We start from the raw sequence: 57,671 nt of genomic DNA, 5'->3' as shown, positions 1-57,671 counted from the left end.
GTTTTCAGTCAAATCGATGTGCTCTTTCGTATTGTTCCGGATAACTTCAATGCAGGTTGCAATTTTTTTATCTTCTTGAGTATCAAATAATATATTTTCCACCTTGGTGCCGTAATGGAACTGGACATCATGAGCTTCCAAATACTTGACTAACGGCAGTATCATGGATTCATACTGGTTGAGCTTTGTGAACCGGACTGCTGTAAAATCAGGCATACCACCAATATGATGAATGAATCGTTTGATGTACAGTTTCATTTCCAGTGCGCTATGCCAATTTTCAAAAGCAAACATGGTACGCCAGTACAGCCAGAAATTCGAATTCAGAACCTCGTCGCTGAATAATTCAGAAATACGCCGGTTATACAGAGCCTCGTCCGGTGTGAAGAATAGTCTCATGATCTCCTGCATGCCTTTGTCTGACAAGGTAAACTTGCCATCAGTGTGGGCATCTTCGCCGCGATTAACTGTAGCACGCATGAGAGAACTGTTGGGGTCATGCTTATTGAGCCAATAGAACTCATCAAGCACACTGGCACCTTCCTTTTCCAGCGACGGAACAGAATGAAATAAGTCCCATAAGCACTCATAGCGATTATCTACCTCGCGTCCGCCGCGGATCACAAATCCAACGTCGTCATATTTGTAACCATCGCAGGCGCCGCCCGCAAGAGAATCCTTTTCTAAAATATGGATTCTTTTTCCATCCATCTGTCCGTCACGAACAAGAAAAGCCGCGGCAGCAAGTGAAGCAAGACCTGAACCAATGAGATAGGCTGATTTGCCGTCAACACCTTTTGGTTTCTCTGGTCGAGCGAGTGATTCATAATTTCCTTTAGAATAATACATAGTAATTACCTCCATGATTATTAGATTGTTTCAACATCACCAGTATATTATTTATTGAAATTATTACAATCATCAATATAGCTGTTTTGTTAAGAATCGCATCATGCCGGCAATATTGTATAGTTTTTAATCATTTTGAGTGATTTGATTAGATCTGTTAAATTGATACCGGTTTAAGGCTCTTGATACATCTCCATGAATCAAAGTGCTGACCTGATCAATAATTAATTGGGGGTCCTCACGCATGTCCTTTTTGATCCAATCCAAAAGTAAGCCCACAAAGGCAAAATTATAAAAGTTTGCGATGAACTTTTTATCTGATTCCGTAACAGACATGCCGACTGCTTTTTCCTCGACAACTCCGATCAGCAAGTCAAAAGTGATTGCATAAAAATAGTCTTCGATCTTTTCTTTACTGATCGAATGATAAACATTTGAAATAAATGGTTTATTATCAAGAACCATTTGAAATGTTTGTAAAAAACCTTGCTGCCAAGTCTCATATGTTTTTTTACCGTTAATTGCTCTTGCCGTTTCCTCATTACAAATCCATTCTATTAAATCATAAATATCTTTGAAATGATAATAAAAGGTCATTCGATTGATTCCGCAATCATTTGCAATGTCTGAAATGGTGATTTTATTAAGTGGTTTCTGTAATAAAAGATTTTTGAGCGAGGTTTCCAGAGCCCGCTTTGTTATTTGCGACATTCAAAAGGCCTCCTTAGCGTGATTTGGCTTTCATAAGATCTGTATAAGCGAAGAAAAAATACGAGTAGGTTCGGTTATGCTGCTATTCTGATTTTAAAGTTTCATTATATCATATATTCTATGAACGCGAAAGTTATGCTTTTCAACTGCAAGGGCAACCGCATAGGGTAATTGCATATTTATAAAAAAGCTATAGAATAATTTTTGGAATTATTGTATATTGGAGAAATGGATATCTGCTGGTTTCAACGGACTTCTTGAAGTTCAATTGCTTATAATGAGGAGGAAAAAGTAAATGGAGATTTATGTGGATGCTGACGCCTGTCCGGTAGTTCGTATTGTGGAAAAGGTAGCTGATGAAAACAAGATAAAGGTATGCCTCCTATGTGATACAAATCATGTGTTACAGTCTGATTATAGCGAAATAAAGATTATCGGTGCAGGAGCAGATGCAGTCGATTTTGCATTGGTAAACCTGTGCAAATCCGGTGATATTGTGGTAACACAGGATTATGGTGTGGCAGCAATGGCCCTGGGAAAAGGTGCCTATGCGATACATCAATCTGGAAGATGGTATACCAATGACAACATAAATCAGCTTCTCATGGAGCGGCACATTGCAAAAGCCGCAAGGAGAGCAAAAACTAAAAATCATCTAAGCGGGCCAAGAAAGAGAACTCTGGAAGATGACAAGCATTTTGAAGAATCGTTCCGAAAATTAATTACCCATGCTGGGGAAAAATAGCGGTCAGATTATTAATTCGGAAAATAATACGGATATTTAAGCGGCGCCCACACTTTTAATATAAAAAGTGCGGGCGTCTATTGTTGATATAAAAATTTTATTGCGGTAAAGTAGAGTTTACAAAAGAGAACATAAAAAGCGAGGAATAAATTTATTTTAAATAGTATGATTTATACATGGAGGTGAGGAAATGGAGTGGCTAAAAAAGTTAAGCAGCGCTATTGACTATATTGAAAAGAACTTGGATAACGAAATTTCATGTGAAGAAGCAGCAAAAATAGCGTGCTGCTCATCTTTTTATTTCGGACGTATGTTCACCTATGTAGCCGGTATTCCGTTGTCTGAATATATCCGTCGCCGGAGAATGACACAGGCCGCCTTTGAATTGCAATCCACAGAAACAAAGGTACTTGATGTTGCACTGAAATACGGATACAATTCCCCGACGTCTTTTAACCGGGCGTTTCAGAGCGTTCATGGAATTTCTCCCTCTGCTGCCAGATCTCAGGGGAGTGTGCTTCATGCGTATCCCCCTATTAAATTTTCCGTTAAAGTTACAGGAGGTGATGCTATGCCATATCGTATGGAAGAAAAAGAGACTATGAGGATTGTAGGTATCCGCATTCCATTAACAGAGGACATGGAGGAAAACAAAAAACTGGTTCCGCCTTTTTGGAACAGAGCATTGCAGGATAAACGATTCACAGAAATCTGCGGACTGTCTGATAAAATTCCAGGTGCAGTGCTGGGGGTTACTGTTTATCAAAATCCAGATAATATTTACTATTATATTGCAGCTGCAACGGATCAGCCTGTTCCGGCAGGAATGTTTGAGCATGAAATCCCGGCAGCAACGTGGGCGATATTTGAAAGTGACGGACATTTCAAAGAATCCATTCAAAATATTTTCAGACGTTTTCTTACAGAATGGCTTCCGTTCTCAGGGTATACTTATGCAGAATTGCCGGACATAGAAGTATATCCGATCAGTCAGGAAAGGCCGCAAGAGGGGCATTCCGAAGTATGGATTGCTGTAAAAAAGGAAAAGGAGAATTAAAAAGTGGAATACCAAATTGAGATCAGGGATATCGAACCGATTCGAGTACGCACCGTTCTTTTGCTATTATGTGTTGAACCCGGAAACAAAAATGGGAGAAATGGACTTGTGCGTACCCACGGAAGAAACACCCATCAAAAGTGGAATTGAAATAAAAGAATTGCAGCGTATCAAGGCAATCAGCGTTACACACATTGGCTCCTATGAAACCTTGCATAATGCATATACAGCAATTGACCGGTATGCTGCTGAACATAATCTGCAGCTTAGGCCCCCATTCAGAGAGGTTTTCATCAAAGGTCCCGGGATGTTCTTAAAAGGGAATCCTGCCGGGTATGTTACGGAAGTTCTGTTCCCGATCAAGGAGGAATAATATGACCGCTATTCGAACCGAAAATTTAATCAAAAAGTATAAGAACGGCGTAAAGGCATTAAATGGTTTGAGCTTAGCTGTAAAAGAGGGAGAAATTTTCTCCCTCTTAGGACATAATGGTGCAGGGAAATCAACGCTTATTCACATACTGTCCACTTATCAGGCTCCTACCTCCGGTCTTGTTACCATGTTCGGAAAAGACATTTACCGGGAAGCGTCTGAAATTCGCGCACAAATATCCTGCGTGGCTCAGCAGACATCAATTGATACACACTTGTCTCTCACGGAAAATATGATGTTTCAAAGCAAGCTCTATAAGGTCCCTAAACTGGAAGCACAAAAACGTATGAAAACACTTATTTCCTGTTTTGGGTTAGAGCGATACATGAAATATCCTGTTTCATCCTATTCCGGCGGGGTGAAGAGGCGGCTTGATCTCGCACTCAATATGATGACAAATCCCAAAGTACTATTCTTGGATGAGCCAACTGTTGGTATGGACATTCAATCCCGAATGGTGATGTGGGACATGATGAAAAAAATCAGAAATGATTTTGGAACCACGATTTTTTTGACAACCCATTATTTAGAAGAAGCTGACCAGTTAAGCGACACCATATGCATTATGAAAAATGGAAAAGAGATACTTCAAGGTACGCCTCATTCTCTCAGAGAATACTTACGGCAGGATATGCTGAAAATCAGCTTTGAAACAAAAGAACAAGCCCAAGACTGTTTTGAGCCGTTAAGACGTGTTGTTGGCCTGAAGGAATCTGACCTCCGCCGTGATAAAATTATAGCCGGATTAAAAAACGGACATAACGATTTAGAAAAAGCGAATTGGTGGCTGCTGGAGCATGGTATTCCTTTCTTGGGAATAGAAATTATGCAGCCTACACTAGAAGATGTTTTTATCAGGCTAACCAGTGAAGATGATAAGGAGGTCAGCGAATGGGTGTTTTAACACTGCTTCAGCGCAATATAAAGTGGCGCTTTCACAATGCTTTCACTATTGTGATGACAATTCTACAGCCGATACTTTGGCTGGTTTTATATAGCGCCGTTGCCGGACAGTCCATGCAGGGGATTGGAATTGAAAACTATACGGCCTTTATTCTTCCCGGACTTGTTGTGCTTGTAAGTTTTGGAGCTTGCAGCAGCAGCGGTATTATGAATTATCTGATGAAAACCGATGGAAGTTTTAACCGAGTGTTGATTGCCCCGGTTCAAAGAAGCTCAATTGTACTCGGCCAGGTGTTAGAGGCAGTATTATGTACTTTTATTGAAGTTGCTATTATGTGCACAGTCAGCCTGTTCTTTTCGGTTAAAATTGCTTCCGGGTTTCTAGGGGCGCTCCTAATTGCCTTACTGATATTTATGACGGCATTTTTTATGGCAGGGCTTACTTATGCTATTAGTCTTTGCCTTCCCAATGAGGTCATTTACGAAACCGTGATGAATGCGATTGTCCTGCCGATTTTCTTTTTAAGTACGGCATTATTTCCAGCAGACAGACTATCAGGGGGATTGGCAATTGCAGTTAATCTAAACCCGTTTACTCATGTAATTAACGCCTTACGGGCTTTGATTTTACAGGGAAATATAGCTGCCCGTGATGTTACACTTGTCTTCCTTTTACTTGCGGCTATGTGCTTTTTCAGTTTTTCGTGGGCATTACACAGATTAAAAAAGGAAACAAGTTTATAACAATGGAACGTTTCTCCGTTTAGAATTCGATGGTTATTAACAATAATATTTAGAGATATTTTTTCCGGAATATGATGATGATGAAAGAAAGATATGCTGTCTTTGTCCGGTATTGTGGGAGATAATTGATATGAATTTCAGAAGTTTATCATAAAATTTAATCCGATTGCATAGAAAACCGCACAGAACCATTTCCATTAGAATAAACTGAACTGAGAATAAAAATGCGTTGTTATTTAAGCAGTTTGCAGGAGTTTATATGGACAATATCAGCTATAATGAGGAAGCAATGGCAAGTGCAGGATTACCTTATGATGATATAAACTGGTATACTATTGCAGGTCAGCCGTTTGGTGCTGCATCCAGATTTAATGTTATTGTATTTAACGATGCAAATAACATTATAGATATTGATGGGCCTGTAGCTATAGGTGGAAGTTTTTACAGCCCAAGGGGTTTGAGTGTTGGCTTTGCCAGTAGGGGTAACGGAGCAGTCGGTTACTCGCCGGATTTAGTACGCTTTTTAGTTGGCGGTAATGTATCTATGACCGGCCCTTTGGTCGTTATCGGCCATGTGGTTGTCGGCGGTGGGTTCCGTGCAGCCAAGGGAAGTACCTATTTAATAGGAAAAGATGGCATGACTGATGGAATACAAGAATTAAAATTTTTGTACCAGGCCAATGGGGGCAGTCAATATTGGACACCATCGGATAAAGGTGATCATTATGTGGTTCCCAGTTATGATGTACCAAGATATATACCTGCAAGCAGGATAGGTGCTAACATACCAAGCTTTTTTAGTGATGCCAGGGAAAGCATCGGATACTACAAAAACTGTATTGAAGCTTTAACTCCAAATGGAAGTGTAGTGGATAATAATTACGAATGGATTTTAAGGGGCAATGACCCTGTACAGAATGTATTCCTTATCGATGTAAGACCAAATGGTTTAATCAACAAAGGAATACGTGCAGAAGTTCCACAAGGAAGTACAGTCATTGTAAGGCTGAGAACGGGAGCAAATGCCCATTTGCAATACGGTGTTTATGGGGAAAGAAATAAGACGAATCAGACATTGTATGTGTTTGAGGATGCAACTAATATTTACATGGAAAAATCTTCCGATATCTGGGGAAGTATACTGGCACCACAGGCTATGTTCCATGCACATCCCACAGGCGGTCATGTAAGCGGTAATGCTGCCTTAGGAGCTTTTGCGGTAAATGCTGACAGCGGCTTTGAATTTCACTATTTTCCATTTGTTGGAGGAGTGATGTGTCAAGTACCAGCCCCTGTCGTTCCCGCCCCGGAAGTACCTCAGGTTTCACCGGGAACGGAGGAACAGCCGGCTCCTGTATGTCCGGAATGCCCAACGTGTCCAACACCAACACCTTGTCCGGCACCAATACCATGTATGGCACCACCACCCTGTCCGATACCGGAACCCTGCCCGACATGTCCGACACCGCCACCATGTCCGACACCGCCGCCATGTCCGACACCGCCACCATGTCCGACACCGCCGCCATGTCCGACACCACCACCTTGTCCTACGCCGGAACCCTGCCCGACGTGTCCGGTACCATCACCTTGTCCTGCGCCGGAACCATGCCCAGCGTGCCCGGCATGTCCGGTACCACCACCTTGTCCTTCACCGGTACCATGCCCTATACCAGAGCCGTGTCCGGCCTGCCCGACACCGGAGCCATGCCCAGCGTGCCCAGTTTGCCCGGAATGTCCGGCCTGCCCGGCACCTGAAAAGGAGTATATTCCCATCCCAATACCAATTCCGGCAGAATGCCCAAAACCGAAGCCTTGTCCGGAATGCCCAGCCTGCCCGGTACCGGAAAAGGAATATATTCCCATTCCAATACCAATACCTGCAGAGTGTCCCGCGCCGGAACCCTGCCCTGTTTGCCAGGAATGCCTGATTAAGCCCTGTATTATCATGGGATGTATCTGGGACTGCCGCTGCCATGATTTCCATGATTGGGATGTAAAATTATATCAGAGATGCGACGACATCGATACTTTTCTGTACTGTGTACAGATTAACGGATGTGGCTGCTTTGAATTTACAGTTCCTTATGAAGGCTTTTATATCTTAAAAGTAAGGATGTCTGATAGCTGCTGCAAGACATTCCGGTGCAAACCAATCATAACTTTTAATAATATTGGTGTAGCCTGTTTTATGGTTGAATAATTTTATATCAATTTACTGTGTATTAATTTTTATCAGGGCTGCTGCATGAGAGGTATACCTTAATTGCAGCAGTTTTTTTATTGATTTCCCTTTTAGAGTTTGTTTCCCTTTGGAAATGTAAATGGAAATGGAAATGCTGCCCGTTCTCTGGCAGAAAATGGGCGGCATGTGAGACTGATTGATAAAAAAGTCACAATGGAGTACTAGAATGTTCTATTAAGATTTTATAGCCCAACGTAATTTTGCACACCGGGCACGGCTGTTGGAATTACATTCGGCCGCTGATGGACGAATAGCTTCAGGGGCTATTTCTCTATAGATGCCATCTCGATAGAAGCGTTTAAAAGATTTTTTAACGAGACGATCTTCGCCGGAATGAAAAGTGAGGATAGCAACACGCCCGCCCTCAGCCATGGCAGCAGGAAGCTTTTCTAAAAATTCATATAACGCTTCAAATTCATTATTGACATCAATTCGCAATGCCTGAAAGCATCTTTGACAGGATTTTTTAATTTCATCGTTTCTATCCTTTTCAGGAATGAATTTCAGAGCATCTTTAATAACTTGTTGGAGCTGACTTGTTGTTATAATGTCTGTTCCTTTTTTTATTGAGGAAATAATGGCACGGGCGATTTCTTCGGAATGAGGCTCGTCCGCGTTTTCCAGCAACATACCGTGTAATTCTTCTTGTGAAATAGTTTTAAGGCGATCCGCTGCAGAGATTCCTTTCGATGGATTGAGCCGTAAGTCTAGTGGTCCCTCTGTCTTAAAAGAAAATCCTCTTTCAGGATTGTCTATTTGCATGGAAGAGACACCCAAATCTGCCAATATAAAATTCAAAGGTCCCGATTCGGAAGTTATTTGATCGATATTGGAAAAGTTTGATTGCCTGACCGTTAAAATTTCCGGACCATATCCTAAGCTCTCTAAACGGTCCCTTGTTCGCGGTAATTCGATAGGATCTACATCAGTAGCATACAAGTGCCCCTTTGAATTTAAACATTTAAGCATCTCTAAAGTATGACCACCATAACCCAAGGTTGCATCTAATCCAGTTTGTCCAGGGATAATCTGTAAGAATTCTAATATCTCATTCACGCAAATTGAACGATGCATACCAGCAGGAGTATTGCCCTTTTGAATAACCTTTGCCACAGCATCAGCATATAACTCTGGTTGCAGTTCCTTATATTTATCTTTAAAAGACTTAGGGTGAGTACCTTTATACCTGGGACGACGCTGATGCTTTTGTTCTTGATTATCCATACTTGTTTCCACCTTTTTAAATATCTATTATTAATACATGATTCAAAGCGCCTGCGAAGCGGACGGTTTTGAATTTTCCTATATAACATGATATCAAAAGCATGTCATAATAGCAAACGCATAATAAAAGAATCTGTATGAAAAAATAAACCTATCGTGAATGGGAGTTAATGAAACCGTTTTTATTGCATTAAACGGTATCCTCATGTAAAATGGGTTAGTACGTGATTAAACAAAAGTTAAGTAATCCTTTTTGTTATTATACAGTTTTTAAATGGAATGAGAGGCTTAGATATGGATATTAAAAATTTTCAGAATTATGTAATCAGTGAGGATATCGTAAAGGCACTTCATGGCCTGGAGTATGATATACCTACGGAAGTTCAGGCTAGAGTCATTCCAGCTGCTTTAGAAAAAAAAGATCTTATCGTCAAAGCGCGGACGGGCAGCGGCAAAACAGCCGCATACGCAATTCCGATATGCGAATTAATTGAATGGCTCGAGAATAAACCACAAGCGCTTATTTTGACTCCAACAAGGGAACTTGCTGTTCAAGTAAAAGAGGATTTTGTCAATATAGGCAGATTTAAACGAATAAAAGCAGCGGCAATCTATGGAAGACACCAGTTTTCTATCGAGAAAGCAGAGTTAAAGCAGAAGACACATGTAGTTGTAGGTACACCGGGACGAGTCATGGATCACATAAAGAAAGGGACATTACCCTTAAATAAGATTAACTGTTTAGTAATTGATGAAGCTGACCGAATGCTGGATATGGGATTTATTGAACAGGTAGAAGCAATTATGAAAGAACTGCCCAAAGAACGTATGACAATGCTGTTTTCTGCTACCATGTCCGATGAAGTAAAAAGTATTTCATCTAATTATATGAGAGACCCCATTAATATAGATGTCAGCGAGTCCAGTATCATGACAGCTGATATTAATCATTTTCTTTATTTTTCGAATGAAGAAGATAAATTTGAACTACTTACCGACGTTACGATTATTGAAAAACCGGATAGCTGTATCATCTTTTGCAGTACAAAGGATCGAGTGGATATGGTATGTGATCGTCTGGAAGATTTAGGCTATCCCTGTATTAAAATACATGGCGGCATGGAACAGGACGACCGATTATCTGCAATGATGCGTTTTAGGAGAGGAGAATACCGTTATTTAATAGCCACAGATGTAGCGGCAAGAGGTATAGATATAGAGAATATTTCTCTGGTTATTAACTATGACATTCCCTTAGACGAGGAAAACTATGTCCATCGTACAGGAAGAACAGGACGTGCAGGACAAAAAGGGAAGGGCATCTCCTTTGTGACTCCGACACAAACCAGATATTTGCATGACATCGAAGAGCTGATCGGGTTTAAAATTCAGGAAATAACGAAACCCACCAAAGAGGAAGTGTCCATTCAGAAACCAACCTTTGATAAACAAATGAACTCGGCTCCACAAATTAAAAAGATGAAAAGCGATCAATTAAATAAGGATATAATGAAATTACGTTTCAATGGTGGAAAGAAAAAGAAGCTCAGAGCAACCAATTTCGTTGGAGTCATATCCAATCTGGAAGGTGTGAAGGCAGAGGACATCGGAATAATAACCATACAAGAAACCCTTACCTATATAGAAATATTAAACGGTAAAGGCCCATTGGTACTGGAAGCAATGAAAAATACAATGGTTTGCGGTAAGCAATTGAAGGTAACGAAGGCAGTGGATAAAATTTAAATGTATAGGAGAAGGATGAACAATGACGTATATATATTTGATGAATAATGTAAAACCATTAAATAAGGATCTCATAAAGAGCCATGTAGATCATTTAAAAGAATTAAAGAATCAAGGGAAACTTGTATATTGCGGGCCTTTTACAGATTATCCCGGAGGAATGGTCATCTTTTTAGCTGAAGATTTGGTGGAAGCGACTAATATTGCTAAATCAGACCCTTTTATTTCTTCCGGATGTAAATCTTTTGAAATCAGGACGCTGGAGCCAGCCAATGACGAAAACAATTACCTATTGGGAGAATAAACAAGCATTCAGGTGGATCATTTTTGGCGGATCAAGGCATGTGGAAATCTTGGGATTGATTTAAAAAGTGTGAAACTCAAAAAGTCTTGAAAATACTGGGTTTATGGATACTGTATTGTAAAGTTAATATTTCGTCTTGTTTTTATCCCTTGATATGTGTTTATGAAGACATATCGAGGGATTTTTTTGAAAAAACCTCATAAAAAAATACAAAATGATCACATATATTCTTGACAAAATATAGAAATGGGAGTAGTATTTGTATATGTCTAAACGACATATGAGAGCTAAAATTTTATAAAGGAGTAATTGCATGATAGAGCTGATTATCTTAGGATTTTTATCTTATAATTATCCTCTCACCTTATACGACATAAAAAAGGGAATGGAAAGAAGCACCGAATATTTTACAAGCACAAGTCAAGGCGCAATACATCCGGCCTTAGTGAAACTTGAGAAGAATGGATATATAACTTCAAAAGAAGAAGTTAAGAATAACAGGACAAAAAAGTTATATCGAATTACCGATTCTGGAAGAGAGCGATTTAGCATGCTAATGAGACAGGATTTAGGTTCTGATAAGTATAAGTCCACACAATTGCTAAAAATGTTTTTCTTTCATGAGTTAACCAAAGAGGAACGGTTGGAATCGATTAACATCCATATTAAGAATTTTAGAGATATGCAGCAAGACCTCGTAAACATTAGAGATGAAGGAAATCTGCGGCATGAGGAGATGGGGTTATCTCTAGAAAACCATAAGCCGGCAAAATATGAAAATGATGCTCTTGAGTTTGGCCTTGCGTATTCCAATTTTGTTATAAAGTGGTTTGAAGAATATTTCAAAAGGATTGAGGAGGAGTCATGATGATATCGATTTTTGATTTAGGGAAAAGTAAAAGAAATGAATCGCTGGCTCAGGAAATTAAGAAATACTATATGGAAACAAAAAAAGAAACTGAGGTAGTTATCTATAATTCTATGGATACTGAAATAAAGGATTGTATCGGATGTTGGAGTTGTTGGTGGAAGACTCCTGGAATATGTGCTTTGAACGATGATGCTTATAAATTGTATAAGGACTATATAAACAGTGATGAAGTGGTTATTCTTTTTCATACGGAAAATGGTTTTATTGATGGCAAGGGAAAAACATTTCTGGACCGATTAATACAACATTATTTACCCTACATTAAATTAAGAAATGGTGAATGCGGTCACCTGAAAAGATATAATAAATATCCCATTATTAACTTCTATTTTGAAAAAGACGGATTGAGCAATGAGGAAGCAAAAGTCATAAAGAACTATCTTGCTCGGATGGCATACCATTTTCAAAGCACTTGTAAAGAACTTTTATATGAAAACGACAGCATACAAACAGCTAACTTAGAAAGCACAAAACCTATGGCTGAGGTTCTGTCAAAGGAAGTTATTGAAAGAAAAACAACCGGTAAATGGGTGATTTATAATGGCTCTCCGAGAGGGAATCATTCTAACAGTAAGTTGATCATAGAAAAGATAATTATGGGAATGAATGCACAAGGGGCAGAAAATATCGAGGTAAGGAACTTGATAAATATAAAAGAACATAAAATGTGGGCAGAGAATTTCAGTTCCGCAGAAAACAATTTGTTTGTTTTTCCGCTTTATGTTCATGCAATGCCGGGTTCGGTGATGAAGTTTTTTGAGCTACTAAAGCCAATAAACAATAAAGAGGTACATATGGCATTTTTAGTTCAGTCCGGCTTTCCGGAGACTAGCCAGTCGTACTATTTAAGACCTTATCTTGAACTAATTACAAAAAGGCTGGGAGTATCTTTTGATGGAACAATCATAAAAGGCGGTGTGGAAGGCATTCAAATGAAACCGGAAAAAGCCAATAAAAAGTTCTTTGACCAAATGGAGTTAATAGGCAGAACGTATGCCAGCAAAGGAATTATGGATTTAAGCTTGAAAAAAGAATATGAAAAATCTGAATACCTATCAAAAGGTGCTCAATTACTATTTTCTATATTTTCATTAACCGGATTAACAAACTACTATTGGGATTTCAATCTTAAGAAAAATGGTGCTTATGAAAAAAGATTTGCGAAACCATATACGGACTAAAAGCTAGTGGGGAGAATTTTTTATAGTTAGGGAGGCATAGAACAATGCGAGAGTATTTTATAAAAACAAACCGGATTGGTTTTTCGAAGTGGAGTGCTTCCGATTTAGATTTGGCTGCCCAGCTATGGGGAGATACAGAGGTCACACATTTTATTTGTGCTACCGGAAAGTTTACACATCAGGATATCATTGACCGCCTGGATACAGAAATTCATAATGATGAGGTGTTTCATATACAGTACTGGCCTATTTTCGAGCTTGCTACGGATGAACTGATTGGTTGTTGCGGTATCCGCCCCTTTAAAACTGAAACGCATTCCTATGAGCTTGGTTCTCATCTGCGAAAAAAATATTGGGGTGTGGGGTATGCCTCCGAGGCAGCAAGGGCCGTCATAAACTACAGCTTTGATATTTTAAGAGCAGATAAACTGTATGCAGGACATCATCCGCAGAATAAGGCATCAGAAAAGCTGCTTTTGAGACTGGGTTTTCAATATATTGGCTTAAACTTTTATGAACCGACAGGATTGTATCATCCGTCATATGAATTTGGGGAAACTGGCTTCAAACGGGATCGTTTTTGACCGTTCAATGCATAATTCTCTTGCCCGAACCGCTCATTACGCCGAGCAATCCCATATTGCCCGGCGTTAGATCCTTTTAATCCGGGAATTCTTTATTTCGTTTTATTCGTTGTTCTAAATGGTCTGAAGAATGCGCGAATATCATCGGCCAGAAGTTCGGGTTCTTCCATGGCAGTAAAGTGTCCGCCGCGAGGCATTGAAGTCCAGCGGGTTATATTCAGATTGTGCTCAGCCCATTTTTTGGGTGGTAACAATATATCAGCCGGGAAAAGTGCAATGCCTGTCGGCACCTCTATACGCCCCATCAAAGGCAAAGAATGCACGTTCTCATAATACATATGTGCTGATGACCCTATCGTATTTGTAACCCAATAGATCATTATATTCGTGAGTAGTTCATCCTCACTAAATTTTTTCCGAAGGTCGCCGTTACAATCGCTCCATGCACAGAATTTTTCAATAATCCAACTTGCCAAACCTACTGGTGAGTCGGAAAGTCCGTAAGCAAGAGTCTGGGGTTTTGTCGATTGAATTGACATATAGGCCCCCTCATGGGAAATCCATTCTTGAGCATTTCTTTTGTATTGCAGTTCTTCTTCTGAAAGATCCTCTTGGTCTTTCGTATTTACAAGACTTCTTATTATTCCGATGTCTGTCAGGTGAATTCCATATAGAAGCTCCGGATGGTTTAATGCTAAATATCTCGTAACACCAGATCCCATATCTCCACCTGCAGCAACGAATTTTTCATAGCCGAGTTTTTCAGTCATTAGTTTAGACCAAAGCTCAGAAACACGATAATTGTTCATACCGCCATGTTCAGGGCGACTGGAAAAACCAAATCCAGGTATTGAGGGGACGATTACATCGAAAGAGTCCTCCGGGTCACCGCCGTGACGAGCCGGATCTGTAAGAAGAGGGATAATCTTTTGGTAACGCAAGTAACTGTCAGGCCAGCCGTGGGTAAGGATAATTGGTAAAGGACATGGTCCCTTACCGCGTTCGTGAATGAAATGCACATTGATACCATCGATATCACTTTGAAACTGAGAAAAGCGATTCAATTCGGATTCTTGTGCGCGCCAATCAAAATGATCCCGCCAATACGTAACCAGAGATTTTAAGTAGCCGATATCAGTACCTCGTTCCCAACCGGTATTTTCTAATTGATCTGGCCAGCGGACATGCTCCAGTCTGTATTTTAGATCATCAAGTATTTCATTGGAGACTTGGATATGAAAACGTTCAACACACATGTTCTTCTCCTTTCGTTTATAGAATATTGCAAATAGTATTTACCATAATTTAATGAAAAACTAAATATATTTAAAGTGTACCATATTAAAAATATGATACAATGATACAAATGTAGTTTTTAACTATACTATCTGCAGAGAGGAGAGACAGCAATGCCTCAATTTGACCGCCATAAAAACCGGACTGTAAACATTGAATTTGTTACTGCCGAGGACTTTAATACTCTTCCTTATAAGGAGCGTTTTACAATTATTTTTGTTACAGATGGAAGTATCACAGGAATATTGAATGAACGCCCAATGAAAATATCTGCACCAGGCGTTCTATGTTTATCGAAAGAAGATACAATAAAAATATCTAACAGGAACAATGTTTCAGCACAATCCTTTAGCTTTCATACGGATTTTTTGAACAGTACACGATTATCTGAAAAACAGGACAACGTTTCAACTAAATTGAGAATACAAACCGGTCTTTCACTTTTTCGCAGAGATCATTCACAAACCGGGGTACCCCTTGTAACCGCTAAAGCATATCCGCAATTATTTGAGTGGTTTTTTGTGCTTGGAACAGAAGTATTTGCCCAAAGCGATGCTCTTTGGGTATGCAGAATAAAAAAATATCTCATACAGATACTGGGCCTGCTTGAAAATTTGAATCGCAAAGCGGAACAATCACCTGTTGATTTAGTTTTAGAATATATATACACAAATTATCCAAATAAAATTGTATTGGAGGATTTAACCAGTTGTGCACACTTAAACCGAGTATCTCTAAATGAAATGTTTAAAGAAAGATGCGGAAGTACAGCAATGGGTTATTTACAGTTGTACCGGATGCAAGTCGCAGGGGATCTTCTGATTCACACAGACATGAGTCTGAATGAGATTGCACGTTCAACTGGATTTGAATATGACACTTACTTTATAAAACAATTTACAACTAAAAGAGGGATATCCCCTACATCATTTCGGAATATTTCCCGTGAACATGCCGCATCTATATAGGGTAATTGCTGAAAAACAACTTAATAAATCTAACGTCAGGTATACTTAAAGGCTGCTTCTGGTGCACCCATCGGACTTCCATATCCAATAACCACATTCAATGCGTCCGTTCCAGTTCGGGATAAAAATCCTTCTGCATAATAGTCCACTGAAATGTTCCGACAAAAAATCCTTTTAAGGGACTTTTTATCTTTTTTATTTCTTTAAATCCTAACCTGGAATAAAGGTGTTTTGCAGAATTTTCTCCAGCAACCGCTAATGACCAAGAAGTGTAGCCCCGATCCAATAATGCCTGTTCGGCGTGCTGAAGCAGCAGCATGCCAATTCCTTTCCCACGCAATGCTTCATTAACTGCGATATGTTCTATATAGCATTCATTTGGCGTGTTAACATCTAACAGCAGCATTTTAAAAAACAACAGTACGATATTAATGACGCCGTACCTTTGGCATAAGGAAATAATCGGTATTCTTTTGTTTCCTTTTTCTTTTTTACTGCAGCGTATTAAAATTACTCCAGCAATATTTTGATTTTGTTTTGCAACAAAATGGAGATAGGCGGGGTCACCGTTTTTCAAATCCCAAGAAGCATATAAAATATCTTTTATATCGTGAACGCTTAAATTCTGACGATGACAAAACTTGCTTTTAAAAGAATGTACTAATAAAGCAACTACGCTTTCGAAATCTTTGTTTTGATACTCTTCAACAGTAATTTGATCCATGACAAGCCATCCTTTACAAACTGTTATTTAGATACTATACTTACAATAAACCCTTGAGCAGCTCAAGAGTCAATGGTTCATTTTTATTTTTGGGAGGGCAAGATGCACGGATTGTTACGGATTGGGCAAGTAAGCAAATTGTATGGGATATCCTTGGATACTTTACGGCACTATGATCGAAAGGGGTTGCTTGAACCAATCGTTGATGCTCAAAGTGGTTACCGGTATTATTCCCTGGAACATCTGGATATTCTGGAGATGATTCTGGTAGGAAAATTTACTGAAATCCCTCTGGATCAAATGAAGGAAAAAATAGATTCGGAAAGTATTAATGGATATTTGTCCATGCTACAAGAACAGAGCAGCCGTATTTATGAAAAACAAAAGATATTAAACCAGCTTGGGCATTATACGGAGGATATGATGGAACTGCTGAAGACGATCGCAGAATTTCAAAATGATTTCAGCTTTTCTTCCGTTACCATTAATAAAGAGATGAATTTAACTATTTACAACGTGGATTTGCAAACAATGCAGGGTGATAATAAAATCTTGCAACAAATAGATGGAGTGGAATCTTTTGAACAATGGTTTTCTTATAATGTTGAAGCAGACGGAACAATTGTAGAAAACGGCGAGACAATCGGACTTTCTGTTTTTGACAATATGATAAATACAAAGATATTGAAAAAAAGTTTAGAATTTGCATCAAAATCTGATTTTGTAACACGGCACCACGTAACCGGTTACTATGGAATCATTTCATTTTGGGGAACTCAAAAAGATTTAATGGAATATCTATATAAATTATGCCGTCATTTTGATTTGAACGATACCGTTCTTCTAATAAAATTTCGATTTGCATTGCCTCATAAAAGTATGGACCATGAGTATTTTGTAGAAATATACTTTCCCAATAACCCAGCATGATCCTATTTATGTGATGATCTTGTGTTGATCCCGGGGATAGATGAGGGAGTTGTTAATGAAGACATATGCGGAAGATGCAGAGAGTTTATTGCCAAATAGATGACAGAAACATCGAAACACAAATAGTGTTACCCGAAATGATAGATGCGGTATTAAGAGATTTATTACCAGAAAGGTGGGATAGCAAATGGAGTTGAGGAAAATTAATGATAGAGTGTTTTATTATCCACATCAACCGGAAACGGATCGCCCCATGCTGGCTTATATTAAAGGGGATAAATTTTCTCTTGCAATTGATGCCGGAAACTCTGCATATCATGTGGATGAATTCTATAAAGCCTTAGAAGTTCAAAAGCTTAAAAAGCCCGACTTTACAGTGATAACACATTGGCATTGGGACCATACATTTGGAATGCATCGCATCAGCGGATTGTCAATCGCACATAATAAAACCAACGAATTTTTGGGTAAAGAAAAGACAAAGATTTTTGATAAAGCATACTTGGATTTTTTAAAGAATGACGATAAATGTTTCGGAAAGGAGTATAAAAATAATAAAAAAGTAGTTATCGTTCAGGCGGATATTCGATTTCAGGAGAGCCTTAGTCTTAATCTTGGTAGAATGACAGCAAAAATATTTCATGCGGAATCTCCTCACTCCGATGATACTGTACTTATCTATATTCCAGAAGAAAAAATTCTGTTTCTCGGAGATGCAACCAGTGAAGATTTCTTTAATGATGGATTTATGGACAAAGAAAAATTACGGGCATTGATAAATTTAATCGAGAAAACAGATTGTAAATTCTGTATTTTGAGCCACACAGAACCTCTGACGAAAACGGATTTATTATATTATTTAAAATCAATATAGGGTTATTAAGTTTCTTCCTTTGTGTAGAACCAAATTTCTATCATAAATTTGGGTTTAAACCAACTTATGGATTTATAATTTTTCACGTCGCTGATAAAAATAAAAATGCCGAATGGTGTATGGTTCTCGAATTAACTCCCGGAGCTTTAGCAGGCAGAGCCGGGACTATCAAATGATTCGCAGTATGAGCATAACTGGAAACTGACTAATTCAATCTGTAAAGCAGTCAGCAAGCAACAAAGATTATTCTATAGAGAAATATTTGCGAGTTTTGCGAGAATAGAAAAAAAGACAATCTGTTAAGGAGAAGTATATGGAGATAAGAAAATTGACCATTAATGATTACGAGGAAATATATGATTTATGGATATCAACTCCCGGAATGGGGCTGAATGATATAGATGATTCGAAGAAAGGGATTGAAAAGTATTTAAAACGAAATCCCGATACCTGTTTTGCTGCAGTAGCGAACAGCAAAATCGTGGGAGTTATATTGTCCGGTCATGATGGCCGTCGCGGTTATATTTATCATACGGCAGTTTCAACTGCTAGTCGGAACAGAGGAATTGGGTCTGCTCTGGTTGATGCCGCGTTAAAAGCCTTGCAAGTCGAAGGTATTCAGAAAGTTGCACTTGTGGTTTTTGAAAGGAATGAGATCGGAAATATGTTTTGGGAACAGAAAGGGTTCTGCACAAGAGAGGATTTGAATTACAAAAATAAGGCGCTAAAAGAGCTAAACAGAATAGACACATAGATTCCGATTTGCAATTGGAAGGGCGATTATTTATATTATGTGAGGTCAAAGCATTGGACAAAAAGATTGAAAATGGCATACAGGCGATTATCGTACTACATGAGATTTATGGAATTAATGAATTTATACAAGAGCAATGTCAAAAATATAGGGTAGCTGGTTATGATGTCTTTTGCCCGAATTTAATTGATAATCCTCCATTTCCATATGAAAAATCCGAAGATGCATATGATTTTTTTGTTAAGAACATCGGGTTTGAAGTATATAAAGAAATTAATGTTTTTATCAATGAGTTGAAAGTAAAATATGATAATGTATTTGTTATTGGTTTTAGTGTTGGAGCAACCATTGCATGGAGATGCTGCGAAAATTCTTTGTGCAGTGGGATTATATCTTTCTATGGCTCACGTATAAGAGACTACACAAACTTAAACCCTGCCTGTCCAACGCTTTTGCTGTTTGCAAAGGAAGATTCTTTTGATGTTCATGCATTGGTTCTCCAACTTCAGGATAAACAACATTTGTCAATCATCGAATTTGATGCTGAACATGGGTTTGTAGATTCTTTCTCTAAGCATTTCAATCTACAGCAAACAAAACGTGCTGAAAAGTCAATAGCCTGTTTTATGAACGAATGTATAAAATGAGCATTTGGGACAAGCTGAAAACTGTTTTGAGATATAAAGTTGCTCCAAATCCGTAGCACTTAGGGGGAAAACGGCCTTGAACGAAAATCTAAAAGAAAAACTCGGCGGCGGTGATTTGCGTTCTATCGGAAATGCAAATCTGGTAGCCGGTGAGATAAAGAATCAAAATGAATTTGACGCTCTTTATCAACATTTACATGATAATGAACGTTTGGTTGTGATGAGGGCGGCAGATGCAATCGAAAAAATCACTTTAGTTCATTCCGAGTATCTAAATCCACATAAATCTGATATTATAAAATTAGGTTCATCGGCGACTGATATTGAGCTTAAGTGGCACTTGGCTTTATTGTTATCAAGACTTTCTTTATCGGTGCAAGAACAAAAAATGGTATTTAAAATATTGAGAAAGTGGGCAATCAACCCCAAAGAAAGTAAAATTGTTCGGGTGAATACAATTCAATCACTGTATGAGTTGGCAAAACAAAACGACTCATTCAAGACGGATTTTTTGTCAATTATAGATACTGTCCAAGAAGAGAATATTGCATCTATTAATGCGAGGATTCGCAAACTAAGGGGGCAATGTAACAAGCAGCACAGTACACCATTATTTCCAAAGGTGTAGATATATTTAGAATCCCATTATGTGCAAAATGCGCATCATCGGAGTTTTGTGGAAAGGCTGGTCCGTTCTTTCCCGAGTAGAGGCAGACAACTATATGAAACTGCTAAAGACGTGTGCAACGACGAACATATGAGAAAACGCAGCGGGGAAATACAGAGTTTGCTAAAAAAGGAAATTACTAAGGAAGAAATCGTCAGTCGGATCGAAAAGTTATTAACTTAAGCATAGTTCTATTTGCAAAATAGCATAATGCGTCATTCCGATTATTTGCATAATGGGATGTCTACAACTTATTGATACCTATATACAAGATAGGAGAAAGCTAATGAAATCAAAACGAAAAAAACTGCTTACTTTTTTCGTACTGTTGACAGTACTGTTCATCCTGGGCGCAGCTCCGGTATTTGCGAAAGAGGAGGCCATACCGTCCATTAATCTGGATGTCATTCTCCAGAGTGATGGCTCTGCGGTCATAACGGAGATCTGGGATGTGCGCGGTGTATCCGGCGGCACAGAATATTACAAGGCTCTGAATAACATGGATGGGATGGGCGTCCATTCCCTTGCTGTATGGGACGAGTCGGGAACGCAATACAAAACGCTAGATGACTGGAACACAAAACTCTCCAAAGAGGAAAAGTCCGGCACCTGCGGCATCCTTAAAACCTCCGATGGATATGAACTCTGCTGGGGCATCGGCGGCTATGGTGACCATCAATATACCATCCAATATACCGTAGAGGGATTGGTAAAAGATTATGGCGACTACGCAGGATTCTATCATCAGTTTATATCGGAGCTTTCAAGCGCCCCGGAATCAGCTTATATTAAAATCCGGATGGCGGATACACGTCTGACGGCAAACAACGCCCGCATCTGGGCATATGGCTTTACAGGGGAAGTCGAGATCGGGAGCGACGACAGCCTTAATGTTTTTTCTTCTGAAGCTTTGGGAGGCGGAGACTATGTAAATGTGCTCTGCCGCTTTGACAGAAGCTTGTTCCCACTGGCCTCCACAGCCGACATGTCTTTTGAAAAGTTGCAGGAATCTGCGGAAAATAGAAACTCTGATACGGCTTTGTATATCGTCCTTGCTGTTTTAGCAGTGGTTATTATCGTGACTGTCATTCTAGTTGTTTTCTTTTCTTCACGATACAAGCTGGCAGACGGCACAGCCATGCGGCTTCCCGGAAAGAAACAAATAGACACGAACTGGTCGGTTCCTTTTGGCGGCAGCATTCCTGCTGTATATTCCGCCATGCTGCTGTTTCGCAAGGGCATTTCCTGTGAAAAGCTTATGGGTGCGTATCTTATCCGCTGGCAGGAGGCGGGTTATATCCGCATAGAAGAGCGGGAAAGCGAGGGAACTATAAAAAGGTCTCACGAAGAAGCCATCGTGTTTAGCGTGGATAAAACACCGGACCCAGGGGTGGAGCGGTCGCTGTACGACATCTTAATCGACGACACCGACCGTGACGGCATTCTTTGGACCTCTGACATCGGAAAGCGGGCGGAAGCGCTTTATAATAAGCTCACTGCATGGGCGGCAGAAGTGAAAAGTGAAGGCGAAAAAGCATTAATCCGCTCAGGTGCGGCGGCAACGGACATAAAGGGCACTGTCCGGTTTACTGTATCGGGTTTTGAGCAGGCTGTCAAGCTGCTGGGGTTCCGGAAATACCTGATGGAAATGCGCAGGCAAAGTGAAGAGAGGTCGGCCCCGGGTGAGCTTTGGGGGGATTATCTTGTGTTCGCTGCCTTGTTTGACATCGGAGAGCAGGTCCTTGAAAGCATGAAAGCCCTCGACCCTGCATATTTTGATACCTTCGCAGGCATGTACGGCTGCAATGCCTATAACATGATATACCTTGTGACCATGACGAATCACATTTCGAGCGCTGCGACGCCAACCCAAAATACGGACGGGATCGGCGGCGCCGCAGGTTCGGCCGGCGGTGGAGGTTTCTCCGGCGGAGGCGGTGGAGGCAGCCGGTAACGGGGCATAGCTTTCACTATAAGCGCAGTGTTATATAAAACAGGGAGGACGACACGATGGACAATAAAAAGATTGGGGAAAAGTTGTATCAACTTGCAATCGAATTGATACAACGCCGTTACCCCATAGGTTGGGGCGGAGTGGGAGGTATTTAAATGGAATGTAAAATACGGGAATGGCAGATAAAGGATGCTGAAAATTTAGCATTAGCCATAAATAATAAAAAAGTCCAGGATAATCTAAGAGAGGGGATACCTTATCCCTATACCGTTGAAGATGCAAAAGTATACATTACCTCTATGTTGTCGGCGGACAAGGATGTGACATATGCTTTTGCAATTACGGTAGATGATAAAGCGATCGGAAGCATTGGAGTGTTCCGCTGTAACAACATTCATTTCAGAACTGCTGAAATGGGTTATTATATAGCAGAATCATATTGGGGAAAAGGAATTGGAACAAGTGCAGTGAAACAGACTTGCAGGTATATTTTTGAAAACACGGATATTTTGAGGATTTTTGCAGAGCCATTTGCTTGTAATACGGCATCTTGCCGTATACTTGAAAAGGCAGGATTCCAGTGTGAAGGTATCTTGAGAAAGAATGCAATAAAAAATGAAGTTATTCTTGATATGAAAATGTATGCAATGATTAAAGAGGATTGAAAAAATATTATGCTTTTTGACCATGTGCCTATTAAGAGGGTAAGACCGCTAAATCAAAGGGGCAGGATGTGAATCAGATATTAACGGGTATAATGATGGAAAAGCAAAACATTCTTAAGCAATTGGATAAAATAGTTATAAGTCTATCCATACTTTATATTAGGAAGGTGAATCCATGGGACATATTACAAGCAAAGATGCCTATAAGAATTTAGAAGAAAGAATCAACTGGTTTACGCAAGGGGCTCCGCCAACGGAGAGCCTGTATAAAATTTTGCAAGTTCTATATACAGAAAAAGAAGCCAAATGGGTCGCGCGATTGCCTGTTCGCCCATTTACTGCGAAAAAAGCAGCAAAAATCTGGAATACCAGCGAAGGAAAAGCAGAAGCTTTTTTAGAGCATCTTTGCGAGAAAGCGTTACTTGTGGATTCATTTTATAATGGGGTACGTCAATTTGTAATGCCGCCGCCAATGGCAGGGTTTATTGAATTCGCATTGATGCGGACAAGAGGCGATATTGATCAGAAATATTTAAGTGAATTGTATTATCAATACATGAATGTAGAAGAAGATTTCGTTAAGGATTTATTTTTCGCAACAGAGACGTATCTTGGACGAGTCTATGTACAGGAGCCGGTTCTGACAAATGAAAACACAATTCATATTTTGGATTATGAAAGAGCCAGCCATATTATTGAAGATTCAACTCATATAGGCCTTGGAACCTGTTATTGCAGGCATAAAATGTTGCATGCAGGCCACCCATGTGAAATAAATGCCCCGTTGGATGTCTGCCTCACTTTTGGAAATGTTGCCCGTTCTCTTGCAGAAAATGGGCAGCATGCGAGATTAATTGATAAGAAAGAGGCAATGGATGTATTAGAACGTTCTTATGCAGCTAATCTGGTGCAAATCGGAGAAAATGTTCGTGAAGCACCAGCATTTATTTGCAATTGTTGCGGTTGTTGTTGTGAAGCCTTGCAGGCAGCTAGAAAATTCAGCCCAATGCAGCCAGTGGCCACCACAAATTATATACCTAAGATTTCGATAGAATGTGTAGGATGCGGCAAATGTGAAAAGGTATGTCCGGTGTTAGCAATTTCAATGCAAAAAAACAAAGAGGGTAAGACGATAGCTCAAGTAGATCACGAGGTATGCCTTGGTTGTGGTGTATGTGTTCGGAGCTGTCCTAAAAATGCCATTGAATTAGTGCGAAGAGAGGTTCAAGTCATTACACCGGTGAATAGTACCCATAGATTTGTATTGCAGGCAATCGAAAAAGGTACTCTTCAAAATCTCATATTTGATAACCAGGCGTTTGCCAATCATCGAGCAATGGCGGCAGTACTTGGAGTTATTCTTAAATTACCGCCTTTAAAGCAGATGATGGCCAGCAAACAGTTTAAATCCATATATTTGGATAAATTGTTGTCAAATAAAAATTCTAAAAAGCAATAAAAGGTCTGCAGTACCGCTAGGTTCAAGAAGCCTCTTTTTTGACTGTTTTAAACTTGACTGGTAATAAACAGGGCAGTATAGTATAGTTAGCTTATACTAACAGTTTGCTGAACGAAAGTTTTTGATAATATTAAGACAAAAAAGGAGCTTTTAAATGGAGCATAAATTCTATATAAATTCAAGAAACGGATATGCCGCTATGTTAGAGCAATATAGAGCTATGCATGAGCAAATTGGGGAAGCTCGTTTCCTGCCAAACCACGATATGAGGAAGGGCATCGTTTATGATATAAAGCCGGAGTATGGCAAAGGAACCATTCAAATATATAATTTGCTCGGCAATGTTATGCTGCTCATCTATAACTTTGAGTTTTATAAGGATATCGAGACAGTATTTGATTTAGCCGGCAATTATTTTGAAATTGAATACTGCATCGATGGAAGCATGTATATAGAAGAGGAAAAAGCAGGAGATGCCTTTTTTGAAGCAAACAATTTATCCCTCTCTTTATCCCAGGATATGAAAGGCATAATCAGGCGTTGCGCAGGGCAAAAGTATCAGGGAGTTTCCATAACAGCCGACAGGCAAGCACTCTCCTCTTATTTTGGAAGCACCGGAGCCGGTTTATGGAATGATACAATAGAAAAACTGGAAGACCAGTTCCGCTCAGAGTACTATTTAGGCTTAAATGCTCCCCCTGAAATAGCTGCTGCTTTTCAGCAAATATTTAATTGCCGCCTTCCTGAAAAGACCCGTACTTTATTTTACGAGAGTAAGGTTATGGAAACATTATCAATGATCATATCAAACGAAGTTATGAAGTGTGAAACATGTGAGTTAACAGCACTCACTCCTTATGAATTGCAAAAGATCAAAGAAATTCCTCAAATTTTGCTTGAAGAGCCGTTTGAATTACCAAGTATCCTTTCCCTATCTAAAAAGTTGGTCATTAATCCTAAAAAACTGACGAAAGGTTTCAAGCAGGTTTATGGAGATACTATTTTTAGCTATCACAGGAAATATTCATTACAACGGGCCTCTTCCATGCTGCTGAACACAGAGAAATCAATTAATGAAATTGCCTATGAGATTGGCTATTCAAGCTCTAGCAATTTTTGTGCAGCATTTAAAAAGCAATATGGTATCACCCCATTAAAATACCGGGAATCCTCCTTGCTGCGCAATGCAGAATAAGTTCTACATGTAACATGGTTTTAAGACTTCCTCCTTTAACCACAGGCTAATACCTGTGGTTTTTTATTTGTTAATAAGACATTCTCTCAACATAAATCGGCATCGTAAGCAGTATAGTCCATAAGCAATTATGATGTACAATAATCCGTGGGTTAGCTAAAACTAACTAATTATAATACAGGAGTGATCTATATGCTAAAAAAAACAACATCTATTTTATTGGCAATCATCTTTTGCTTTACTGCATTGACTGCTTGCTCACAACCGTCAACAAAAGAAAAAGGAACTTCCAACCAAGTATCAGCTAACCAGACCAGTCCCCCGCAACAGACCAGTTATTATCCAATAAATTATACTATTTATGATGATAAAGGAAACGAAGTTCAGCAGACCATTCATGAAGAGCCAAAGAGAGTTGTCGTAATTGGGCAGGGCCTTGCAGAGCTGATGATTCATTTTGGAGAAAAAGAAAAGGTTGTAGGACTGGCCTACCTAGACAAATCCTATTCCAAATATGAGGAACAGGTAAGACAGCTTCCGCTGCTTTCGGATACGTGGCCTTCTAAGGAGTCTGTTATCGCTCTAAAGCCAGATTTAATTGTTGCTATGTCTTCGGCATTCACCGACGAACGCCTTGGCGATATTTCATTTTGGAATCAAAGAGGAATTCCTGTACTCCCAGGTATTAACTATACCATGGGCCGTACAATTGAAAGTTTTTTTGAGGACATCAATAATTTGGGAGCGGTACTAAAAATTAAAGATAAAACAGATGCTTTTGTGGAGGCTCAGAAAGCGCGAATTAAAGTTATTCAGGACAAAGCCTCACAGGCTACTGATAAACCAAGGGTTTTGCTGTTCGCGGGCGGCCAGAATGATACGTATTATTATTACGGTCCTACCCTTTGTGTCATTGATGAGATAGTGGAAGGCGTAAGTGGTGAGTACATAAAAATGTCAAAGGATACCTATGTGGAAATGTCTGCCGAATCCATCCTTTCTATTAATCCTGATAAAATTATTGTCACCGAGTTCCAAAAATCCGATAGCGATGCAGCAGAGCATTTATTACTTGAGAATTCAAGCCTGAAAAATGTTACCGCTATTAAAACGGCCAATGTAATGGTGGTTGATTATACGAATGCTGTTCGCGGAAGCCTTGATCTTGCGGACCTATATGAGGATGTTGCCGAGTTTGTTCATCCCGAATTGTTTAAGGAGGAATAGGCATGGTTTCGATATATAAAGGAGAGCAAAAGAAAATCCCGCAAAAGCGGTCTGCATTCTCAATAATTCTTATAATTTTACTCGCTGCTGCCGTTGCATCAGTTGTAATATCCGTATCCATTGGACAGGTGTATATACCCTTTCAGCAATCCTTTAAAATTTTAATACATCAACTTACCGGGTGTCAGATCGGTGATGCAGAGGAATTGGTAAACGGTATGTTTGTGGATATTATCTGGCAAATCCGGTTTCCAAGGGTTTTGCTGGCAATGATTACGGGAGCCGGGCTGGCACTTTGCGGAGTAGTAATGCAGGCTTCCGTACAAAACCCATTGGCAGACCCCTATATATTAGGAATTTCATCTGGAGGTGTCTTAGGAGCAACCTTCTCAATTATGCTTGGATTTGGGGCTGGAGGAATACTCGGAGAATTCGGGGTTGCATCATGGGCCTTCATTGGTGCGCTGATTGCGGCAGCACTTGTCTTGGCCCTTGCCAGTATTGGAGGAAAAACCTCTTCTGTCAAGCTGGTTTTAGCAGGAACTGTAATTAATGCCATATGCAGTGCTTCTTCTAATTTTATCATATATTTTGCCAAGAACTCAGAGGGTATACGTTCCGTATCCTTTTGGACTATGGGTAGTCTGGCATCAGCAGAATGGAGCACTTTGCCTTTTGTGACTGCGGTAGTTATTCTGGCAACAGCCTTTTTCCTGTCCCAATCAAGAGTGATGAACACGATGCTAATGGGAGAAGAAGCCGCAATCACCCTGGGTGTTAATTTGAATTTTTACAGACGGTTATATATGGTGATTTCCTCCGTGGTAACAGGTGTTTTAGTTTCTACTTGTGGAATTATTGGATTTGTAGGCCTTATTATTCCTCATATTGTTCGAGGCATTGTGGGGTCGGATCATAAACGGCTGGTCCCGGCGGCGATTCTTTCCGGATCCTTATTTATGATGTGGACAGATGTTTTTGCACGGACAGTAATACCAAATGGAGAACTGCCAATTGGCATCGTTACTTCACTTCTTGGTGCTCCTGTGTTTATGTATATGCTGATTAAAAAAGGCTACGGGCTTGGAGGGAGATAAATTGAATTTAAAAGCAGATCACATATCAGTCACCTTATCGGGTGCAGATATTGTAAAAGATATCAGCATTCAAGTGGATCATAAACAGTTTGTCGGAATCATTGGACCAAATGGATGTGGAAAGTCCACTTTGCTGAAAAGTATATATAAAGTTATCAAACCGCAAGAAGGAATTGTCTTTTTAGGGAATAAGGATGTTTTAAAATCATCGGCGCGTGCCATCTCAAAAGATATGGGTGTGGTAGGCCAATTTAATGAATCAGACTTTGATTTTACTGTCCACGAGATGGTGATGATGGGGAGAACACCCCACAAACACTTCATGGAATCTGACAGTATAGAGGATTATAAAATCGCAGCCGATGCGTTAGAAAGAGTTAACTTGGCAGAATATGCGGACAGAAGCTATTTGACATTATCCGGCGGTGAAAAACAACGGGTAATATTGGCAAGAGCAATTGCTCAAGAGCCTAAATTTCTAATTCTTGATGAGCCGACCAATCATTTGGACATTAAATACCAGCTTCAGATTTTATCAGTTGTAAAATCATTAAATATCGGTGTTCTTGCAGCTCTGCATGATCTTTCCATGGCATCTGTTTACTGCGATATTCTTTATGTAGTGAAAGACGGACAGATAATAGCTTCAGGAAATCCAAAAACAGTGCTGACAAAGGAGCTTATAAGGCAGGTTTATGAAATTGATTGTGAAATTTACTCTAATCCCATTACCGGAGATTTAGCAATCGCATATCTGCCTCAAAATAACAGGCGCCAGGAGGGAAGAAAAAGATGGAACTTGATATGACCAAAGGAAATCCTTCAAAGATTATTATAAAATTTTTCATTCCGTTGTTTATCGGAGACTTGCTTCAACAATTTTATGGGATTATTGATGCAATTGTAATAGGGAAATTTGTGGGCACAGATGCATTTGCAGCAGTTGGTTCCTCAGGTGCTGTAATTATGTTTATTACTTCTATTTTAATAGGCCTTGCCATGGGGGCTTCGGCAATTTTTTCGCAACTCTATGGTGGCAGGCAGTACGATGAACTGAAACAGGCGATTTCCACAGCCTTAATATTTTTATTTTGTATCAGTGTGATGATTACAATTGCGACATCCGTCTTTTTACCGCAGATCATCAGCCTTTATCAAATGCCAGAGGAAACTGCCGCCTATGCTGCAGACTATTTAAAATATGTTTTTTACGGTTTTGTTTTTGTTGGTATGTATAATGCATTTGCTTTTTTATTACGGGCATTTGGAGATTCAAAAACACCGTTGTACTTTTTGATCATCTCATGCATATCAAATCTCATTTTAGACTTGCTCTTTATCGTGGTGCTGCACATGGGTACTGCCGGCGCAGCGATTGCCACGCTCCTTACCCAGGCTTTTGCTGCTGTGGGATGCGGCATTTATACAATAAAACGAATGAAATTTCTGAATTTCGAGCGGAAAGACTTCAAATTCAGCATCTCTGTATTTAATAAAATTGCTACGTTTTCCGTATTGACGGCGCTGCAACAGTCAATTTCCAGCTTTGGAATGATGCTTATTCAGGGGTTAGTTAACACCTTTGGCTCAACTGTTATGGCTGCATTTGCAGCTTGCTCCAAAATCGACTCTGTTGCCAATGCCCCTTTGCAAGATCTGGGTAATTCTTTTTCTACTTATACCGCGCAGAATGAAGGCGCCGGAGAAATAAAAAGAATCCGGGAGGGATTTCGTACGACTTCAAGGATTATCATAATCTTATCGGCAGTAATCAGTGTTGTCGCTTTTATTTTCGCTCCAAACTTAATCACTCTTTTTGTAAATAAAGATGCAACAGAGGTAATAGCTGTCGGTGTTGGTTATCTTAGAATTGTTTCCGTATTTTATGTATTGCTCGGCTTTATCGTTATGTTTTATGGTTTTTTCAGGGGTCTAGGAGCCATTAAGATATCTATCCTGATGACCATAGTGTCACAGGGATTAAGAGTATTGCTGGCCTATTCATTCGCGCCTGTCAGAGGATTTTCGGGTATTTGCTGGGCGATCGTAGTGGGATGGTTTTTGTCAGACTTATTAGGATTTTACATGTACAAAAAAGTTATGTCGCAAAAGGCTGCTTCGTTCAATCAATAGTCTTTTGTATACACACCAAGGCTCCACCAGCATCAGGCGGCATACATTTCGTCCGGTACAGAGGTGTAGCCTTGGTTAGTAAAAAACAGATATTTCTTAATTGGAAGTCAATTTATGAATGATCTGCTGATGCTGAGGATATTTTTCTATCAAATCATTTCTTTTGAATAACTCAAAGTCTCTGAATTCAAATCCTGGCGAAACCATGCAGCCAACTAATGCATAGCCTTTATGATTCATAGCGGAACCAAATATATAATCTTTTGGTACCAATACTTGAGGTTTCTCGCCATTTTCAATATCGAGTCCAAGCTGTTCCGTGACAAACTCTCCTTTTGGGCTAATCATATAAATAGTTAGCGGAGAACCTGAATGATAGTACCACATTTCATCTGATTTCAGTCTGTGAAAATTTGATACTTCTCCGTCCCTAAGTAAAAAATAGATACTTGTCCAAAGGATTCGCGAACCTTCAAAGTCAACTTTTAAATCTTTTGAGGTTATATTTTCTTCAGACGCATAAATTTCCTTATAAAATCCACCTTCCGGATGCGGTGTCATGTCCAGGTTTTTAATAAAATAATCTGCTGTATTCATAGTGATGCTCCTTTCGATTTTCCTTATTTTATTATATCTTATTATTTGGATATGTAAATTTAATTCCACAAATTTCATATATTTAAATGCTTTTTTTGATTTTTGCTGCACCAGGTTTTAAAAGATGGCTTATACTTTTTATGAAAAAACATGGTATAATAAGGATAAATTTTATATAACGGATTGGAACAGTTGAATCTTTCTGCGTTTGGCAATGATTTAGGAATAAGATTTTAACGGAAGCAGGGATAAATAATGAAGCTTTATGGTAAATATTTCAGAAGATATAAAATGCCGTTTTTTATAGCGGTTTTGTGTGTGACGCTGGAAGCAGTCTGCGATTTGCTGGGACCTACGCTGATGTCCCATATCGTAAACAGCGGAATCGAAAAAGGTTCTCTGACAGAGGTTTATTACTGGGGGATGCGGATGCTCATTGTAACTTTGATAGGCGCTTGCTTTGCCGTTTCACGCAATATTCTGGCAAGCCGCGTTTCCCAAAGAATGGGTGCAGATTTACGGGCAGACTTGTTTGAGAAAATTATGTCTTTTTCGGAAGTGAGTGCGGATAAAGTTGAAAGCGGTTCCCTCATAACCAGAATGACAAATGACACTTCTCAGATTATACAATTCGTAAATGGAATCATGCGTATTTTCCTTAAGTCCCCGATTCTCTGTATCGGCAGTATTGTACTGGCAAGCATGCTCAACATCCGGCTTAGTCTCATTATTTATGGGGTAGTAGCTGTCGTTACCATATTAATTTATATTAGTATGAAGATCAGCTATCCAAGATTCTATCAACTGCAAAAGGCTATGGATCAGGTTAATTCAAAGGTACAGGAATATTTAATCGGTGTCCGGCTTGTGAAAGCATTTGGTACTTTTGAGAAGGAAACGGATAAATTTGAAGAGGCCAACTTAAATTTAATGCAGAAGGGAATATCCTCCCAAATGGTCATTACAATTATCTCACCTCTTTTAACTCTGGCTGTCGGAGTCGGAACAGTTGTTGTGATTTATATTGGGAGCAGATTATTTACGATAAACCTGGCGAATACGGGAGATATTACGGCGTTTACAATCTATATGGCACAGATACTTACTTCTCTGATTATGATAACGAATGTATTTACCATGTTCGTCCGCACCAAAGCTTCAACAGCCCGGATCGGTGAAGTATTTGACTGCGAAGAAGATTGTTTAAGAAGCAATGAAGACAGAAGGCTGAGCGGGAAAATCACCTTTGAAAATGTTACCTTTGCCTATCCAAACGGCAGTGGAGTTCCGGCAATCAAAGAGCTTTCCTTCACCGTAAACAGTGGAGAAAGCCTTGCGGTTATCGGCCCCACCGGAAGCGGTAAATCAACCCTTACCTGGCTGCTGCTCCGTTTTTATGATGTGGATAGCGGAAAAATAATTCTGGACAATTACAATATAAACGTGCTGGGCGCAGATGAGGTCCGAAGCAATGTAGCGGTGGTTCCCCAGAAACCAATACTGTTTTCGGGTTCCGTAGCGGAGAATCTTAAATGGGGGGATAAATACGCCACCATTGATGAGCTGCGGCAGGCAGCTGAAAAAGCGCAGGCAGACTTTGTCATGCAGATGCCTGGTGGTTATGACAGCCTTCTTGGAAGCGGCGGAGTAAATTTGTCCGGAGGTCAGAAGCAGCGCCTTTCAATCGCCCGGGGAATATTGAAAAAAGCTCCTATACTGATTTTAGATGACGCCACCAGTGCGCTGGATGCCGTTACCGAGGCAAAGGTACGGGAAAATCTTAAGAATAAAGAGTTTAATCAGACCATCATCATGATCACACAGCGCTGCGGAACTGCTATGTCTGCGGATAAAATTCTGGTTATGGAGAATGGAAGGAATGTGGGATTTGGTACACACGAAGAATTGATGGAGTCCTGTGAAGTCTACCAGGATATCTATCACACACAGATTGAAAGCGGCAGGGAGGCATAAGGTATGGCAGAAAAATTCAGTCAGCAGCAGCCGAAAGTACCGGCCATGGGTCAACGTCCGGGAGTCGGAAGGAATCGTTTTGCCCCAACTGCAAAGCCCCAAAATGCGAGAGGAACGTTGATTAGGATTGTTAAAATCTATATGCGGTGGGCTAAGACCATATTCGCGGCAATCATTCTGACAGTCATATCTTCCTTGATAACAGTCGCGATTCCATATTATGTGGGCAAGACCTTCAACACCTTTGATATTGCGGATAGGAGTGTGGATTCCGGCAGGCTGGTTTCGCTTCTGATCATCATATTAAGTCTATATCTGGTCAATTGGCTGCTTACTTTAATTAACGGTGTAATGATGCTGCGGATCTCCCAGAAGCTGGTTTCTGCCCTTCGAACTGAATTCTTTGAGAAAATGCAGAAACTTCCGCTGGGATTTTACGATACACGTTCCCATGGAGATACCATGAGCAGAGTTACCAATGACGTGGATAATATCAGTTCTACCATAGCACAGACAACGACACAGCTGATTTCCAGCATCTTGACGCTTGTGGGTTCTCTGGCTGTAATGATTCGTCTGAATCTGCCGCTTACCATTACGGTTTTGCTGTGCGTGCCGCTGGTATCCTTATTAACTAAGACGATTGCCTCCAAAAGCCGTGCTTACTTTTTATCACAGCAAAGAAGTCTTGGAGCACTTAACGGCGTCATTGAAGAGAATATTCTTGGTTTAAAAATGGTAAAAGCCTTTGACCGGCAAGATGAGGTCATTCAGCAGTTCAAAGAAATCAACGAGCGTTTATGTGAAAGCAGTAGTAAAGCTCAGGTTTGGTCCGGTTATATGATGCCCCTGATGAATGTCATTAATAATTTTGTATTTGCGGTTGTTGCGATCTTAGGGGGAATCTTATCGGTAAGCTATGGCCTGAAGGTAGGTACGGTTGTAAGTTTTTTAAGTTATTCAAAGCAATTTGCACAACCGCTTAATTCGGTAGCAGGAATGTTTAACACAATACAATCTGCACTGGCCGGGGCGGAGCGGGTTTTCGAAATATTGGATCAGGAAGAAGAAACCGAAGACCCTATAGATGCGATAGAAATCCAGCATCCCATTGGGGAGGTTTCCTTTCATAATGTATGCTTTTCTTATGAGAAGACAAAACCGATTCTTAAAAATGTAAGCTTTCATGTTAATCCGGGTGAGGTAATTGCATTAGTCGGAGAGACCGGTGCTGGTAAAACGACGATAGTTAATCTGTTAACCCGTTTTTATGATGTGGAAAGCGGCGAAATTATGATTGACAAGGTGCCGGTCACCCATATCAGACGGGACAGCTTAAGAAGATGTTTTTCTGTAGTACTTCAGGATACCAGCCTGTTCAGCGGAACGATTATGGACAATATCCGCTACTCTAAGAATGACGCCACGGAAGAAGAAGTGATCAAAGCGGCGGAAATTGCCCATGCCCACGACTTTATTGATAAACTTCCGAAAGGTTATGCGACTAACGTCTCTGCAGCCACCGATAATTTAAGCCAGGGACAGAGACAGCTGATATCTATTGCAAGAGCAGTTCTTTGTGACAGCCCGATTTTAATTCTTGATGAAGCAACAAGCAGTGTTGATACAAAGACGGAGAAAGAGATACAGAAGGCTTTGGTCAGACTCATGCGGAATAGGACAAGCTTTCTGATCGCTCACCGTCTTTCAACAATCCGTGATGCGGACCGCATTATGGTGATCGGTGACGGACAGATTCTTGAAAATGGAAATCACCAAAGCCTGATGAATGAGAAAGGCCGTTATTATGAAATGGTCATGAGCCAGATGGGGAAGACCTTCCGGGGCTGAAACATAGAGATAAATTAAGTAATCATAGGATCGATGTAAAGCCGCCCGGTGTTACCAGCACCGGGCGGCTTTGTTCTGAATATCACAGCTTATATGGGCTTGTTGGTACCGCATACACACGTAACAGCAGAGCCGTCATTTATCCTTTTGCAATTTGGACACTTCCATGCATCATATACTTTCCAATTCTCGTCGTTGATCTTTGTATCAATCGGTTCTTGCCTGACCGTCTGTGGCTGCACCTGCGGCCGGACCGGTAAGGTTTTTGCTGGCTCTGGAAGAGGAGTGCAAATGGGGGTGATATTGGTTGGTTTTGTTTCATCACGGCTTTCCAATAATTCAAATATTATTTCCTGGTTTTCCAATATTTTGGAGAAAGCACACAATATTGCCCAGAGAATTATAACACTGAGCATTGCTGAAACAAAGATGGCAAAGGTTGCAGCTCCATCCCGTTCAAATTTTAAAGTGTGATAATCTAACTTCGTACCAAGGGTGTATGCGAGAATAATGCTTCCGATGGTCCCTAATACTAATTCAACATATGCCAGTGTTTTACACAAGGTTTTCATATTCCTTTTCCTCCCCAATGCTTGTTTTGTTTCATTCTTGATTGTTCAACGCTTAGTCTCCGTTTGGAGATTTGCCGAAAATAAGTTTAACGTTATTTAGTCCTCTTATCAACAAATTCCGATTGTATGTATTCGCTGGGAGTCAGTGCTGTATATTTTTTAAAAACAGTGGAGAAATAGCTGCTGGTATTAAAATTGAGCTGCATGGCTACTTCTGTTACGGGAATATCCTGGAGAAGCAGCAATTTTGAAAACTTAATCTTTTTCTTATTGATGTAATTCCGCGGAGAGATGCCTATGATCCGCCTGAATTTCTGCTTAAACTGTGAGACGGACAGGTTACAGATTCCTGCCAGGGTATGAAGCGATAATTCGTCCGTTACATGCTCCTCGATGTACTGGACTGCTGCTTCGATATCATGTGTAAGATAACTTCTTTCCTCTTTGGAAGCTGCAATCATCAATTGGAAGAAGATAATCAGATATCCGGCAATCAACAGGCGGTTTCCATTGGATAAAGCCAGCTCAAAAGCTTTTTCTATTAAAGGGCGGGTTTCCTTGATATCTGTTGATACGATATGGTTTTCTATACTTTTTAAATCCTGGATCAGTTGTCCGGCAGCCTCTTCATTTAGAAATAACAGGTTTTTCGGATCGCTGATATCGACCTGGAACCAATATTGTTCATTCAGAGAAATGGGAGCTTCATTTGTGCTGTGAACCTCATCAGGAAAAGAGATAAAGATATTTCCTCCGGATACTTCATATTCCGATTCCTGTGCATAGAAGGAAATGGTTCCCCTGGATACAAAGGTAAATTCAAACGTATTTTCATGGCAATGGGGGAGATGAGGAAAGATTGCGTTATGGATATTGTGCGTGGCAAACAGCCGTATACCCGGTAAGTTAAGTTCCTGCTGTGTCAGGACGATGCGGTCTTTTGAATGGAAATATTCATCATACCAGTTGATTGGTGTATCCATGGTTATGCCTCCCTGGAATTTTAAAATTGTACAGTGTACACTTAGAATTGTAATATAAAATTGCAGTTGTTACAATACCGATATAGAAATTTAGGGAGGTTATACCATGAAACCGTTGTGTTTTGATATCAGATTGCCTTATGCTTGTATCATTGACTTTCTTCGTTTGTAAGGATAAAATAAATGTGGTAACAATCCACAAAGGACAGGGTGAAAACCATGGCGTTCATATACTACGTAAAATAAATTTATGAAATGCAGAAAGGAGCAATTTATGTTATTCGACATTTTAAAATCCAGAAGAAGCATTAGAAAGTTTCAAAATAAGGAAGTTGAAAAAGAAAAAATCGATGTAATTCTTAAAAGTGCCCTGCTGTCTCCGTCATCCCGGTCCATAAGACCCTGGCAGTTTATCGCCGTCACCGATGCGGATCTGATCCGGCAGCTCTCTCTTTGCAGAGACCCTGGTTCTCAGTTTTTAGCAGGTGCTCCTCTCGCAATTGTAGTTATAGCGGATAAAGATTCAAGTGATGTATGGATTGAGGATACTTCCATAGCGGCAACGATGATTCAATTGACGGTACAAGATTTAGATCTGGGATCATGTTGGATTCAAGTAAGAGAAAGATTCCATACACAGCAAGAGACAGCGGGGGATTATATCAGAGAAGTGCTGGAGATACCTGAGCAATATAGTGTAGAATGTATGATTGCCATTGGCTATCCTGCGGAGGAAAAAAAGCCTTATGATGAAAATTCGTTGCCATATCAAAAGCTCCATTTCAACAAATTTTAAATCTCAGTAAACAGTCATTGTTAAAAAAAGACCTCTTGCCGTAATGACAGGAGGTTTTATTTATATCTGAAAGCGATACAACAATTGACCGAATACAAACAAAATCAGGCCTGGCCTTGATATTATTCGATAATATAAGCACTTAGAATCTCTCCGTAATAAGCGGTATGAAAATCTTTGTTTGCACCGTGGAATGAACTGTCTACATCCTGTGGGTAAAAAGTGTTTCTGTATTCTTCCGTAATTTCATGCTTATCTTGTTTTTGCTTATATACAACTCTACACTCAAGCGTCAAAGGAAGTTCCTTAATAGCAGGAACAGAAATAGTATTAGGCGTTTCAAGCGTCAGGTTAAGTTCTTTGATTTTATCTATGGAATGACCGGATTTTGTCCCGCAAACCCCCAATATTTTTTTGTCAAAATCGCCATATGGTATATTTATCGTGAATTCAGGATTTTTTTCTAGTTGATGTTTTGTAAAGCGATTCTCTCTGACGAAAACTGTAAAGATCGGTTTTGACCATTCAATTCCCAGAGTACCCCAGGAAATTGTCATAGAATTCACCTTGTCATCTGTCTTTGTGGTCAGCAAAACGCCTGTTTTTAGCGCTTTCATAATCTCATTGGTATAATCAAATATTTCAATTTCTTTTTTCATTGTGTTATCCTCCTTGTCATTTTATATTTATTATATTATGATAGAATAATTATATTAGCAAGTATGCACTTTTAGGATAGATACTATGAAAAAGGAGAGTTAGAATGGATCAACAAGAAGAGGTATATTCAAAGCCATTTGAATATACATTGTCCTTGGTGGGGGGGAAATGGAAAATGCATATTCTGTTCTGGCTATGGCACCGTAAAGTGATGAGGTATAGTGAGATAAAAAAAGTTCTCAAAAATATCACCCATAAAATGCTCAGTAATCAATTAAAGGAACTCGAAGCTGATGGATTAATCATCCGGAAAGAATATCCACAGGTACCGCCTAAGGTAGAATACCGGCTAGCGGATAAAGGGGAGTCTCTTATGCCAGTGTTAGATGCAATGTGTAAATGGGGACATCAGTTTGTGGATTAAAATAATACGTAAAACTTAAATGAACATATAATATCATGACATACGATGGAGATTTTAAATCCCTGCGATGAAACGTGAGTTTCCGGAAATGGGAGAGTAAATATTAGCGGGCCTGTGACATTTGCCATAAGCCCGCCTGTTTTGGTAATCTATATTTTTTTAGAGTATGGTCAGATAATCATAGTAACTATATCCAGCTTTCAGGGGCAGCGATACCAGTCTTGAACTTTTCTAAAAACAACCCCACATGATATCCATCAGCCACAGCATGGTGAACGGTAATAGAAAGAGGCATAATTTTTTCCCCCTCTCTATCAAAAAATTGCCCTGCCTGTATTACCGGAAAATAATTATTGATATTGGCATAAGGTACCGGTGTATAGCTTGTAAATTTTATCCATGGCAGCATACCTATCATAAAACTATTCTGCGGTGGTGTTTCAGGTTTTGCCAATATCCCATGGTTGTTTGCATAATTATTTTGATCTTCCATGTAATTATTATAGAAAATCTCAAAATTTGGGTGATACTCAGTCCACATATTGGACATCGTCTTGTCGTCCTGGTGGAAACATGCATAAGAGGGATGTAATACCTCATAATACCCCAACTGTTCATTTAAATTGGAAATGCGAAACTCCTGCTGTTCAGCGATTAGTTTTGATGCCAGGTATAAATAAGCAGGGAAAAACTTTTTGTTCTGCTTTTTTATCATATTATAGGTGTTAGTGATGTCTGCTTCTACACTAATGGAAAATCCGGTAGGTAACATCTTGGTAAAATAATAAAAATATTGTTTTCTATCCCAGTTATCAAAATCAATCGGATGAAAGGCAGTATTTAAACTTAATTCTTTATCTGTTTTATCCGACAGATCGGTTTTCGGTTTCCAATAACGAGAACCGTTTGGCTCACGGCATAATAAACCATTATCAATAAGTTCCCGCCTGAGTATGAAATAATCTCCGAAAGTGTGCCATTCTTCACAGATGGAGTTTACCTCTTTTTCTGTATAATTGCGGTTTGATTCGAATTTTTCTGTCAGATAACGGAGTGTTGCAGCTCTGGCGGTTTGCTTTTGAGGTAATTGCGTTATTTTTCCGTGATCATCAAGAAACTTATCTATTTTAATTTTATGCTCCAAATTCATTTACTCCTTTCCAATAAAATCTTCGTATCATCTAAAATGAATGAAATAATCAGTGTTATCGTTTAACATGCCTTCTCCCCACGAATAATTGTAGCTCCTTGTTCTTGGTTTTTCAATAAACGCTCCGTAGAGTTCCCCAATTATGTATTAAAGTCTGTTGGATTCTCTTAAATCAATTGCTGCAAATACAAATAGGAGTTATTGCAATTGAAGTTGACAAATAATTCACTTTCCAACCATTTAATAAATTTGGAGTGGTTTGAAGGATTGATAGATGAAATAAAAGCAGAAAATGAATAAATGCGAGGCTGATTATCTACGCTGTCAAGACTGCAATCCATTTCACAAGTTGCCGCTTGAAGAAACAGTCCATAAATTATGTTGAAATAGAAACAAAGATTCAGTATAATATTGTTAATACACCAACAGGTGGGAGGACAGGCAATGAATAAAGAAGAACAGGTCATAAAGGGTTTCTGGGACTTATTTAACAAGAAGATTTGGCTTGATGGGTTTAAGATGAAAGAAAGCCTTAAGGATTATAAGCCTTCTGAGATACATTGTATTGAATATATTGGAGAAAATGAAGATTCCAACGTGACAAAACTTGCAGAGTCCTTTTATATGACCAGAAGTGCCATAAGTAAAATAACTAAAAAACTGATAGAAAAAGGCCTTATCCATAGCTATCAGAAGCCGGATAATAAGAAAGAAATCTATTTTAGGCTTACTGAGCAAGGGGAGGCGATTTACAAAATCCACGAGGAACTGCACAGAGAGTTCAAAGATCGGGATAAAGCCGTGTTTGAACAGGTAACTGAGAAACAATTAGACAGTATGATTCGTTTTGCGGAAAAGTATAATAAGCATTTGGATGCAGAAATAAAAAAAATGGGTGTGGATATTAAGTCGGAATGTTATGATAAACTATAGCTGCACCAGGTTCCTTTTAAGCGCAATAAAAATGCAGCCCAACTCTATTGAGAGCGGGCTGCATTTTTATTGCTATTATTTTGTTGACAAGGACACAAAAATGTGATAAAGTATGTTTCCTAGGACACAAAAGCGTCTCGAAAGGAGAACAATAATTATGCAAAATAAAGCGATATTTTCAAAAGATTTTTTACTGGTAGCAATAGGTCAGATTATTTCCTTATTTGGAAATCAAATTTTAAGGTATGCACTTCCTCTTTACCTGCTAAATCAAACGGGTTCCTCTGTTTTGTTTGGGACAATTCTGGCTTGCTCTTTTATTCCTATGATTTTACTGTTTCCGATAGGAGGAATCATAGCTGACCGTGTTAACAAGAGAAACATCATGGTGATTCTGGATTTTGGTACAGCAATACTTATTTTCCTGTTTTGCCTGTTGGTAGGGAAAATAGATGTTGTGCCGCTTATGACAATAACAATGATCATTCTGTATGGTATACAGGGCGCATATCAACCAGCAGTAAAGGCAAGTGTACCTGTTCTGGTAGATACAGAAAATATCATGCAGGCAAATTCCGTTGTTGATTTAATAAGTTCCTTGGCGGGTATGGTTGGGCCGGTAGTTGGAGGTATATTATTTTCTATTGTTGGATTAGCACCTATTCTATATGTAAGTATTGGTTGCTTTTTCGTGTCTGCAGTAATGGAAATGTTTATCCATATTCCATTTGAAAAAAGACAGGTAAAAGGAAACATGTTCATTACTGCATGCAACGACTTAAAAGTAAGTTTTAGTTTTATGTTTAAGGAGCAGCCGGTTTTGTGGAAGCTGTCATTAATTTTTGCTTCTATCAATCTTTTTCTGACTTCTTTGGTTTTAATAGGAGTTCCGGTTCTGATTACTCAACACTTAGGATTTGCTTCTAATACTGCCAATCGGTTATACGGATTTGCGCAGGGTATAATCGCTGCCGGATGTATATTAGGAGGTCTGCTTGCTGGATTATTATCAAAAAAGGTAAAATCAAAGTCGGGTCCATTTCTATTAATGGGGTGTGCGCTGTCCATTCTTTTAGCAGGAGGTGCACTGCAATTCCTAAGGGGTCCAATGGAAATCTATATTGTCATGTTAATGGGATGTGCCCTAATGTTGACGTTGTCAACATTATTCCAAATACAAATAATGACATATCTTCAGATTTTAACGCCCATAGAATTAACTGGGAAAGTCATTTCTTGTGTAATGTGTGTTTGTATTTGTACAAATCCTCTTGGACAGTTCATCTACGGTATTGTATTTGAAAAGATAGGAAGCAGTACTTACCTTCCTTTTTACATGGCTGCATTGATCATGATGGGAATCAGTGTCTTTACCCGCCGCATTTTCTATAGAATGGATCATTTGCTCTTGTCTTAAAGACCTTCAATTTCACGGATGAGGTTGACCATCTCAATGGCTCCGACGGCACAGTCAAAACCTTTGTTGCCGGCCTTGGTGCCGGCACGTTCAATGGCCTGCTCGATGTTTTCTGTGGTCAGCACACCAAACATAACAGGAATTCCACTGTTTAAGGAGATACCGGCAATGCCTTTGGACACCTCATTACACACATAATCATAGTGGGAAGTGCTGCCGCGAATGACTGCACCAAGGCAGATCACCGCATCGTATTTCCCGCTTTTTGCCATTTTAGAGGCAATCAGCGGAATTTCAAAAGCTCCGGGAACCCATGCGATTTCTATGCTGTCATCGCTGACCTCATGGCGCCTTAGTCCATCCAAGGCACCGCCTAACAGTTTAGCAGTTATAAATTCGTTGAAACGTGCGGCTACAATGCCGATCGTAATATCCTTTGATACGAGTTTTCCTTCAAATGTTTTCATTGTAAGCTCTCCTTTAGAAATATATTAATAATTCAAAATATGACCCATTTTTTCTTGCTTGGTTTTCAGATAATAGAGATCGTGTGCAGTAGCATCCATCTGGATGGGAACCCTCTCTGTAATCTCCATATCAAAACCAGAAAGCTGATAGATTTTGTCCGGGTTGTTCGTGAGCAGACGCAATGTTTTTACTCCAAGGTCACGCAAAATCTGTGCACCGATAAAATACTCCCGCATATCCCCCTTAAAGCCAAGAGCGAGATTAGCCTCTAAGGTATCCATACCCTTATCTTGAAGGGCATAGGCACGCAGTTTATTGATCAGTCCGATCCCGCGGCCCTCCTGACGCATATATAGCAGAATCCCGCGGCCCTCCTTCTCGATTTGTGTCATTGCTGCAGCAAACTGCTGTCCGCAATCACAGCGCTCGGAACCGAAAGCGTCACCGGTAAGGCACTCGGAATGAACACGGCATAAAAGATCTTGACCATCGCCGATCTCACCCTTTACTAAAGCGACATGATGCTCACCGTTGAGCTTGCTGATGTACCCATAGACCTTGAAATCACCGTATTTTGTCGGAAGATCTGCACAAGTAACCTGTTCAACAAGCTTATCATTTTTCTTACGGTATTCCTGTAAGTCTTTTATAGTAATGATCTTAAGGCCCCATTTTTGCGCCAATTCCAATAATTCCGGGGTGCGCATCATGGTTCCGTCCTCACGCATGATCTCGCAGCACAGACCGCATTCCTTTAAGCCCGCCAGCCGCATCAGATCCACGGTGGCTTCCGTATGGCCGTTTCGTTCCAATACGCCGTTTTTTCTGGCCAGCAGAGGGAACATATGACCGGGCCGGCGGAAATCCTCTGGCCTTGCTTTCTCCTCCACGCATTTCATGGCAGTAAGACTGCGTTCTGCCGCAGAAATTCCGGTGGAGGTATCCGCATGATCAATGGATACAGTAAAGGCTGTTTCGTGGTTATCGTTGTTATCAGAGACCATCTGAGGGAGTTTCAGCTTTTTACAAAGCTCCGCGCTCATCGGCATGCAGATGAGACCTTTGCCGTGTATAGCCATAAAATTCACATTTTCCGTGGTGGCAAACTCAGCGGCACAAATAAAATCTCCTTCATTTTCCCGGTTTTCATCGTCTGTCACAAGCACAATTTTGCCCTGCCGCAGTTCATTCAGTGCTTCTTCTATGTTGTTGTATTGAAACATCTTGATTCCTCCTAAAAGCCGTATTTCATAAGAAAGTCGGTTGTGATATTATTTTTAGCCTGCTGAATGCCCATCAGCCGTTCCACGTATTTACCGATACAGTCGTTTTCAAGATTGACAGTATCACCAACACGCCTTCCAGGCAAAATGGTCATTGATGCCGTATGGGGTATGACAGAAACGCTGAAGCGGTCCCTTTCTGCTTTTGCTACTGTAAGGCTGATTCCGTCAATAGCAACAGATCCTTTTTCAATGATGTACCGCAGAATATCTGGGGTGGTTTTGATCGTGTACCAAACGGCATTATCGTCTTTTTGAATGGCAGATACCGTTCCGGTGCCATCGATATGACCTGAAACAATATGTCCTCCGAATCTTCCGTTAGCCGGCATTGCCCGTTCCAGATTGACAGGGCTTCCCGTTGATAAACTGCCAAGAGAGGAACGGTTAAAGGTTTCGTTCATAACATCGGCAGTAAATCCGCCTTGAGAAAAGGCTGTAACCGTAAGGCAGACACCGTTGACAGCGATACTGTCCCCGAGTCGTACATCCTGCATAATTTCCTTTGCCTGAACAGAGATAAAAGAAGATTCTGCGCCTTTGAGGATGGTTTGGATTTTGCCGGTTTCTTCTATGATTCCTGTGAACACCTGATTACCTCGCTTTCCAATAAAATATCCTCCTCAATCCATGAGACAGTCGGTTTGCCCAGATGAAACGCCTGATCGGGGCTATCTACGCCATGGCCCATTACCGGGGTTTTTCCGCTGCCTCCAAATAGCTTAGGAGCAATGTAGGTCTGTACTTTCTGGACGATTCCGCTTTGCAGGGCAGACCAGTTTAAGGTGCCGCCGCCCTCCAGCAAAACGCTGTCAATTTTTCTTTCGCCCAGAGCTGCCATAAGGCAGTTTAAATCGATATGCCCTTCTTTATGAGGTAGTACCAAAATGTTACAGCCTGCATCCAGATACGGACGATGTTTGTCATGGTCCGTAATTGCCGTAGCAAGGAGGGTAGCGGCAGTGCCGGCGGTAGTAACAAGCCTTGCGCTTAAGGGCGTTTTAAGATGGGTGTCACAGACAATGCGGAGCGGGTTTCTGCTGTTTTCCAGCCGGCATGTCAGCAGCGGGTCATCCGCAAGGACCGTGCCGACCCCCACCATAATGGCAGAATAGCGGTGCCGGTCCTCATGAACGCGGTGCCGTGCCGCTTCACCGGTGATCCATTGGGATTTTCCGGTGTGTGTCGCAATTTTCCCGTCCAGAGTCATGGCGTACTTCATGATCACATAGGGTGTTTTGTATTGGATGTAGTGAAAGAAGCTTTGGTTGAGAGCGTCACATTCTTCTTTTAAAATTCCCTTCGTCACCTCGATTCCACAGTAACGTAACAGCTCAATGCCTTTTCCCCATACAAGCGGGTTTGGATCACAGGAACCGATTACCACACGGCGGATACCGCTTTCCAGGATCGCATCGGTGCAGGGAGGCGTTTTGCCAGTATGGCAGCAAGGCTCCAGCGTCACATACATGGTTGCGCCCTCTGGCGATGAGTCGCAGCTTGCCAGGGCATTGCGTTCCGCATGGAGCTCCCCGTATTTTTGGTGATATCCCTGTCCAATCATCTTACCGTCTTTTACAATAACTGCTCCAACCATGGGATTTGGATTTGTCCAACCGCAGCCTTTTTCTGCAAGTTGTAAAGCAAATCTCATATATTCTGTGTCAGTCATGCAGCACCTCCTAAAAAACAAAATACCTTGAACAAAGTCGTTCAAGGCATATAAAGCATCACACGCATGAAGGGTATATACTACAAATAAAAAACTCTGGAACGAAAAATTGTTCCAGAGCAAATTTACATACACACAAAATACTGTGACTTATCATCTTCTTTTATCCAGACTTTACTGTCGGCTTCGGAATTACACCGAATCATGCCTTGCGGCTCGTGGGCTTTACCACCGGTAGGGAATTTCACCCTGCCCTGAAGATATTATTCAATTAAGAGTCATTATACTACTTGTTTTGTATTTGTCAACTAAAAATATTCTTTTATAGTAATTTAAAAAGGGATATAATAGCTGTTCTTTGTTTTGCATGGACAAGCGCAGTGTGCTTGCATGGATCCCAAATTAGAATGAAGATACTAATTTATCAGTTTGGAAAGCTGCTTCCAAGCAAAGTACGCGGCTAACCGGTTATTAAAGGATGCAATGGATATCAGGAGTGAAATGGCGTCTTAATATTTGTTAGTTTCACATATAGCAGGTTGCTCTTTATTAAAATACTTAACATAGTTTTCGGAAGAGGAGGAAGGCAATGTAATGGATTCGATTGAAATTCAACAGATTATTATTACGAAAATTAAGGAAAGACTAACAGAATGTCCTCCTATCAGTGGTATGGGAGATAAGAGATTAGTCGATAGGATTATGTCGTTTCGTGCAATATATACAATAATAAATTATAATCAAAACTTATTGACAACAAAATTCACTACTGCTATAATAGGTTTAACGTTAAATCAACAATACATAACATGATATGGACAAAGTTTAACGTAAAACTATATAAAAGCCTATTAAAGGAAGGGGAAGATTTATGAAAAAAACCAAAAGACTTGTTAGTTTGCTCTTGTGTCTGCTGCTAGCTGCAACAACGTTAGTCGGATGCAAAAAAGAAGAGACACTTGCAGAAGGATCGTCAGCAGAGGGAACAACTACGGGGGCATCTGCTGAGAAATTCCAGATTAAGCTTGGTATCTGGCCTGAAGATACATTGACAGATGATGTTAAGCTTCATGAAGGATATGTAAAAACCTTCAATGAGACTCACCCTAACGTAGAAATAATTCCTGCATATTACAAATACGCAACGGATACTTTCGTATCTTTAGCAGAGTCAGGTAATTTACCGACTATTTTTGATACATGGTTTACAGAGCCGCAGAAGTTAATTAATGGCGGTTTTGTGGCTGATATTACAGATGAATTAAAGGCAAGGGGCTGGGATACCGCAATGAATCCCTCTATCCGTGATATGCTTTCCAAAGACGGCAGGATCTATGGACTTCCCCGCGATGGATACGCACTTGGTCTGATGCTTAATGTTGAACTTTTTGAAGAAGCCGGTTTAGTTGATGCAAATGGATATCCTCTGTATCCTAAGACCTGGGATGAACTTGCTAAAACAGCAAAGACGATCAAAGATAAGACTGGTCAGGCAGGTTTTTGCCTATTAGCAAAAGATGGTGCAGGCGGCTGGCACTTCAGCAACATAGCCTGGGGATTTGGTGCAACGTTCACTCTTGAAAAGGACGGAAAATATGTTGCTAATGTAAATAGCCCTGAGGCGATTGCAGCTATGGAATATGTAAAATCTTTAAAATGGGATTATGACGTGCTTACCGCTGATCCTACGAATGAAGACTGGGGAACAGGTTTCGGTGCTTTGGGAACAGGAACAGCAGCGATGTATATCGCAGCAAATGACGCGGTAAACCAGCCTACACAGGTTAACGGTCTTCCTGTTGATAAGTTATCTATTGTTCCTATACCAGCGGGACCGAAAGGACAGTACTCCTTATCCGGTGGTACACCTTATATGTTCTCAAAAGATGCAACACCTGATCAGATTAAAGCAGCTCTTGATTACCTTGAAATAATGGGGAAAGCACCCGTTGCAACAGAGGTAGCAATCGCTGGCATGAAGGCGGATGACCAGAACAAGATTAATAACCATGTGCCCGTAATTCCCCGTTTCCCTTGCTGGGTGGATCAGAAGGTTCTGGACGCTGAAAATGCGGTAACCGAAGAATACAGTAACGTTGATATGAAGCTTTTTAATGATTACTTTAATATTATCAAAACAAACGGCAACTTAAGAGCAGAAGAACCCGGTTCCGCACAGGATTTATATGCGGAGCTTACAAAAGTTCTTCAGGCAGTTATCACAGATAAGAATGCAGATATTCCAGCTCTTATGAAAACAGCAAACGATAACTATCAAAAGATGTTAGACCAGAAAGTCAACAAATAAATAAAGCAATAAGGCTGATGGGGATCTTTTGCGAGATGCCCATCAGCTCTTATGAGATATTAAAAAACTTAAGGAGGGCAGATAACGTGGCTGAAATGAAACATGATTTGGCAAAAAAGACACAGCGGACGGGGATTAAAAGAAGAGATCTGACAGGATGGTTTATCATGCTGCCTACAATCCTGTTATTTGCATTTTTTGTGTGGGAGCCATTGATTGAAAGTATCCGGCTCTCTCTTTACACAGCGAAAGGAATTCGCCTCCAGGAGTTTGTGGGCTTTCAGAATTATGCAAACGTTCTGAAGCATCCGGACTTTCTTGCGGCTTTTTCCAACACCTTTGTCTATATTTTATGGTCCTTGATTATTGGATTTTTTGTACCTATCGTACTGGCAATTCTGATAACAGAAACAACATTTTTAAAGAGCTTTTTCCGCGTTGGTGTATATTTCCCCAATGTCATGCCGGGGATTGCTATGGTTTTGATGTGGGGATTCTTTTTCCGTCCCGGCAATACCGGTGTTTTAAACATTCTTTTGGATAAGATTGGTGTAGCTCCGCAGGTATGGCTTACGAATCCTAAGTGGACGATACCTTTAATTGTAGCTGTGATGACCTGGAAAGGTGCCGGTTCCACTGCATTTATTTATATGGCGGGTATATCCAACATCAATCCTGAGCTATATGAAGCAGCTACCATAGATGGTGCAGGAATTATAAATAGAATGCGTTATATAACCATTCCAAATATTTTTGCTCTTGGTAAGACATTGCTGATTCTTCAAATTATTGCAGTATTCCAGATTATTTATGAACCGCTGGTTATGACAAATGGCGGACCTAATAATGCAAGTATTTCTATTATGCAATTGGTATACAATTACGCCTTCAGAGATTTTAATTATCCTATGGCGGCTGCATTATCCGTTATGATGAGTATTGTATTAATTGTTCTAAGCGGCCTGTATTTTAAGTTAACCGCATCAAAAGAAGATTAGGGGGGATTTGAATGTTTTTTGACAGTTACAGAAAAAAAGAAGACGGAGTCGTCCGTTTTTATGACCTTCATTCCAAACGCACCAGAACATTGCTTATCATTATTTATTTGTTATGTATTGGCATTGTTATTTCTTCTTTGTTTCCCCTTTTATGGGTATTCTTAGCGAGTTTTAAGGATATTAAGGAGTTTAGAAGAAGCGCAACACTCCTGCCTTCCAATTTTGATTTTAGTACATATATAAAGACATGGAATGATTTAAAGTTCGGTAAGTTTTATATTAATTCGTTTACTTCAGTGTTGGGCAGTGTTGTTAGTGCTGTTATTTTTAATGGTCTTATCGCGTATGTACTTGGCATTATAAAACCCAAGGGACATAAAATCGTTTTCGGACTGGTTATGTGGAGTCTTTTGATTCCCACCACAACCAGTGTTGTAGCTTTATTTGTCAACATTAACAGAATCGGATTGAATCAATCCTTTTTACCGCTTTGGCTGTCATTTGGAGCAAATGCATTTTATGTAATATTATTTAAACAGTTCTTTGAAAGTCTGCCCCAGGAATTAATTGAAGCAGCCAAGTTAGACGGATGCAGTTATTTAAAGACATTTGCCAGAATCGTACTTCCCCTGTCAAAGTCCATTGTCGTAGTGGTGGTTATCTTTGCAATCAATGCTGCCTGGTCTGATTTCCTTCTTCCTTACCTGGTACTTAATGGTTCCGGTAAGGAAACGGTGATGGTAAGACTGTTTATGTTCCGCACATCCAATGCAACGGACGTAGAAATATTAAGAGCAGTAGCATTCTCAATAATACCTCCTATCGTATTATTTACATTATTCCAGAAACAAATAACAGAAGGTGCAGCAGCAGGAGCATTAAAGGGGTAGAATATGGCAAAATCAGCAGATATTTATTATAAAGTACACCCGTGGAAAATTACCGAAGAGGGATTTAACAAGGATTATGCATTAGTTTCTGAATCTGTTTTTTCACTGGGTAATGAATACATGGGTACCAGAGGCAGTTTTGAGGAAGGATATTCCGGCAACAGCCTAATCGGAAATTATTTTAACGGCATTTATGAAAGGACGCAGCTTGAAAAACCAAGTTATAAAGGAATTGCAGATAAAACAGAGTTTATCGTAAATTCCGCAGACTGGTTATATACCCGGATAGAAGCAGACGGAGAATTATTAGATTTAAACACGGTACAGTTTAAAGACTTCTACAGGGAATTAGATTTAAAAAGTGGCATTCTGACCAGATCCTATCTATGGGTATTAACAAGCGGCAAGGAAATAAGGCTTGAATTTACACGCTTTCTGTCTATGAAAGAGGCAGAGACCGCAGCGCAGAAAATAATCATAACTCCTCTTAACTTTTCAGGAGAAATAACGCTTCATTCTGGCATTGATTTTTCCGGAATTCATCAAATGACAGGACGCAATATGTGGAATGTAGTGTCTAAGTCGGCAGATGAAAATACAATCAGTATGCTTGGAAATACCATTGATACAGATCAGTCTCTTTTGGTAAGCTGCAAGTTCCGCTGTGATTATGCAAATAAGGAAGATGACCGGGAAGAGAAACAATACATCAGAAAATTCACACTTTCTATTGAAGAAGGAAAAGAATTGGAATTCATCAAGATTATCAGAAATATCAGCAGAAAGGGTACGGCGGAGGCTGATAAGAAAGCTTTTAAAAAGAAATGTGAAGATAATGCAGCCGTTTTAGGTGCATTGACTTATAGGAAATTAAAAGAGGATACTCTTACATGGTGGGATGCGGCATGGCAGGAATCCGATATAGAGATAAAAGGAGATGAGCTGAATCAGCAGGGGATCAGATACTGTATATTCCAGCTGCATCAGACTTATCACGGTGCGGATAAAGGAACGATCATTGGTGCGAAAGGATTAACAGGAGAAGCTTACAGCGGCAACACATTCTGGGATACGGAAGCATACTGTCTGCCATTTTATATCTTTAACAATCCCCAGGCAGCGAAGCATTTGCTGGAGTTCCGTTATCTGACACTATCAGAAGCCATGGACAGGGCGAAAGCTCTTGACTGTGAAGGGGCCTTCTATCCAATCGCTACAATAACAGGAAGAGAATGCTGTTCTCTCTGGCAGCATGCAAGTCTGCAGCTGCAAGCATCCACGGCAGTCGCTTACGGTTACTGGCATTATGAGAATATTACAGGCGACAACGGGTTTATTTTTGAAAAAGGTCTTCCGATTCTGATTGAGGTCAGCCGAATGCTGGTTTCCAGAGGGGATTGGAGCGGTGACGGTACCCGCTACGGATTCTATGGAGTTATGGGGCCGGATGAGTTCCAGATGATGGTAAATAATAACTGCTATACCAATTATATGGGGAAGAAAACTCTGGAATACACTTTGGATGTATTAAAAAGATGCTCTGAAACGGCACCTGAAATCTATGACGCTGTCACGAAGGACAGGGAACTGACAGAGAAAGAAATTGAGAATTTTCGAAAGATAGCAGAAAATATGTACATTCCTTATCAGGAAGAAACAGGAATTTTTGAACAGCATGAGGGATATTTTAATCTTCCTCATATTGACATCGATAAAATACCCATGGAAGAATTTCCTCTTTACCACCATTGGACTTATGACAGAATATACCGCAATAACATGTTAAAGCAGCCTGATGTCTTAATGATGATGCTCCTTTACAACAAAGATTTTACCAGGGAACAGTTGGAAAGTAATTATAACTACTATGAACCCAGATGTATCCACGAAAGCTCACTTTCCCCATCGGTTCACTCCATTTTGGCCTCTCAGCTTAAAAAAGAGGAGGAAGCATATAAATTCTTTGGTTTTGCAACCAGAATGGATCTTGATAACTATAACAGAAATACCGGGGAAGGACTGCATACCACTTCCATTGCAGCAGCTTGGATGAATATTGTATACGGATTCGGAGGAATGAGATCTGACGGGAAAGAACTAACCTTTGCGCCTTCTCTGCCGGTGCAGTGGGAAGGATACTCCTTTCGGGTCCATTTGAAAGGAGATATCTTATTCGTAGCAATTGACAAGGACCATATGAGAATATCCTCTAAGAAGGGCAGCGGAATTAAGATTCTGATTTATGAAAAAGAATATACCATAGGTCAGGAAGAAGTGGTAGTTCCTGTAATCCGTTAGGTAATGAGCCGCCCTATGGCGGCTCATTCCGTTAGATTTTATGCTGCTTAAGCGGCAGATTGAGAGGAATGATACATGATTAGCTGGAAGATCGAAGAGAATGGATATGACTCGAAGAAAGCAACGAATCTGGGAAATAAATTTCTAATCGGCAATGGTTATATGGGAATCAGGGGAACACTGGAGGAGTACACAAAAGAACAGTTTCCTGCAGTGAATCTGGCAGGCATTTATGATCTGGCAGGAAATGGCTGGAGAGAACCGCTAAATGCTCCCAATGGCCTATATACCAGACTTCTGATAGAAGGGGAAGAATATAGCCTGCTAAAAAAGGAGTGGATGTCCCATAAGATGACCCTGAGCTACAGACACGGACTATTCGGCCGTGAGACTGTATTTCAGACTAAAAAAGGAAGCATATCGTTACAGACGGAAAGATTTGCAAGTATGGAAGAAAAACACCTGATAGCCTTAAAGGTAACACTTACTCCTTCCTTTGACGGAGAGGCAGAGGTTATAACAGGTATTGATGCTGATGTCTGGGATATTAACGGTCCTCATTATGACAGCGTAGATACCGGTTCTTCGAATGAATGCCTGTTTGCATTCGGTACTACGCATGAGAATCAGGATCATGTGGCCGTGTTTGAGGCCATTGAACTTCTTAAGAAAACAGATCAGATGGTCAGCAGTGGTGACAGAAAAGTAATTCGTCGTATCACCATGCCTTTAAAAGCTGGTGGGCAGTACAGTTTTTATAAATACATAGCTGTTTATACCAGTAAAGACGGTGAGAACTATAAGGCAGATGCAGAAAAGCTTGCACTGATGGCAAAGGAAGCAGGATATGAAAAGCTGCTGTCAGAGCATAAAAACAGCTGGGAAGAGAAATGGAAAGTCTCAGAAGTATCAATTGAAGGAGACGATGAGGCAATGGAAGCTCTTAACTATTCTCTTTACCATCTTCACAGCATTGCGCCAAGACACTCTGAAAGCCTGTCCATCGCAGCCAGAGGCCTATCAGGCCAGACCTATAAGGGCGCGGTATTTTGGGATACCGAGATGTTTATGCTGGATTTTTTCCTCTTTACAGAGCCTCAAGTAGCTAAAACCCTGTTAAAATACCGTATTGATACGCTGCCTGGTGCCCAAAAGAAGGCTGAGAGCTATGGGTTTGACGGTGCCTTTTACCCGTGGGAGAGTCAGGAGGGCGGATATGATGCCTGCTCTGATTACAATGTAACAGATGTATTTACCGGCCGTCCGATGAGAACTTATTTTAAGGATAAGCAGATCCATATATCGGCAGCAGTGGTTTACGGTATTATGCGTTATACCTTATTTACCGGGAAAAGAGATTTGCTGTCAGAGGGCGGAGCGGAAGTTATATTGGAATGTGCGAAATTCTACTACAGCCTTTTAATCAAGAGAATCAAAGATGAGCGTTATGAGCTTTGGGATGTAATCGGTCCGGATGAGTACCATGAGAGAGTAAACAATAATGCCTATACGAATCGAATGGCTAAGTATACCTTTGATGCAGCAGTCGAGATTTTGAAAGAAGAAATGAAAGAAGTAAATAAAAATTCATCACAGAAGAAAGAGCTGCTTGAGAGACTGCAGGATGCAGCAGAACATCTTTACATCCCTTTACCCGATGAAAGAACCGGTATTATTGAACAGTTTGACGGCTATAAACAACTGGAAGAAGTTTCAATCACCGAGGTAAAGGAAAGACTTCTTCACGAAAAAGAATACTGGGGAGGAGCTTATGGTGTGGCATCCCATACTAAGATCATAAAGCAGGCGGATGTTGTAACCATGATCAATCTATTCTCCGAAGAGTATGATGCTGATACACTTAATAAAAACTGGACTTATTATGAGCCCAGGACGGAACACGGTTCTTCCTTAAGTGCCTGCATGTATTCCATGCTTGCCTGCAAATGCGGTATGGCAGATAAGGCCTATCCTTTCTTTATCAAGTCAGCCAGAGCAGATCTTGGAGACGGCGGGAAGCAATGGGCCGGACTTATCTATATTGGCGGCACCCATCCAGCAGCCAGCGGAGGAGCTTATATGACTGCGGCGGAAGGGTTTGCCGGTCTGCGGATAGAGGATGGAGAGCTTAAAGCAGCCCCCCGGCTTCCTTCCGCCTGGATCAGATTAAGCTTTAAGGTTTATTATCTGGGAGATTTGTATCAGATTACTGTAACTAAGGATGAGGCACAGGTAGAAAAAATCAGATAAAAATGAGGAGAGGGAATGCGTATTAACATTCCCTTCTTACTAATATTAGAGTGATATCACACTTTCTCTTTCAACAAGATGAATAGGAAGAATGATCTCATTGTTTGGTATCGGTTTGCTGTCAAGTTTATCCATAAGGAAGTAAACAGCCAGTTTGCCCTTTAAAGGAGCATCCTGATGAATGGTGGTAAGTCTTGGTGATGTAAGCTGACATAGGTTAATATCATCAAAGCCCATGACGGAAAAATCTTCAGGGACTCTTTTACCGGCTTGTTTAAGACCTGCCATGATTCCCGCGGCCAAAATATCCGCTGTAGCAAATATGGCTGTTATATCATTTCTGGCAGCCAATTGTGTGCCAAGGGTTATGGTTGTTGCCGTATCAAGTTCCTGTTCGAATACCAGATTTTTACGAAAAGGAATGGCTGCATCCGCCAGAGCGTTTTTATAACCCTGAAAACGTTCGTAAACAACGCCCTTTTTTCTGATGGTAGGAGAGGCAAAAGCGATATCTTTATGACCTTTATCTATGAGATATTTAGTGGCGGTATATCCGCCGTCATAGTCCTGCAGGCCCACATTGCAGATATTCGGATGAGCTACATAGCTATCAATTAATACCACAGGTATTTTTAGATTAGTAAGTGCTTCAAAAAATTCATCCTGGAATACACCGGTACAAAAAAGACCGTCAACATTCCAGTTATGAAGGAAATTCATTAAATCCGAAGTGGTCTCTACGGTACGGAGCATTAAATAATAACCGTTTTCCCTTAAGGTTTTTTCAATGGAACCTATGAATGCAGAATGAAAGGGATCTTCTACAATACTTTCTTTTTTATTTGAAGTAAGGTGACTGATCATCCCGATAACTTTAGAGGAGCTTGACACCAGAGCGCGGGCGGACATATTCGGAACATAACCCAATTGATCGATGGCTTCATTAATACGGGTAATGGTCTCTGTTGATACACGTCCGGCCCTTCCATGAATTACATTGGAGACGGTGGTGCAGCTTACCCCTACAGCCTGTGCAATATCTTTTATTGTGGCCATTTTTATGTTCCTTTCCTTAGCAAGTTTAATGTTAAACCAAATTAGTAATAGTTTAGCATAATTGAAAGAGAATGTACAGATTAAATGAGTGACCCAAAGCGCAGGCATTATAATTTAAAAAGGTTTTCCTATTACAAGAAGAAGTATCCGTATTATAGGTTGCTGCTTCAAATAAATTTACTTATCAGGCTGAATATAAGGAGAGATAATTATGATTCTCGGAGTGATTTTTGATTTAGACGGAGTATTGGTATCCACGGACGAATTGCATTTTAAAGCATGGAAGATGCTGGCAGAAGAACTTGGTATTGATAAATTCACAAAGGAAGATAACAAGAAGCAAAAAGGTATCAGCAGAATGGAATCTCTCGAAGTGGTACTGGGAAAGGGAAGTATAATATATACCCAGGGAGAAAAAGAGGAGTTTGCTGAGAGAAAAAATAATTATTATAAAGAACTCTTAAAGAAGTTGGATGAGCAGGCCATCCTTCCCGGGGCTATAGAGTGTTTAAAAATGTTAAAAAGCAAAGGAATATTAATAGGTGTAGGTTCAGTGAGCAGGAATGCACCACTTATTCTTGAAAAAACAGGACTTCTTCCTTACATTGACAAGGTAAGCTGTGGACTTGATATTACAAGGTCTAAACCGGATCCTGAAGTATTTGAAATTGCTGCAAATAAACTGGGTTTAAAGAATGAAGACTGCCTTGTAGTAGAGGATTCAATGGCTGGTATAGCTGCCGGTAAGGCAGTACATATGAAAACCCTGGGAGTCGGGTCAGAGTATGCACAGCTGCGTGCAGATCATTCAGCGCCCGGACTTGCAGCAGATATCGACTGGAAAGGGATTTTAGAAGCATAAAGAATTACCTTCTGCCGACAGCGGCTTTGACTGTGATCTCAAAGCCGCTTTGTCAAACCATTATCAGGCGCAACGCTTTGCAGCCGCCAAATTACACGTTTCATTTCTGTTAACGGCCATTTTTTTATCTTAGAACTTATCTGCTAATGCTATGGCTTGTTCAATCCCATTTGTCTTGTAAATATCCCCAGGTGCAGCAACCGATGGCACAAAAACCTCGCCAACTGATTTCCATTGAAGTAAGTCAATGGTCTGCTTGTAAGAAAAGTGGATTCCGTCAAACATTGGCATGTCTTTATCTTCGCAACAGACGATGAGTGCACATTCCTTATTTCCAACACCTCTCTTGCCAGCTATAAACGCGTAAAACTTATCAATTACGGCTTTCAATTTAGCCGGATATGAATACCAATACAGAGGTGTGGCAAAAACAATTGCGTCAGCTTCTTCAAGTGCAGGAGCTATTTTATTAAAATCATCATCAAAACTACAAGCCTTGCCTGTATTATAACAGGTATCGCAAGCGGTACATCCCTTAATAGTCATATCGGCTGCATCAAAGCGCGTGATACTGTGCCCTTTCTTTTCGGCCTCCTTGGTGAATGCCTCCGCCATAGCGAAGCTGTTGCCGCTTTTTCGCGGACTGCCGGTAATTATAACGATTTTTTTGTTTTTTTTCATATTATCCACCTTTCTGCAATGATTGATGACAAAGCCGGGCGGTGTTTATTGCAAGAGCATGTTGACACCAACCGGTATGTCTGCTTTAATTATATTGTAAACTAGCTATAATTCAAGTACGCACAATAATGTTCAATACTGGTATTAAGGTATAGTACTTACGAAAAGGAGAGTGTAAAATGAGTTTTTCGTATATTTCAAAAGCTGAAGATTTGGAGAATACAGGTTTTAGTTATACCTTATCTCTGATCAATGGAAAATATAAAATGGTAATATTATATTGTTTGATGGAGTTTGGAGTAGTAAGATATAATGAAATGAGAAAGTACATCAAAACAATATCATATAAGACTTTGAGTACAATGCTGAAAGAATTGGAAGCTGACGGGCTTGTCCATCGGGAGGAATATCCACAAATTCCGCCTAAGGTTGAATACAGCTTAACCGAACGCGGCAAATCCCTGATTCCAATTCTTGATACCATGTGTGATTGGGGTACTGCCAACCGTACGACGTAACAAGGAACATTCGATAATTCTTGATTTCAATAAGAACGATGAAATAGTTTCAGATATCAGGGGAGGGGCAGAGTGTGGACATACAATTTAAAAAAGGAACTGTAGAATATTTAGATAGTTGTATAAAAGCAATGGAAAATTCGACAATGTGTTCGGCTTATTTTCAATCGGAAGAGAGCAGAAAGAATGCAGTGATGGAAGGAATAAACAGAGGAACTTTGTATGTTGTTCTGTGCACCGGTGAATGCGCCGGTTTTGCATATTTTATCCCGGAAGGTGCCTTTCATGCATATCATTACCTGCATCTCATTGCTGTGAAAGAGGAATACAGGGGAAAAGGGATAGGAAAAAAATTACTGGAGTTTATAGAAGATATGCTTTTTAAAACCAGAGATAAAATATTCTTATTGGTTGGGGATTATAATCCAAGAGCAAAGATATTTTATGAGGAATCAGGGTATAAGCACCTGGGGACAATTCCAAGCCTTTATCGTAAAGGAATTGATGAATATTTAATGATGAAGGTATATGAAGGGGGAGAGTAATTCAGGCAGGATCTCATGACATGTGGAAGTTGTAACACTTATAAGAAGGCGTAAAACATTTTCATAGAAACCTATTTTAACTTTTAGTTAATGTAATTATGGATTATAATGGTAATCGTTCAGAGGACAAATATACTTGGAATTATCCGAAGTATTAAATTGTTAAGAGCAAAGGCTTCAAGTCCAGCTTGTTAAAAATGTTAATTGTTTATAATTTCAGCTTGGAACTTCAACATGA

At 40.1% G+C, this 57,671-nt stretch carries 56 protein-coding genes and 1 riboswitch (1 of these 57 running past the window's edge); of the genes, 40 read left to right on the top strand and 16 right to left on the bottom strand.

What is annotated here, in order from left to right:
* A protein-coding gene (locus tag AC27IJ_RS06050; RefSeq protein WP_487147985.1) for an oleate hydratase crosses the window boundary here: on the bottom strand, positions 1–849 show its start. Its footprint begins 927 nt before the window's first position; 849 of the gene's 1,776 nt are visible here — the first part of the coding sequence; the start codon lies at positions 847–849; its stop codon lies off the left edge, out of view.
* Between the two features lie 126 nt (positions 850–975).
* Positions 976–1,560, bottom strand: coding sequence for a TetR/AcrR family transcriptional regulator (locus tag AC27IJ_RS06045; RefSeq protein ID WP_312441491.1), 585 nt, complete (start codon positions 1,558–1,560; stop codon positions 976–978).
* Positions 1,561–1,855: 295 nt separating this feature from the next.
* Here AC27IJ_RS06045 and AC27IJ_RS06040 point away from each other — a divergent pair, with 295 nt between their 5' ends.
* The 6 genes from AC27IJ_RS06040 (at position 1,856) to AC27IJ_RS06015 (ending at position 7,645) form a co-directional block, all read left to right on the top strand.
* On the top strand, positions 1,856–2,305 hold the full coding sequence (locus tag AC27IJ_RS06040; protein WP_487147983.1) for a YaiI/YqxD family protein: 450 nt from the start codon (positions 1,856–1,858) through the stop codon (positions 2,303–2,305).
* A gap of 190 nt (positions 2,306–2,495) precedes the next feature.
* Positions 2,496–3,362, top strand: coding sequence for an AraC family transcriptional regulator (locus tag AC27IJ_RS06035; RefSeq protein ID WP_312441493.1), 867 nt, complete (start codon positions 2,496–2,498; stop codon positions 3,360–3,362).
* 16 nt (positions 3,363–3,378) lie between these two features.
* Positions 3,379–3,735, top strand: coding sequence for a GyrI-like domain-containing protein (locus AC27IJ_RS06030; RefSeq protein WP_331655628.1), 357 nt, complete (start codon positions 3,379–3,381; stop codon positions 3,733–3,735).
* Between the two features lies 1 nt (position 3,736).
* Positions 3,737–4,699 (top strand): ABC transporter ATP-binding protein, encoded by a 963-nt coding sequence (locus AC27IJ_RS06025; RefSeq protein WP_487147981.1) that lies wholly within the window; start codon positions 3,737–3,739, stop codon positions 4,697–4,699.
* The gene (locus tag AC27IJ_RS06020) at positions 4,687–5,442 is read left to right on the top strand and encodes an ABC transporter permease (RefSeq protein ID WP_312441496.1); all 756 of its coding nucleotides are present in this window, start codon (positions 4,687–4,689) and stop codon (positions 5,440–5,442) included. Before AC27IJ_RS06025 ends, AC27IJ_RS06020 begins: the two co-directional genes overlap by 13 nt.
* A 259-nt stretch (positions 5,443–5,701) precedes the next feature.
* Complete coding sequence (locus tag AC27IJ_RS06015) at positions 5,702–7,645, top strand: collagen-binding domain-containing protein (RefSeq protein WP_487147978.1); 1,944 nt, start codon at positions 5,702–5,704, stop codon at positions 7,643–7,645.
* Between the two features lie 216 nt (positions 7,646–7,861).
* Here the strand turns inward: AC27IJ_RS06015 and rsmH are convergent, their stop codons facing one another.
* Positions 7,862–8,911: a 16S rRNA (cytosine(1402)-N(4))-methyltransferase RsmH gene (rsmH, locus tag AC27IJ_RS06010; RefSeq protein WP_312441498.1), complete on the bottom strand. Its 1,050-nt coding sequence runs from the start codon at positions 8,909–8,911 to the stop codon at positions 7,862–7,864.
* Between the two features lie 294 nt (positions 8,912–9,205).
* Here rsmH and AC27IJ_RS06005 point away from each other — a divergent pair, with 294 nt between their 5' ends.
* From AC27IJ_RS06005 to AC27IJ_RS05985, 5 genes are all read left to right on the top strand, one after another.
* Positions 9,206–10,657 carry a DEAD/DEAH box helicase gene (locus tag AC27IJ_RS06005; protein WP_312441499.1) on the top strand — a complete coding sequence of 484 codons (1,452 nt, stop codon included), beginning with the start codon at positions 9,206–9,208 and terminating at the stop codon, positions 10,655–10,657.
* Between the two features lie 22 nt (positions 10,658–10,679).
* On the top strand, positions 10,680–10,961 hold the full coding sequence (locus tag AC27IJ_RS06000) for a YciI family protein (RefSeq protein ID WP_487147975.1): 282 nt from the start codon (positions 10,680–10,682) through the stop codon (positions 10,959–10,961).
* A 313-nt stretch (positions 10,962–11,274) separates the two neighbouring features.
* The gene (locus tag AC27IJ_RS05995) at positions 11,275–11,829 is read left to right on the top strand and encodes a PadR family transcriptional regulator (RefSeq protein WP_312441501.1); all 555 of its coding nucleotides are present in this window, start codon (positions 11,275–11,277) and stop codon (positions 11,827–11,829) included.
* Positions 11,826–13,073, top strand: a complete 1,248-nt coding sequence (locus AC27IJ_RS05990) for a flavodoxin family protein (RefSeq protein WP_487147973.1) — start codon at positions 11,826–11,828, stop codon at positions 13,071–13,073. Before AC27IJ_RS05995 ends, AC27IJ_RS05990 begins: the two co-directional genes overlap by 4 nt.
* A gap of 44 nt (positions 13,074–13,117) precedes the next feature.
* A complete protein-coding gene (locus AC27IJ_RS05985; RefSeq protein WP_312441503.1) occupies positions 13,118–13,657 on the top strand; it encodes a GNAT family N-acetyltransferase in 540 nt (179 codons plus the stop codon).
* Positions 13,658–13,749: 92 nt separating this feature from the next.
* On the opposite strand, the gene AC27IJ_RS05980 is transcribed toward AC27IJ_RS05985, so the two are convergent.
* Positions 13,750–14,913, bottom strand: a complete 1,164-nt coding sequence (locus tag AC27IJ_RS05980) for an epoxide hydrolase family protein (protein WP_312501860.1) — start codon at positions 14,911–14,913, stop codon at positions 13,750–13,752.
* A 153-nt stretch (positions 14,914–15,066) separates the two neighbouring features.
* Here AC27IJ_RS05980 and AC27IJ_RS05975 point away from each other — a divergent pair, with 153 nt between their 5' ends.
* Positions 15,067–15,921, top strand: a complete 855-nt coding sequence (locus AC27IJ_RS05975) for a helix-turn-helix domain-containing protein (RefSeq protein WP_487147970.1) — start codon at positions 15,067–15,069, stop codon at positions 15,919–15,921.
* 97 nt (positions 15,922–16,018) lie between these two features.
* Here AC27IJ_RS05975 and AC27IJ_RS05970 read toward each other — a convergent pair whose 3' ends face one another.
* Entirely contained in the window at positions 16,019–16,645 is a 627-nt protein-coding gene (locus AC27IJ_RS05970) for a GNAT family N-acetyltransferase (RefSeq protein WP_487147968.1), read from the bottom strand.
* A gap of 72 nt (positions 16,646–16,717) precedes the next feature.
* On the opposite strand from AC27IJ_RS05970, the gene AC27IJ_RS05965 reads away from it, so the two are divergent.
* The 13 genes from AC27IJ_RS05965 to AC27IJ_RS05905 all read left to right on the top strand — a co-directional run bounded on the left by AC27IJ_RS05965 (position 16,718) and on the right by AC27IJ_RS05905 (position 30,247).
* Entirely contained in the window at positions 16,718–17,575 is an 858-nt protein-coding gene (locus AC27IJ_RS05965; protein ID WP_487147966.1) for a MerR family DNA-binding transcriptional regulator, read from the top strand.
* 187 nt (positions 17,576–17,762) lie between these two features.
* Positions 17,763–18,449: an MBL fold metallo-hydrolase gene (locus AC27IJ_RS05960; protein WP_487147964.1), complete on the top strand. Its 687-nt coding sequence runs from the start codon at positions 17,763–17,765 to the stop codon at positions 18,447–18,449.
* Between the two features lie 313 nt (positions 18,450–18,762).
* Complete coding sequence (locus tag AC27IJ_RS05955; RefSeq protein ID WP_312441509.1) at positions 18,763–19,203, top strand: GNAT family N-acetyltransferase; 441 nt, start codon at positions 18,763–18,765, stop codon at positions 19,201–19,203.
* A gap of 53 nt (positions 19,204–19,256) precedes the next feature.
* Positions 19,257–19,850, top strand: coding sequence for a dienelactone hydrolase family protein (locus tag AC27IJ_RS05950; RefSeq protein WP_487147962.1), 594 nt, complete (start codon positions 19,257–19,259; stop codon positions 19,848–19,850).
* Between the two features lie 76 nt (positions 19,851–19,926).
* Positions 19,927–20,478, top strand: a complete 552-nt coding sequence (locus AC27IJ_RS05945; RefSeq protein ID WP_313259623.1) for a hypothetical protein — start codon at positions 19,927–19,929, stop codon at positions 20,476–20,478.
* 325 nt (positions 20,479–20,803) lie between these two features.
* Positions 20,804–22,471: a DUF2207 domain-containing protein gene (locus tag AC27IJ_RS05940; protein WP_487147959.1), complete on the top strand. Its 1,668-nt coding sequence runs from the start codon at positions 20,804–20,806 to the stop codon at positions 22,469–22,471.
* Positions 22,472–22,626: 155 nt separating this feature from the next.
* A complete protein-coding gene (locus tag AC27IJ_RS05935; protein WP_312441511.1) occupies positions 22,627–23,136 on the top strand; it encodes a GNAT family N-acetyltransferase in 510 nt (169 codons plus the stop codon).
* A 175-nt stretch (positions 23,137–23,311) separates the two neighbouring features.
* Positions 23,312–24,595, top strand: coding sequence for a 4Fe-4S dicluster domain-containing protein (locus tag AC27IJ_RS05930; RefSeq protein WP_312441512.1), 1,284 nt, complete (start codon positions 23,312–23,314; stop codon positions 24,593–24,595).
* Positions 24,596–24,749: 154 nt separating this feature from the next.
* Entirely contained in the window at positions 24,750–25,790 is a 1,041-nt protein-coding gene (locus AC27IJ_RS05925; RefSeq protein ID WP_487147956.1) for a helix-turn-helix domain-containing protein, read from the top strand.
* A 192-nt stretch (positions 25,791–25,982) separates the two neighbouring features.
* Positions 25,983–27,017, top strand: a complete 1,035-nt coding sequence (locus tag AC27IJ_RS05920; RefSeq protein WP_487147954.1) for an ABC transporter substrate-binding protein — start codon at positions 25,983–25,985, stop codon at positions 27,015–27,017.
* A gap of 2 nt (positions 27,018–27,019) precedes the next feature.
* Positions 27,020–28,114, top strand: a complete 1,095-nt coding sequence (locus AC27IJ_RS05915) for a FecCD family ABC transporter permease (protein ID WP_312441515.1) — start codon at positions 27,020–27,022, stop codon at positions 28,112–28,114.
* Between the two features lies 1 nt (position 28,115).
* The gene (locus tag AC27IJ_RS05910) at positions 28,116–28,922 is read left to right on the top strand and encodes an ABC transporter ATP-binding protein (protein WP_312441517.1); all 807 of its coding nucleotides are present in this window, start codon (positions 28,116–28,118) and stop codon (positions 28,920–28,922) included.
* Positions 28,907–30,247, top strand: a complete 1,341-nt coding sequence (locus AC27IJ_RS05905; protein ID WP_312501874.1) for an MATE family efflux transporter — start codon at positions 28,907–28,909, stop codon at positions 30,245–30,247. Before AC27IJ_RS05910 ends, AC27IJ_RS05905 begins: the two co-directional genes overlap by 16 nt.
* Positions 30,248–30,343: 96 nt before the next feature.
* Here AC27IJ_RS05905 and AC27IJ_RS05900 read toward each other — a convergent pair whose 3' ends face one another.
* The gene (locus AC27IJ_RS05900) at positions 30,344–30,844 is read right to left on the bottom strand and encodes a cupin domain-containing protein (RefSeq protein ID WP_312501876.1); all 501 of its coding nucleotides are present in this window, start codon (positions 30,842–30,844) and stop codon (positions 30,344–30,346) included.
* A gap of 255 nt (positions 30,845–31,099) precedes the next feature.
* On the opposite strand from AC27IJ_RS05900, the gene AC27IJ_RS05895 reads away from it, so the two are divergent.
* Entirely contained in the window at positions 31,100–32,818 is a 1,719-nt protein-coding gene (locus AC27IJ_RS05895; protein ID WP_487147951.1) for an ABC transporter ATP-binding protein, read from the top strand.
* A 3-nt stretch (positions 32,819–32,821) separates the two neighbouring features.
* On the top strand, positions 32,822–34,669 hold the full coding sequence (locus AC27IJ_RS05890; protein WP_487147949.1) for an ABC transporter ATP-binding protein: 1,848 nt from the start codon (positions 32,822–32,824) through the stop codon (positions 34,667–34,669).
* 89 nt (positions 34,670–34,758) lie between these two features.
* Here the strand turns inward: AC27IJ_RS05890 and AC27IJ_RS05885 are convergent, their stop codons facing one another.
* Both AC27IJ_RS05885 and AC27IJ_RS05880 read right to left on the bottom strand, forming a co-directional pair.
* The gene (locus AC27IJ_RS05885) at positions 34,759–35,241 is read right to left on the bottom strand and encodes a hypothetical protein (protein WP_312501881.1); all 483 of its coding nucleotides are present in this window, start codon (positions 35,239–35,241) and stop codon (positions 34,759–34,761) included.
* Between the two features lie 92 nt (positions 35,242–35,333).
* Complete coding sequence (locus tag AC27IJ_RS05880; protein ID WP_312501883.1) at positions 35,334–36,224, bottom strand: AraC family transcriptional regulator; 891 nt, start codon at positions 36,222–36,224, stop codon at positions 35,334–35,336.
* A 274-nt stretch (positions 36,225–36,498) separates the two neighbouring features.
* Between AC27IJ_RS05880 and AC27IJ_RS05875 the strand changes: the two genes are divergently transcribed.
* The gene (locus AC27IJ_RS05875; protein ID WP_312441529.1) at positions 36,499–37,020 is read left to right on the top strand and encodes a nitroreductase family protein; all 522 of its coding nucleotides are present in this window, start codon (positions 36,499–36,501) and stop codon (positions 37,018–37,020) included.
* Positions 37,021–37,142: 122 nt separating this feature from the next.
* Here the strand turns inward: AC27IJ_RS05875 and AC27IJ_RS05870 are convergent, their stop codons facing one another.
* Entirely contained in the window at positions 37,143–37,679 is a 537-nt protein-coding gene (locus AC27IJ_RS05870; protein WP_312441530.1) for a flavin reductase family protein, read from the bottom strand.
* Between the two features lie 104 nt (positions 37,680–37,783).
* Here AC27IJ_RS05870 and AC27IJ_RS05865 point away from each other — a divergent pair, with 104 nt between their 5' ends.
* A complete protein-coding gene (locus AC27IJ_RS05865; RefSeq protein WP_312501885.1) occupies positions 37,784–38,104 on the top strand; it encodes a winged helix-turn-helix transcriptional regulator in 321 nt (106 codons plus the stop codon).
* A gap of 187 nt (positions 38,105–38,291) precedes the next feature.
* Here AC27IJ_RS05865 and AC27IJ_RS05860 read toward each other — a convergent pair whose 3' ends face one another.
* Complete coding sequence (locus AC27IJ_RS05860) at positions 38,292–39,248, bottom strand: CatA-like O-acetyltransferase (protein ID WP_487147945.1); 957 nt, start codon at positions 39,246–39,248, stop codon at positions 38,292–38,294.
* 450 nt (positions 39,249–39,698) lie between these two features.
* Here AC27IJ_RS05860 and AC27IJ_RS05855 point away from each other — a divergent pair, with 450 nt between their 5' ends.
* Both AC27IJ_RS05855 and AC27IJ_RS05850 read left to right on the top strand, forming a co-directional pair.
* A complete protein-coding gene (locus AC27IJ_RS05855) occupies positions 39,699–40,187 on the top strand; it encodes a MarR family transcriptional regulator (protein ID WP_312441534.1) in 489 nt (162 codons plus the stop codon).
* A gap of 157 nt (positions 40,188–40,344) precedes the next feature.
* Positions 40,345–41,604, top strand: coding sequence for an MFS transporter (locus AC27IJ_RS05850; protein ID WP_312441535.1), 1,260 nt, complete (start codon positions 40,345–40,347; stop codon positions 41,602–41,604).
* Here AC27IJ_RS05850 and ribH read toward each other — a convergent pair.
* Genes ribH through ribD form a run of 4 tightly spaced genes read right to left on the bottom strand, consistent with a single transcriptional unit; the run spans position 41,601 to position 45,027 of the window.
* Positions 41,601–42,071 carry a 6,7-dimethyl-8-ribityllumazine synthase gene (ribH, locus tag AC27IJ_RS05845; protein WP_312441537.1) on the bottom strand — a complete coding sequence of 157 codons (471 nt, stop codon included), beginning with the start codon at positions 42,069–42,071 and terminating at the stop codon, positions 41,601–41,603. The two genes, AC27IJ_RS05850 and ribH, sit on opposite strands and share 4 nt — an antisense overlap.
* A 24-nt stretch (positions 42,072–42,095) precedes the next feature.
* On the bottom strand, positions 42,096–43,295 hold the full coding sequence (locus AC27IJ_RS05840; RefSeq protein WP_312441539.1) for a bifunctional 3,4-dihydroxy-2-butanone-4-phosphate synthase/GTP cyclohydrolase II: 1,200 nt from the start codon (positions 43,293–43,295) through the stop codon (positions 42,096–42,098).
* Between the two features lie 11 nt (positions 43,296–43,306).
* Positions 43,307–43,945: a riboflavin synthase gene (locus AC27IJ_RS05835; RefSeq protein ID WP_487147940.1), complete on the bottom strand. Its 639-nt coding sequence runs from the start codon at positions 43,943–43,945 to the stop codon at positions 43,307–43,309.
* The gene (gene ribD, locus AC27IJ_RS05830; RefSeq protein WP_487147938.1) at positions 43,927–45,027 is read right to left on the bottom strand and encodes a bifunctional diaminohydroxyphosphoribosylaminopyrimidine deaminase/5-amino-6-(5-phosphoribosylamino)uracil reductase RibD; all 1,101 of its coding nucleotides are present in this window, start codon (positions 45,025–45,027) and stop codon (positions 43,927–43,929) included. Before ribD ends, AC27IJ_RS05835 begins: the two co-directional genes overlap by 19 nt.
* Before the next feature lie 151 nt (positions 45,028–45,178).
* Positions 45,179–45,293, bottom strand: a riboswitch (FMN riboswitch).
* A gap of 328 nt (positions 45,294–45,621) precedes the next feature.
* Between ribD and AC27IJ_RS05825 the strand changes: the two genes are divergently transcribed.
* From AC27IJ_RS05825 to AC27IJ_RS05800, 6 genes are all read left to right on the top strand, one after another.
* Complete coding sequence (locus tag AC27IJ_RS05825; RefSeq protein ID WP_487147936.1) at positions 45,622–45,840, top strand: hypothetical protein; 219 nt, start codon at positions 45,622–45,624, stop codon at positions 45,838–45,840.
* 58 nt (positions 45,841–45,898) lie between these two features.
* Entirely contained in the window at positions 45,899–47,335 is a 1,437-nt protein-coding gene (locus AC27IJ_RS05820; RefSeq protein ID WP_312441548.1) for an ABC transporter substrate-binding protein, read from the top strand.
* Between the two features lie 95 nt (positions 47,336–47,430).
* Positions 47,431–48,333 (top strand): carbohydrate ABC transporter permease, encoded by a 903-nt coding sequence (locus AC27IJ_RS05815; protein WP_312441913.1) that lies wholly within the window; start codon positions 47,431–47,433, stop codon positions 48,331–48,333.
* Positions 48,334–48,344: 11 nt separating this feature from the next.
* Entirely contained in the window at positions 48,345–49,223 is an 879-nt protein-coding gene (locus AC27IJ_RS05810) for a carbohydrate ABC transporter permease (RefSeq protein ID WP_312441549.1), read from the top strand.
* 3 nt (positions 49,224–49,226) lie between these two features.
* Positions 49,227–51,521, top strand: coding sequence for a glycoside hydrolase family 65 protein (locus AC27IJ_RS05805; RefSeq protein ID WP_487147933.1), 2,295 nt, complete (start codon positions 49,227–49,229; stop codon positions 51,519–51,521).
* Between the two features lie 75 nt (positions 51,522–51,596).
* A complete protein-coding gene (locus tag AC27IJ_RS05800) occupies positions 51,597–53,771 on the top strand; it encodes a glycosyl hydrolase family 65 domain-containing protein (RefSeq protein WP_487147931.1) in 2,175 nt (724 codons plus the stop codon).
* Positions 53,772–53,816: 45 nt separating this feature from the next.
* On the opposite strand, the gene AC27IJ_RS05795 is transcribed toward AC27IJ_RS05800, so the two are convergent.
* Positions 53,817–54,827, bottom strand: coding sequence for a LacI family DNA-binding transcriptional regulator (locus AC27IJ_RS05795; RefSeq protein ID WP_312441554.1), 1,011 nt, complete (start codon positions 54,825–54,827; stop codon positions 53,817–53,819).
* 211 nt (positions 54,828–55,038) lie between these two features.
* Between AC27IJ_RS05795 and pgmB the strand changes: the two genes are divergently transcribed.
* Positions 55,039–55,689, top strand: a complete 651-nt coding sequence (pgmB, locus tag AC27IJ_RS05790) for a beta-phosphoglucomutase (protein WP_312501899.1) — start codon at positions 55,039–55,041, stop codon at positions 55,687–55,689.
* Between the two features lie 129 nt (positions 55,690–55,818).
* Here the strand turns inward: pgmB and AC27IJ_RS05785 are convergent, their stop codons facing one another.
* The gene (locus AC27IJ_RS05785) at positions 55,819–56,370 is read right to left on the bottom strand and encodes a flavodoxin family protein (RefSeq protein ID WP_312441556.1); all 552 of its coding nucleotides are present in this window, start codon (positions 56,368–56,370) and stop codon (positions 55,819–55,821) included.
* A 179-nt stretch (positions 56,371–56,549) separates the two neighbouring features.
* Here AC27IJ_RS05785 and AC27IJ_RS05780 point away from each other — a divergent pair, with 179 nt between their 5' ends.
* Together AC27IJ_RS05780 and AC27IJ_RS05775 are read left to right on the top strand one after the other, a co-directional pair.
* Complete coding sequence (locus tag AC27IJ_RS05780) at positions 56,550–56,888, top strand: winged helix-turn-helix transcriptional regulator (RefSeq protein WP_312441557.1); 339 nt, start codon at positions 56,550–56,552, stop codon at positions 56,886–56,888.
* A 74-nt stretch (positions 56,889–56,962) separates the two neighbouring features.
* Positions 56,963–57,433, top strand: a complete 471-nt coding sequence (locus AC27IJ_RS05775) for a GNAT family N-acetyltransferase (RefSeq protein ID WP_312441558.1) — start codon at positions 56,963–56,965, stop codon at positions 57,431–57,433.
* Positions 57,434–57,671 lie beyond the last annotated feature (238 nt).

It is taken from the genome of Lacrimispora sp. YZC11 (genome assembly GCF_057543815.1).
The sequence above is the reverse complement of the archived record's forward strand: the minus strand, read 5'-3'. Positions and strand labels throughout refer to the sequence as shown.

Bases quoted from the DNA above. Each gene is read 5' to 3' on its own strand.
- AC27IJ_RS05820 (WP_312441548.1), top strand. From the start codon at position 45,899: ATGAAAAAAACCAAAAGACTTGTTAGTTTGCTCTTGTGTCTGCTGCTA.
- AC27IJ_RS05815 (WP_312441913.1), top strand. From the start codon at position 47,431: ATGAAACATGATTTGGCAAAAAAGACACAGCGGACGGGGATTAAAAGA.
- AC27IJ_RS05805 (WP_487147933.1), top strand. From the start codon at position 49,227: ATGGCAAAATCAGCAGATATTTATTATAAAGTACACCCGTGGAAAATT.
- ribH (WP_312441537.1), bottom strand. From the start codon at position 42,071: ATGAAAACATTTGAAGGAAAACTCGTATCAAAGGATATTACGATCGGC.
- AC27IJ_RS05785 (WP_312441556.1), bottom strand. From the start codon at position 56,370: ATGAAAAAAAACAAAAAAATCGTTATAATTACCGGCAGTCCGCGAAAA.
- rsmH (WP_312441498.1), bottom strand. From the start codon at position 8,911: ATGGATAATCAAGAACAAAAGCATCAGCGTCGTCCCAGGTATAAAGGT.
- AC27IJ_RS05990 (WP_487147973.1), top strand. From the start codon at position 11,826: ATGATGATATCGATTTTTGATTTAGGGAAAAGTAAAAGAAATGAATCG.
- AC27IJ_RS06035 (WP_312441493.1), top strand. From the start codon at position 2,496: ATGGAGTGGCTAAAAAAGTTAAGCAGCGCTATTGACTATATTGAAAAG.
- AC27IJ_RS05955 (WP_312441509.1), top strand. From the start codon at position 18,763: ATGGAGATAAGAAAATTGACCATTAATGATTACGAGGAAATATATGAT.
- AC27IJ_RS05970 (WP_487147968.1), bottom strand. From the start codon at position 16,645: ATGGATCAAATTACTGTTGAAGAGTATCAAAACAAAGATTTCGAAAGC.
- AC27IJ_RS05960 (WP_487147964.1), top strand. From the start codon at position 17,763: ATGGAGTTGAGGAAAATTAATGATAGAGTGTTTTATTATCCACATCAA.
- AC27IJ_RS05825 (WP_487147936.1), top strand. From the start codon at position 45,622: ATGGATTCGATTGAAATTCAACAGATTATTATTACGAAAATTAAGGAA.
- AC27IJ_RS05800 (WP_487147931.1), top strand. From the start codon at position 51,597: ATGATTAGCTGGAAGATCGAAGAGAATGGATATGACTCGAAGAAAGCA.
- AC27IJ_RS06025 (WP_487147981.1), top strand. From the start codon at position 3,737: ATGACCGCTATTCGAACCGAAAATTTAATCAAAAAGTATAAGAACGGC.
- AC27IJ_RS05940 (WP_487147959.1), top strand. From the start codon at position 20,804: ATGAAATCAAAACGAAAAAAACTGCTTACTTTTTTCGTACTGTTGACA.
- AC27IJ_RS05995 (WP_312441501.1), top strand. From the start codon at position 11,275: ATGATAGAGCTGATTATCTTAGGATTTTTATCTTATAATTATCCTCTC.
- AC27IJ_RS05850 (WP_312441535.1), top strand. From the start codon at position 40,345: ATGCAAAATAAAGCGATATTTTCAAAAGATTTTTTACTGGTAGCAATA.
- AC27IJ_RS06040 (WP_487147983.1), top strand. From the start codon at position 1,856: ATGGAGATTTATGTGGATGCTGACGCCTGTCCGGTAGTTCGTATTGTG.
- AC27IJ_RS06000 (WP_487147975.1), top strand. From the start codon at position 10,680: ATGACGTATATATATTTGATGAATAATGTAAAACCATTAAATAAGGAT.
- ribD (WP_487147938.1), bottom strand. From the start codon at position 45,027: ATGACTGACACAGAATATATGAGATTTGCTTTACAACTTGCAGAAAAA.
- AC27IJ_RS06020 (WP_312441496.1), top strand. From the start codon at position 4,687: ATGGGTGTTTTAACACTGCTTCAGCGCAATATAAAGTGGCGCTTTCAC.
- AC27IJ_RS06015 (WP_487147978.1), top strand. From the start codon at position 5,702: ATGGACAATATCAGCTATAATGAGGAAGCAATGGCAAGTGCAGGATTA.
- AC27IJ_RS06045 (WP_312441491.1), bottom strand. From the start codon at position 1,560: ATGTCGCAAATAACAAAGCGGGCTCTGGAAACCTCGCTCAAAAATCTT.
- AC27IJ_RS05930 (WP_312441512.1), top strand. From the start codon at position 23,312: ATGGGACATATTACAAGCAAAGATGCCTATAAGAATTTAGAAGAAAGA.
- pgmB (WP_312501899.1), top strand. From the start codon at position 55,039: ATGATTCTCGGAGTGATTTTTGATTTAGACGGAGTATTGGTATCCACG.
- AC27IJ_RS05980 (WP_312501860.1), bottom strand. From the start codon at position 14,913: ATGTGTGTTGAACGTTTTCATATCCAAGTCTCCAATGAAATACTTGAT.
- AC27IJ_RS05880 (WP_312501883.1), bottom strand. From the start codon at position 36,224: ATGGATACACCAATCAACTGGTATGATGAATATTTCCATTCAAAAGAC.
- AC27IJ_RS05795 (WP_312441554.1), bottom strand. From the start codon at position 54,827: ATGGCCACAATAAAAGATATTGCACAGGCTGTAGGGGTAAGCTGCACC.
- AC27IJ_RS05855 (WP_312441534.1), top strand. From the start codon at position 39,699: ATGAATAAAGAAGAACAGGTCATAAAGGGTTTCTGGGACTTATTTAAC.
- AC27IJ_RS05890 (WP_487147949.1), top strand. From the start codon at position 32,822: ATGGCAGAAAAATTCAGTCAGCAGCAGCCGAAAGTACCGGCCATGGGT.
- AC27IJ_RS05905 (WP_312501874.1), top strand. From the start codon at position 28,907: ATGGAACTTGATATGACCAAAGGAAATCCTTCAAAGATTATTATAAAA.
- AC27IJ_RS05925 (WP_487147956.1), top strand. From the start codon at position 24,750: ATGGAGCATAAATTCTATATAAATTCAAGAAACGGATATGCCGCTATG.
- AC27IJ_RS05810 (WP_312441549.1), top strand. From the start codon at position 48,345: ATGTTTTTTGACAGTTACAGAAAAAAAGAAGACGGAGTCGTCCGTTTT.
- AC27IJ_RS05870 (WP_312441530.1), bottom strand. From the start codon at position 37,679: ATGAAAAAAGAAATTGAAATATTTGATTATACCAATGAGATTATGAAA.
- AC27IJ_RS05895 (WP_487147951.1), top strand. From the start codon at position 31,100: ATGAAGCTTTATGGTAAATATTTCAGAAGATATAAAATGCCGTTTTTT.
- AC27IJ_RS06005 (WP_312441499.1), top strand. From the start codon at position 9,206: ATGGATATTAAAAATTTTCAGAATTATGTAATCAGTGAGGATATCGTA.
- AC27IJ_RS05900 (WP_312501876.1), bottom strand. From the start codon at position 30,844: ATGAATACAGCAGATTATTTTATTAAAAACCTGGACATGACACCGCAT.
- AC27IJ_RS05915 (WP_312441515.1), top strand. From the start codon at position 27,020: ATGGTTTCGATATATAAAGGAGAGCAAAAGAAAATCCCGCAAAAGCGG.
- AC27IJ_RS05865 (WP_312501885.1), top strand. From the start codon at position 37,784: ATGGATCAACAAGAAGAGGTATATTCAAAGCCATTTGAATATACATTG.
- AC27IJ_RS05935 (WP_312441511.1), top strand. From the start codon at position 22,627: ATGGAATGTAAAATACGGGAATGGCAGATAAAGGATGCTGAAAATTTA.
- AC27IJ_RS05885 (WP_312501881.1), bottom strand. From the start codon at position 35,241: ATGAAAACCTTGTGTAAAACACTGGCATATGTTGAATTAGTATTAGGG.
- AC27IJ_RS05975 (WP_487147970.1), top strand. From the start codon at position 15,067: ATGCCTCAATTTGACCGCCATAAAAACCGGACTGTAAACATTGAATTT.
- AC27IJ_RS05920 (WP_487147954.1), top strand. From the start codon at position 25,983: ATGCTAAAAAAAACAACATCTATTTTATTGGCAATCATCTTTTGCTTT.
- AC27IJ_RS05965 (WP_487147966.1), top strand. From the start codon at position 16,718: ATGGTTCATTTTTATTTTTGGGAGGGCAAGATGCACGGATTGTTACGG.
- AC27IJ_RS05840 (WP_312441539.1), bottom strand. From the start codon at position 43,295: ATGTTTCAATACAACAACATAGAAGAAGCACTGAATGAACTGCGGCAG.
- AC27IJ_RS05985 (WP_312441503.1), top strand. From the start codon at position 13,118: ATGCGAGAGTATTTTATAAAAACAAACCGGATTGGTTTTTCGAAGTGG.
- AC27IJ_RS05875 (WP_312441529.1), top strand. From the start codon at position 36,499: ATGTTATTCGACATTTTAAAATCCAGAAGAAGCATTAGAAAGTTTCAA.
- AC27IJ_RS05780 (WP_312441557.1), top strand. From the start codon at position 56,550: ATGAGTTTTTCGTATATTTCAAAAGCTGAAGATTTGGAGAATACAGGT.